This window comes from Pseudonocardia benzenivorans CB1190 (assembly GCF_000196675.2).
In the GTDB taxonomy this organism is placed as follows: Bacteria; Actinomycetota; Actinomycetes; order Mycobacteriales; family Pseudonocardiaceae; genus Pseudonocardia; species Pseudonocardia benzenivorans.
Genome location: NC_015312.1, coordinates 114,632 through 171,564, shown reverse-complemented (window position 1 = coordinate 171,564; position 56,933 = coordinate 114,632). Strand labels below are relative to the sequence as shown.

General features: G+C 73.7%; 55 protein-coding genes, 1 tRNA gene and 1 pseudogene (2 of these 57 running past the window's edge). 32 read left to right on the top strand and 25 right to left on the bottom strand.

What is annotated here, in order from left to right; all coding sequences use genetic code 11:
• The 9 genes from PSED_RS00810 to PSED_RS00770 all read right to left on the bottom strand — a co-directional run.
• Nucleotides 1–625: the 5' portion of a sodium/solute symporter gene (locus PSED_RS00810; protein WP_013672373.1), read on the bottom strand. Its footprint begins 1,118 nt before the window's first position; 625 of the gene's 1,743 nt are visible here — the first part of the coding sequence; it begins with the start codon at nucleotides 623–625; the stop codon falls past the left edge of the window.
• Nucleotides 622–2,361: a sodium/solute symporter gene (locus PSED_RS00805; protein WP_013672372.1), complete on the bottom strand. Its 1,740-nt coding sequence runs from the start codon at nucleotides 2,359–2,361 to the stop codon at nucleotides 622–624. The genes PSED_RS00810 and PSED_RS00805 overlap by 4 nt, the downstream gene beginning before the upstream one ends.
• A 6-nt stretch (nucleotides 2,362–2,367) precedes the next feature.
• Complete coding sequence (locus tag PSED_RS00800) at nucleotides 2,368–4,005, bottom strand: hypothetical protein (protein ID WP_202946336.1); 1,638 nt, start codon at nucleotides 4,003–4,005, stop codon at nucleotides 2,368–2,370.
• A 25-nt stretch (nucleotides 4,006–4,030) separates the two neighbouring features.
• Nucleotides 4,031–4,897: a LytR/AlgR family response regulator transcription factor gene (locus PSED_RS00795; protein ID WP_013672370.1), complete on the bottom strand. Its 867-nt coding sequence runs from the start codon at nucleotides 4,895–4,897 to the stop codon at nucleotides 4,031–4,033.
• Between the two features lie 168 nt (nucleotides 4,898–5,065).
• Nucleotides 5,066–5,938 (bottom strand): S49 family peptidase, encoded by an 873-nt coding sequence (locus PSED_RS00790; protein ID WP_041760252.1) that lies wholly within the window; start codon nucleotides 5,936–5,938, stop codon nucleotides 5,066–5,068.
• An 84-nt stretch (nucleotides 5,939–6,022) separates the two neighbouring features.
• Nucleotides 6,023–7,231, bottom strand: coding sequence for a sensor histidine kinase (locus PSED_RS00785; protein ID WP_013672368.1), 1,209 nt, complete (start codon nucleotides 7,229–7,231; stop codon nucleotides 6,023–6,025).
• Between the two features lie 10 nt (nucleotides 7,232–7,241).
• Nucleotides 7,242–8,117, bottom strand: coding sequence for an Fpg/Nei family DNA glycosylase (locus tag PSED_RS00780; protein WP_013672367.1), 876 nt, complete (start codon nucleotides 8,115–8,117; stop codon nucleotides 7,242–7,244).
• Nucleotides 8,117–8,563 carry a hypothetical protein gene (locus PSED_RS00775; protein ID WP_013672366.1) on the bottom strand — a complete coding sequence of 149 codons (447 nt, stop codon included), beginning with the start codon at nucleotides 8,561–8,563 and terminating at the stop codon, nucleotides 8,117–8,119. Before PSED_RS00775 ends, PSED_RS00780 begins: the two co-directional genes overlap by 1 nt.
• 88 nt (nucleotides 8,564–8,651) lie before the next feature.
• Nucleotides 8,652–9,197 (bottom strand): cupin domain-containing protein, encoded by a 546-nt coding sequence (locus PSED_RS00770; protein ID WP_049803269.1) that lies wholly within the window; start codon nucleotides 9,195–9,197, stop codon nucleotides 8,652–8,654.
• Nucleotides 9,198–9,447: 250 nt separating this feature from the next.
• Between PSED_RS00770 and PSED_RS00765 the strand changes: the two genes are divergently transcribed.
• From PSED_RS00765 to PSED_RS00755, 3 genes are read left to right on the top strand one after another with little or no spacing between them, the layout of a single operon-like run.
• A complete protein-coding gene (locus PSED_RS00765) occupies nucleotides 9,448–9,984 on the top strand; it encodes a MarR family winged helix-turn-helix transcriptional regulator (protein WP_013672364.1) in 537 nt (178 codons plus the stop codon).
• A complete protein-coding gene (locus PSED_RS00760) occupies nucleotides 9,984–12,872 on the top strand; it encodes an MFS transporter (protein WP_013672363.1) in 2,889 nt (962 codons plus the stop codon). Before PSED_RS00765 ends, PSED_RS00760 begins: the two co-directional genes overlap by 1 nt.
• Entirely contained in the window at nucleotides 12,869–13,672 is an 804-nt protein-coding gene (locus PSED_RS00755; RefSeq protein ID WP_013672362.1) for a YceI family protein, read from the top strand. The genes PSED_RS00760 and PSED_RS00755 overlap by 4 nt, the downstream gene beginning before the upstream one ends.
• A gap of 88 nt (nucleotides 13,673–13,760) precedes the next feature.
• On the opposite strand, the gene PSED_RS00750 is transcribed toward PSED_RS00755, so the two are convergent.
• From PSED_RS00750 to PSED_RS00740, 3 genes are all read right to left on the bottom strand, one after another.
• Nucleotides 13,761–14,312 (bottom strand): methylated-DNA--[protein]-cysteine S-methyltransferase, encoded by a 552-nt coding sequence (locus tag PSED_RS00750; RefSeq protein ID WP_013672361.1) that lies wholly within the window; start codon nucleotides 14,310–14,312, stop codon nucleotides 13,761–13,763.
• A 366-nt stretch (nucleotides 14,313–14,678) separates the two neighbouring features.
• On the bottom strand, nucleotides 14,679–15,980 hold the full coding sequence (locus tag PSED_RS00745; RefSeq protein ID WP_013672360.1) for a UDP-glucose dehydrogenase family protein: 1,302 nt from the start codon (nucleotides 15,978–15,980) through the stop codon (nucleotides 14,679–14,681).
• Between the two features lie 132 nt (nucleotides 15,981–16,112).
• A complete protein-coding gene (locus PSED_RS00740; protein WP_049803576.1) occupies nucleotides 16,113–17,816 on the bottom strand; it encodes a TM0106 family RecB-like putative nuclease in 1,704 nt (567 codons plus the stop codon).
• 156 nt (nucleotides 17,817–17,972) lie between these two features.
• Between PSED_RS00740 and PSED_RS00735 the strand changes: the two genes are divergently transcribed.
• From PSED_RS00735 to PSED_RS00715, 5 genes are all read left to right on the top strand, one after another.
• Nucleotides 17,973–18,680: a DUF6474 family protein gene (locus PSED_RS00735; RefSeq protein ID WP_013672358.1), complete on the top strand. Its 708-nt coding sequence runs from the start codon at nucleotides 17,973–17,975 to the stop codon at nucleotides 18,678–18,680.
• A gap of 182 nt (nucleotides 18,681–18,862) precedes the next feature.
• On the top strand, nucleotides 18,863–19,363 hold the full coding sequence (locus PSED_RS00730) for a hypothetical protein (protein ID WP_013672357.1): 501 nt from the start codon (nucleotides 18,863–18,865) through the stop codon (nucleotides 19,361–19,363).
• 67 nt (nucleotides 19,364–19,430) lie between these two features.
• Nucleotides 19,431–20,207, top strand: coding sequence for a YcnI family copper-binding membrane protein (locus PSED_RS00725; protein ID WP_013672356.1), 777 nt, complete (start codon nucleotides 19,431–19,433; stop codon nucleotides 20,205–20,207).
• Nucleotides 20,204–20,752 (top strand): copper resistance CopC family protein, encoded by a 549-nt coding sequence (locus PSED_RS00720; RefSeq protein ID WP_013672355.1) that lies wholly within the window; start codon nucleotides 20,204–20,206, stop codon nucleotides 20,750–20,752. Before PSED_RS00725 ends, PSED_RS00720 begins: the two co-directional genes overlap by 4 nt.
• A gap of 13 nt (nucleotides 20,753–20,765) precedes the next feature.
• On the top strand, nucleotides 20,766–21,746 hold the full coding sequence (locus tag PSED_RS00715) for a copper resistance D family protein (protein ID WP_013672354.1): 981 nt from the start codon (nucleotides 20,766–20,768) through the stop codon (nucleotides 21,744–21,746).
• A 20-nt stretch (nucleotides 21,747–21,766) separates the two neighbouring features.
• Here PSED_RS00715 and PSED_RS00710 read toward each other — a convergent pair whose 3' ends face one another.
• The 3 genes from PSED_RS00710 to PSED_RS00700 are packed head-to-tail and all read right to left on the bottom strand — an operon-like array spanning nucleotide 21,767 to nucleotide 24,320.
• Nucleotides 21,767–23,179 (bottom strand): dihydrolipoyl dehydrogenase family protein, encoded by a 1,413-nt coding sequence (locus PSED_RS00710; protein ID WP_013672353.1) that lies wholly within the window; start codon nucleotides 23,177–23,179, stop codon nucleotides 21,767–21,769.
• A complete protein-coding gene (locus PSED_RS00705; protein WP_013672352.1) occupies nucleotides 23,176–23,832 on the bottom strand; it encodes an NAD(P)H-binding protein in 657 nt (218 codons plus the stop codon). Before PSED_RS00705 ends, PSED_RS00710 begins: the two co-directional genes overlap by 4 nt.
• A gap of 11 nt (nucleotides 23,833–23,843) precedes the next feature.
• A complete protein-coding gene (locus tag PSED_RS00700; RefSeq protein ID WP_233899256.1) occupies nucleotides 23,844–24,320 on the bottom strand; it encodes a DUF4442 domain-containing protein in 477 nt (158 codons plus the stop codon).
• 72 nt (nucleotides 24,321–24,392) lie between these two features.
• Between PSED_RS00700 and PSED_RS00695 the strand changes: the two genes are divergently transcribed.
• The 6 genes from PSED_RS00695 to PSED_RS00670 all read left to right on the top strand — a co-directional run bounded on the left by PSED_RS00695 (nucleotide 24,393) and on the right by PSED_RS00670 (nucleotide 30,694).
• Nucleotides 24,393–26,207 (top strand): AMP-dependent synthetase/ligase, encoded by a 1,815-nt coding sequence (locus PSED_RS00695; RefSeq protein WP_013672350.1) that lies wholly within the window; start codon nucleotides 24,393–24,395, stop codon nucleotides 26,205–26,207.
• 115 nt (nucleotides 26,208–26,322) lie between these two features.
• Nucleotides 26,323–26,748, top strand: coding sequence for a nuclear transport factor 2 family protein (locus tag PSED_RS00690; RefSeq protein ID WP_013672349.1), 426 nt, complete (start codon nucleotides 26,323–26,325; stop codon nucleotides 26,746–26,748).
• 242 nt (nucleotides 26,749–26,990) lie between these two features.
• On the top strand, nucleotides 26,991–28,019 hold the full coding sequence (locus PSED_RS00685; RefSeq protein ID WP_013672348.1) for an NAD(P)-dependent alcohol dehydrogenase: 1,029 nt from the start codon (nucleotides 26,991–26,993) through the stop codon (nucleotides 28,017–28,019).
• A gap of 55 nt (nucleotides 28,020–28,074) precedes the next feature.
• Entirely contained in the window at nucleotides 28,075–29,139 is a 1,065-nt protein-coding gene (locus tag PSED_RS00680; protein ID WP_013672347.1) for an amidohydrolase family protein, read from the top strand.
• A 34-nt stretch (nucleotides 29,140–29,173) separates the two neighbouring features.
• On the top strand, nucleotides 29,174–29,887 hold the full coding sequence (locus PSED_RS00675; protein ID WP_013672346.1) for an iron-sulfur cluster assembly protein: 714 nt from the start codon (nucleotides 29,174–29,176) through the stop codon (nucleotides 29,885–29,887).
• Nucleotides 29,888–30,010: 123 nt separating this feature from the next.
• Nucleotides 30,011–30,694: a haloacid dehalogenase type II gene (locus tag PSED_RS00670; RefSeq protein ID WP_013672345.1), complete on the top strand. Its 684-nt coding sequence runs from the start codon at nucleotides 30,011–30,013 to the stop codon at nucleotides 30,692–30,694.
• Between the two features lie 22 nt (nucleotides 30,695–30,716).
• Here PSED_RS00670 and PSED_RS00665 read toward each other — a convergent pair whose 3' ends face one another.
• Complete coding sequence (locus PSED_RS00665; protein WP_049803268.1) at nucleotides 30,717–31,451, bottom strand: class I SAM-dependent methyltransferase; 735 nt, start codon at nucleotides 31,449–31,451, stop codon at nucleotides 30,717–30,719.
• A gap of 10 nt (nucleotides 31,452–31,461) precedes the next feature.
• Nucleotides 31,462–32,562 (bottom strand): 5-methyltetrahydropteroyltriglutamate--homocysteine S-methyltransferase, encoded by a 1,101-nt coding sequence (locus PSED_RS00660; protein ID WP_013672344.1) that lies wholly within the window; start codon nucleotides 32,560–32,562, stop codon nucleotides 31,462–31,464.
• 70 nt (nucleotides 32,563–32,632) lie between these two features.
• Here PSED_RS00660 and PSED_RS00655 point away from each other — a divergent pair, with 70 nt between their 5' ends.
• On the top strand, nucleotides 32,633–33,478 hold the full coding sequence (locus tag PSED_RS00655; protein WP_041760243.1) for an LLM class F420-dependent oxidoreductase: 846 nt from the start codon (nucleotides 32,633–32,635) through the stop codon (nucleotides 33,476–33,478).
• Nucleotides 33,479–33,504: 26 nt separating this feature from the next.
• On the opposite strand, the gene PSED_RS00650 is transcribed toward PSED_RS00655, so the two are convergent.
• Nucleotides 33,505–34,293: an IclR family transcriptional regulator gene (locus PSED_RS00650; RefSeq protein WP_013672342.1), complete on the bottom strand. Its 789-nt coding sequence runs from the start codon at nucleotides 34,291–34,293 to the stop codon at nucleotides 33,505–33,507.
• Nucleotides 34,294–34,344: 51 nt separating this feature from the next.
• Nucleotides 34,345–34,917 carry a carboxymuconolactone decarboxylase family protein gene (locus tag PSED_RS00645; protein WP_013672341.1) on the bottom strand — a complete coding sequence of 191 codons (573 nt, stop codon included), beginning with the start codon at nucleotides 34,915–34,917 and terminating at the stop codon, nucleotides 34,345–34,347.
• A gap of 99 nt (nucleotides 34,918–35,016) precedes the next feature.
• On the opposite strand from PSED_RS00645, the gene PSED_RS00640 reads away from it, so the two are divergent.
• Complete coding sequence (locus PSED_RS00640; RefSeq protein ID WP_041760242.1) at nucleotides 35,017–35,274, top strand: DUF2630 family protein; 258 nt, start codon at nucleotides 35,017–35,019, stop codon at nucleotides 35,272–35,274.
• A 75-nt stretch (nucleotides 35,275–35,349) separates the two neighbouring features.
• Nucleotides 35,350–35,973: a nucleoside/nucleotide kinase family protein gene (locus PSED_RS00635; RefSeq protein WP_013672339.1), complete on the top strand. Its 624-nt coding sequence runs from the start codon at nucleotides 35,350–35,352 to the stop codon at nucleotides 35,971–35,973.
• Between the two features lie 50 nt (nucleotides 35,974–36,023).
• Here the strand turns inward: PSED_RS00635 and PSED_RS00630 are convergent.
• A tRNA-Leu gene (locus tag PSED_RS00630) sits at nucleotides 36,024–36,106 on the bottom strand.
• Nucleotides 36,107–36,289: 183 nt separating this feature from the next.
• Between PSED_RS00630 and PSED_RS00625 the strand changes: the two genes are divergently transcribed.
• From PSED_RS00625 to PSED_RS35445, 10 genes and pseudogenes are all read left to right on the top strand, one after another.
• Nucleotides 36,290–37,507 carry an FhaA domain-containing protein gene (locus tag PSED_RS00625; RefSeq protein ID WP_041759142.1) on the top strand — a complete coding sequence of 406 codons (1,218 nt, stop codon included), beginning with the start codon at nucleotides 36,290–36,292 and terminating at the stop codon, nucleotides 37,505–37,507.
• Between the two features lie 55 nt (nucleotides 37,508–37,562).
• Nucleotides 37,563–38,021, top strand: coding sequence for an FHA domain-containing protein FhaB/FipA (locus PSED_RS00620; protein WP_013672337.1), 459 nt, complete (start codon nucleotides 37,563–37,565; stop codon nucleotides 38,019–38,021).
• A 115-nt stretch (nucleotides 38,022–38,136) separates the two neighbouring features.
• Nucleotides 38,137–39,534, top strand: a complete 1,398-nt coding sequence (locus PSED_RS00615) for a PP2C family protein-serine/threonine phosphatase (RefSeq protein ID WP_013672336.1) — start codon at nucleotides 38,137–38,139, stop codon at nucleotides 39,532–39,534.
• A complete protein-coding gene (locus PSED_RS00610) occupies nucleotides 39,534–40,997 on the top strand; it encodes an FtsW/RodA/SpoVE family cell cycle protein (protein ID WP_013672335.1) in 1,464 nt (487 codons plus the stop codon). Before PSED_RS00615 ends, PSED_RS00610 begins: the two co-directional genes overlap by 1 nt.
• The gene (locus PSED_RS00605) at nucleotides 40,994–42,463 is read left to right on the top strand and encodes a peptidoglycan D,D-transpeptidase FtsI family protein (protein ID WP_013672334.1); all 1,470 of its coding nucleotides are present in this window, start codon (nucleotides 40,994–40,996) and stop codon (nucleotides 42,461–42,463) included. The genes PSED_RS00610 and PSED_RS00605 overlap by 4 nt, the downstream gene beginning before the upstream one ends.
• Nucleotides 42,460–43,476 (top strand): annotated as a pseudogene (locus PSED_RS00600) (serine/threonine-protein kinase); the annotation flags it as partial. The gene PSED_RS00605 and the pseudogene PSED_RS00600, both read left to right, overlap by 4 nt.
• 1,734 nt (nucleotides 43,477–45,210) lie before the next feature.
• Complete coding sequence (gene pknB, locus PSED_RS00595) at nucleotides 45,211–47,142, top strand: Stk1 family PASTA domain-containing Ser/Thr kinase (RefSeq protein ID WP_013672332.1); 1,932 nt, start codon at nucleotides 45,211–45,213, stop codon at nucleotides 47,140–47,142.
• 1 nt (nucleotide 47,143) lies between these two features.
• Nucleotides 47,144–47,785: an aminodeoxychorismate/anthranilate synthase component II gene (locus tag PSED_RS00590; protein ID WP_013672331.1), complete on the top strand. Its 642-nt coding sequence runs from the start codon at nucleotides 47,144–47,146 to the stop codon at nucleotides 47,783–47,785.
• Nucleotides 47,786–47,905: 120 nt separating this feature from the next.
• Nucleotides 47,906–48,163 carry a cell division protein CrgA gene (gene crgA / locus PSED_RS00585; protein ID WP_013672330.1) on the top strand — a complete coding sequence of 86 codons (258 nt, stop codon included), beginning with the start codon at nucleotides 47,906–47,908 and terminating at the stop codon, nucleotides 48,161–48,163.
• Between the two features lie 76 nt (nucleotides 48,164–48,239).
• The gene (locus PSED_RS35445) at nucleotides 48,240–48,734 is read left to right on the top strand and encodes a PH domain-containing protein (protein WP_013672329.1); all 495 of its coding nucleotides are present in this window, start codon (nucleotides 48,240–48,242) and stop codon (nucleotides 48,732–48,734) included.
• A gap of 10 nt (nucleotides 48,735–48,744) precedes the next feature.
• Here PSED_RS35445 and PSED_RS00575 read toward each other — a convergent pair whose 3' ends face one another.
• On the bottom strand, nucleotides 48,745–49,599 hold the full coding sequence (locus tag PSED_RS00575) for a rhomboid family intramembrane serine protease (RefSeq protein ID WP_013672328.1): 855 nt from the start codon (nucleotides 49,597–49,599) through the stop codon (nucleotides 48,745–48,747).
• 13 nt (nucleotides 49,600–49,612) lie between these two features.
• Entirely contained in the window at nucleotides 49,613–50,155 is a 543-nt protein-coding gene (locus tag PSED_RS00570) for a peptidylprolyl isomerase (RefSeq protein ID WP_013672327.1), read from the bottom strand.
• Between the two features lie 48 nt (nucleotides 50,156–50,203).
• Between PSED_RS00570 and PSED_RS00565 the strand changes: the two genes are divergently transcribed.
• Entirely contained in the window at nucleotides 50,204–50,638 is a 435-nt protein-coding gene (locus tag PSED_RS00565) for a hypothetical protein (protein WP_013672326.1), read from the top strand.
• Nucleotides 50,639–50,917: 279 nt separating this feature from the next.
• Here PSED_RS00565 and PSED_RS00560 read toward each other — a convergent pair whose 3' ends face one another.
• Nucleotides 50,918–52,036, bottom strand: a complete 1,119-nt coding sequence (locus tag PSED_RS00560) for an alpha/beta hydrolase family protein (RefSeq protein ID WP_193788432.1) — start codon at nucleotides 52,034–52,036, stop codon at nucleotides 50,918–50,920.
• A gap of 222 nt (nucleotides 52,037–52,258) precedes the next feature.
• Between PSED_RS00560 and PSED_RS00555 the strand changes: the two genes are divergently transcribed.
• Entirely contained in the window at nucleotides 52,259–52,831 is a 573-nt protein-coding gene (locus PSED_RS00555) for a hypothetical protein (protein ID WP_013672324.1), read from the top strand.
• A gap of 396 nt (nucleotides 52,832–53,227) precedes the next feature.
• Here the strand turns inward: PSED_RS00555 and PSED_RS00550 are convergent, their stop codons facing one another.
• Nucleotides 53,228–54,553, bottom strand: a complete 1,326-nt coding sequence (locus PSED_RS00550) for an FAD-binding oxidoreductase (RefSeq protein ID WP_233899254.1) — start codon at nucleotides 54,551–54,553, stop codon at nucleotides 53,228–53,230.
• An 80-nt stretch (nucleotides 54,554–54,633) separates the two neighbouring features.
• On the opposite strand from PSED_RS00550, the gene PSED_RS00545 reads away from it, so the two are divergent.
• From PSED_RS00545 to PSED_RS00535, 3 genes are all read left to right on the top strand, one after another.
• Nucleotides 54,634–55,650 (top strand): helix-turn-helix transcriptional regulator, encoded by a 1,017-nt coding sequence (locus PSED_RS00545; RefSeq protein ID WP_013672322.1) that lies wholly within the window; start codon nucleotides 54,634–54,636, stop codon nucleotides 55,648–55,650.
• Nucleotides 55,647–56,303, top strand: coding sequence for an MT-A70 family methyltransferase (locus PSED_RS00540; RefSeq protein WP_013672321.1), 657 nt, complete (start codon nucleotides 55,647–55,649; stop codon nucleotides 56,301–56,303). Before PSED_RS00545 ends, PSED_RS00540 begins: the two co-directional genes overlap by 4 nt.
• Before the next feature lie 62 nt (nucleotides 56,304–56,365).
• Complete coding sequence (locus PSED_RS00535; RefSeq protein WP_013672320.1) at nucleotides 56,366–56,584, top strand: helix-turn-helix domain-containing protein; 219 nt, start codon at nucleotides 56,366–56,368, stop codon at nucleotides 56,582–56,584.
• Here the strand turns inward: PSED_RS00535 and PSED_RS00530 are convergent.
• Nucleotides 56,538–56,933, bottom strand: the 3' portion of a protein-coding gene (locus PSED_RS00530; protein WP_013672319.1) for an MmgE/PrpD family protein. It continues 1,041 nt past the right edge of the window; 396 of the gene's 1,437 nt are visible here — the last part of the coding sequence; the start codon falls outside the window, past its right edge; it ends in the stop codon at nucleotides 56,538–56,540. The genes PSED_RS00535 and PSED_RS00530 overlap by 47 nt on opposite strands.

The window sequence follows — 56,933 nt, the reverse complement described above, 5'->3', positions numbered from 1 at the left end:
ACGTGCGGTCGGCGCCGAGGAAGAACATCAGCGCGATCACCGCGGGCAGCGCGAGCGCGGTCAGCTTCAGCCAGTACTGGAACGCCTGCACGAGCGTGATCGAGCGCAGCCCGCCGAAAGCGACGGTCACCGCGATCACGACACCCGCCGCGACGACCCCGACCCACTGCGGCAGCCCGGTCACGGTCGCGATCGTCAACCCGGCGCCCTGCAGCTGCGGCAGCACGTACAACCAGCCCAGGACCAGCACGAAAACCGTGCAGACCCGGCGCAGGTACGCCGAACCCAGCCGCGCCTCCGCGAAGTCCGACGGCGTGTAGGCCCCCGACCGGCGCAGCGGCGCGGCGATGAACAGCAGCAGGGCGAGGTAGCCCGCGGTGAACCCGACGGGATACCAGAGCGCGTCGACGCCCTCCTTGAGCACGAGCCCCGCGATGCCGAGGAACGACGCCGCCGACAGGTACTCGCCCGAGATCGCGCCGGCGTGCGCGGCGGTGCCGCTGGTCCGCGACGCGACGAGGAAGTCCGACGTGGCGCGCCGTCGCACCCCGTACGCGCCCACGAGTGCCGACACGACCGCCACCAGCACGATCGCGCCCATCGCCGCCAGGGCCGCGGTGTTCACCGGCCCTCCACCGGGCCCCCGTCGCGGTGGGGGCCGAACCCGAGCCGCTCCGGGGCGTGCAGCCGCAGCAGGGTGCGGTCGGCGTCGGCGGGCCGCGACAGCCGGGAGCGCCTGCTGACCACGATCATCGTGAGGAACGCGATCGGGACGGTCACCGCCGCCGGCCGCTGGAGCAGCAGGCCGGGGAGGCCGGGCGGGGTGATGCGCAGCAGGGTCAGCGCCGTGGCGGCGGTCGCCGTCACACCGCCGGCCAGGACCCCCGCGATCGCGCCCACGGGGGTGAGGCCACGCCACCAGATGCCGAGCAGCAGCAGCGGGCAGAACGTCGACGCGGCGATCGCGAACACGAGCGGCACGGTGAGCGCGAGATCGAGGCGCGGGACGGTCAGCGCGAGCGCGACGGGGACCAACGCCGCGGCGAGCGCGGCGAAGCGGAAGTCGCGGAGGCGGCCGCGCAGCACGTCGGTGAACAGTACGCCGGCGAGGCTCACGAGCAGCCCCGACGACGTCGCCAGGAACGCCGCCGCCGCGCCGGCCGCGACCAGGCCACCGACGAGCCAGCCCAACCAGCCGTCGCCGAGCGCGGCCGGGGGCAGCAACAGCACGGCCGCATCCGTGTCGCCGGAGACGAGCAGCTGCGGCGTGTAGAACCGCGACATCGCGCCGAGCAGCGCCACGAGCATGTAGAACGCGCCGATCATGGCGAGCACGACGACCGTCGTGCGGCGGGCCGCCCGGCCGTCGGGGTTGGTGTAGAAGCGGACGAGGACGTGCGGCATGCCCATCGTCCCGAGGGCGCAGGCCAGCAGCACCGAGTAGATCTCCAGCAGCCGCCCGGGCCCCGCCCCCGACAGCGGGGCGAGCCAGTCGCGGTCGGCGCGAGGACTGCCCTCGGGCGTCGGGACGGGGGCGCCGGCGTCGAAGGTCAACCGGGCGCCGCCGAGCACCGTGTGCGCGCCCGGCTCCCACCGGACCGGGCCGTCGACCCGCGTGCCGTCGACGTCGCCGGACGCCGTGAGGGTCACCGGCTCGGTCACGTCGAGGACGACGTCGGCGTGCACGTCGACCGTCGTGGCGGCGGTGAAGCGCGGCGGGGTCGACCGGTCGAAGCCGCGCCCGTCGGAGGCGAAGATCGCGACGATGATCAGGGCCGGCACGGCCAGCGCCGTCAGCTTGAGCCAGTACTGGAACGCCTGGACGAAGGTGATGGAGCGCATCCCGCCGCCGACGACCGACAGCACGACGACGACCGCCGCCCCGACGATCCCGCTCCACGGCGGCAGCCCGGTGAGGATCGTCAGCGACAGCCCGGCGCCCTGCAGCTGCGGCAGCAGGTACAGCGCGCCGATGAGCAGCACGAACGCCGAGCAGACCCGGCGCACCGCCGCCGACCCCAGCCGCGCCTCGGCGAAGTCGGGCACCGTGTACGCGCCCGAGCGGCGCATCGGGGCCGCGACGAAGATCAGCAGCGCCAGGTAGCCCGCGGCGAAGCCGATCGGGTACCAGAGCGCGTCCACGCCCTCGCGCAGGATGAGCCCCGCGATCCCGAGGAACGACGCCGCCGACAGGTACTCCCCGGAGATCGCGCCGGCGTTGACGATCGGCCCGACGGTCCGCGACGCGACGAGGAAGTCCGACGTCGAGCGGGCCACCCGCACACCGAGGCTCCCGATGACGGCAGAGGCCACCGCGACGAGCGCGATGGCCGCCAGCGCGACGACCGACGACGTGCTCACCCGCGGTCAGTCCTGCACGTGGTCGGCGAACTCCTGCTCGACCTTCTCCGCGGATCTCGTGTGCCACCACCCGAGCAGCAGCAGGAACGGGTACACCAGCACGCCGAGCAGCAACCACGGCAGCCGCAGCCCGAGTACGTCGATCCGACCGATCTCGGGGAACAGCGCGAAGAGCGCGGGCAGCGACCCGAGCGTCAGCACCGCGACCGCGGCGACCCGCAGCGCCAGCCCGAGCTGGGTGCCGATGAGGTTGGAGCGCAACAGGTCGCCGACCGACGTCAGATCCTGGACGTCGACGACGGTCCGCACCGAGCGCGGGTTCTGCCTGCGCTCGGAGAGCACCACCCGGACCCGCCCGGACGCGGCGTCGACCTGGCCGGTGGTCGGGTAGGGCGCCGTGATCTCGACGGCCGAGGTGCCGTCGGGCAGCACCGGCGGGAGCGCGGCGGAGGACCCGGTCCCGGGCGTCTGCTCGTCGCGGTCGACGTCGTCGTCCGCGGGCGGCGCATCCGCCGACCACAGGACGCGCGAGCCCACGCCGTCGTCGAGGTCGTCCTCGTCGTCGTAGTCGTCGTAGTCCTGGTGCGGGTCGGCAGCGGAGTGCGGGTCGGCAGCGGAGTGCGGGTCGGCAGCGGAGTGCGGGTCGGCGGCGGGCCGGGGCTGGTGCGAGGTCGCCGCCCGGAGGTCGTCGCGCTCCTCGGTGACGACGTCGTCAGGTGCCGGTGGCGCGAGCGGTGCCTCGACAGCCGGGGCAGCGGGACCTGCCGCAGCAGCAGGACCAGCCGGCACAGCAGGACCCGCCGGAGCAGGGGGACCGGGCGGAACCGCGGGAGCGGACGGGCCGGCGGGCCCGGACCGGGCCGGGCCACCCGGGGCGACGGGGGGTGCGCCCACGCGGGGGTGTTCGGCCGTCTGCTCGTCGGGACGCACCCGCGCGGGCGCCCGGCGGACGAGCCCGCGGACCGGCTCGGCGCCGGGCGGGAGCAGCGACGACAGCTCGTCGCCCGCCGGTGGCACCGGGCGCGGCGGCGCCCCGGCGTGCCGTGACGCGGGAGCGGGCGGCGGCCAGGGCGTGGGCTCGGGGACGATCGGTGCGGGCGGCGGGCGCAACCCGCCCGCGGCGTAGGGGTCGGGCTGCCAGACCTGCGTCCGGTCGCGCGGCGCCGGGCGGGCCGGCGCACGCCTGCCGTCACGCCCGGGTTCGGTGACGTCGTGCGCTGGGAGCTCGTGGGCCGGGCCGTCGGGCGCGGGGGGTTCCTGCGCCGGATGTCCGTGGGGCGGACGTCCGTGCGCCGGGGGGCCGACCGCCTCGGCGCCCTGACCCGGGCCGACCGGGCGGGCGATGTGCCGGTCGGCGTCGGGCCGGTCGGCATCGGGCCGGAGGAGTCCGCGCGCCGGCGACTCGACGTCCTCGACGGCGTCGTCGGCGTCGACCCCACGCTCGCGGCGGGCGTGCCGCCCGCCCGACGACGCCGGACTGGCCCGCATCCGCCGCTGGATCTCGGCCTGGACCCAGGCCGGACCGGAGTCCTCGACGCCGGGGGGCTGCCGCGGCATCGCCACGGGACCGCCCTCCGCGTCGTCCCCGGGCTGCGCGGAGCCCGACGACGCCGACGGCGGAGCACCGTCGGCGTAGGTGGTCACCGCACGGCCCCGCTGGTGCTCGGGATCAACGCTGGCTCCACGCCTGCTTCGTGGCGCGGACCAGGCGGTCCTTCAGCTCGCGGGTGTGCCGGCGGCTGACGGGCAGCTCCGCGGTGTCCGGGCCCGACCCGACGCGCACGACGTAGCCCGATCCCGACAACCGCAGCTCCGTGACCAGCGGCAGCGCGACGAGGAACGAGCGGTGGATGCGGACGAACCCGGCGTCGCGCCAGCGGTCCTCGAGCACCGAGAGCGGGATGCGGACGAGGTGGCTGCCCTCGTTGGTGTGCAGCCGCGCGTAGTCGCCCTGGGCCTCGACGTAGCGCACCGCCGACCGCGGCACCAGCTTCGTGGTGCCGGCCAGCTCGACGGGGATGACCTCGTCCTCCCCGCTGTCCTGCTGGACCGGTTCGACGGGGCCCGCGGCGCGGCTGGCCAGGATGCGGTCGAGCGAGGCGGAGAGGCGCTCCGAGCGCAGCGGCTTGAGCAGGTAGTCGACGGCGCCGACCTCGTAGGCGTCGACCGCGCGGTCGTCGTGCGCCGTCACGAACACGACCGAGGGCGGGGTGGCCATCGACGAGAACACCCGGGCCAGCTCGAGGCCGTCGAGGCCGGGCATCCGGATGTCGAGGAAGACGACCTCGACGTCGGTGCGCTCGGCCACGCGGGTGCCGGTGGCCGGGTGTGTGACGCCCCGGCCCGGGACGGGGGCGACCTCGCGGGCGCCCTGCCGGTTGTTCAGGATGCGAAGAGCCTCTGTGGCGTCCGACGCCTTGAGCACCGTTCCGACGCGACTGTCCTCGTTGAGCAGGAATGCCAGTTCTTCGAGAGCGGGTTCCTCGTCGTCCACAGCGAGAACGACCAGACCTCCGGAACTGTCGTTGCTGTCCACGATCTCCTCATCCTGCGTGTCCGGCGCTCCCGGCAGGGTGACGCCCGCACGATCACGCGGCCACCCCCGCCGACTATGGTGACGGCGAATCGACCGGAGTGCCAGGGGGCCCTCCCGATCGGTATCCCTGTCTCTGGATACCGATCGGATCCGATCGACCACACCGAGTCATAAACCGTACCGCGCCCAGAGTGCGCGTACCTCCGCCGCCTCGGCGATCCCCAGCAAAGAGTTCACAGGTGAGAACGTCGCCGCGGCTGCCGGGGCGCCGATCCCGAGCCGCGCGAGCAGCGGCCTGCGGGACTCCACGGGCACGATCTCGGCATCCGGGAAGCGGTCCGCGAGGACCGAGCGGGGGGTGCCCAGCCCGTCGATCAGACCGGTCTCGACGGCACGTGCGCCCGTCCACACCTCGCCGGTGAACAGGTCACGCTCCGTGTTCAAACGGTCACCGCGGCGCTCCGTCACCCACATCGTGAACATCTCGTGCAGCTGGTCCTGGAGCCCGCGCAGCCACTCGACGTCCTCGGGCTTCTCGGGCAGGAACGGGTCGAGCCGCGACTTGGCCCGGCCGGCCGTGTAGAGCCGGCGCTCGACGCCGAACCGCTCGATCAGTCCCTGCAGACCGAAGCCCGCGCTGATCACCCCGATGGACCCCACGATCGACGTCGCGTGGGCGTAGATCTCGTCTCCGGCGCAGGCCAGCCAGTATCCGCCGGACGCGGCGACGTCCTCGCAGAACGCCAGCACCGGGACCTCCTTCTCCTCGGCGAGGCCGCGGATCCGGTCGGCGATGAGCGCCGACTGGGTCGGCGCACCGCCCGGGGAGTTGATCTGGAGCGCGACGGCGACGAGGCCGTCGGCGGAGAACGCGCGCTCCAGGACCTTCTCCACGGAGGCCGCGTTGAGCACCGCGCGCGGCACCGGCCCGGACGACGGGGTGATGACTCCGTGCAACCGAACGAGGGAGACGACGCCCTTATCCGACCGGTCCCCCAGGCGTCCCGGAAGCCGCGACGCAAGCTTGTCGGGGATGCGCAACGTGTCCATGCGGCCACGGTACGCGGATCGGGACGTCCACCAAGTGGGACGAGTCCGAGCCCGCCCGAACGGGCCCGGGAGCCGCTACGCGCGGATACCCACCCGGAACTTCGGCACCCTCAGAGTGATCTTCATGCCCGCCCCGATGTTGGTGTCGACCACGAGACCGAAGTCGTCGCCGAAGGCCGACCGCATCCGGTCGTCGACGTTGCCGAGCCCGACGTGCGCGCCGGACAGGTGGGCGTCGTCGAGATCCTCGGTGAGCCGCGACGGGTCCATGCCCACGCCGTCGTCCTCGACGATGATGACGCACTCCGCGCCGGCGTTCTCGGCGGTGATGGTGATCGTGCCGCCCTGCGGCTTGCCCGAGAGCCCGTGCCGGACGGCGTTCTCCACCAACGGCTGCAGCGCCAGGAACGGCAGGACGACGTTGAGCACCTCGGGCGCGATCTGCAGCTTGATGTTGAGCCGGTTGCCGAAGCGCGCCTTCTCCAGCGCGATGTAGCGCTCGATGTTGGTCAGCTCGTCGGAGAGAGTCGTGTACTCGCCCGCCGTCCGGAACGAGTAGCGGGTGAAGTCGGCGAACTCGATCAGCAGCTCGCGGGCGCGGACGGGGTCGGTCCGGATGAACGAGGCGATCGTCGTGAGCGCGTTGTAGACGAAGTGCGGCGAGATCTGGGCGCGCAGGGCGCGGACCTCGGCACGGGCCAGGCGTTGGCGCGACTCGTCGAGCTCGGCGAGCTCGAGCTGGCTCGACACGTAGCGCGCGACCTCGGCGGTGGCCCGCAGCAGGACCGGGCCGGCCGTCGACGTCGTCAGCGCCGCGAGGGTGCCGACGATCGCGCCGTCGGTCTCCAGCGGGACGACGACGATCCCCCGCACCTCGCAGCTCGGGTGGTCGCAGGAGATGGAGGTGTGCGAGGCGACCTGCTGCCGTCCGGTGGAGATGACCTGGTCGGCCAGCTCGACGACGTCGGGCTCGTGCTGGTCGGCGTCGCCGTCCCAGGCCAGCGTGTCGCCCTTGGCGTCGGTCATCGTGAGCGCACAGGTGTCGAGCAGGGTGCGCAGGTAGGGCAGCGCGAAGTTCGCGGAGTTCGCCGAGAGCCCCTCGCGCAGGGCGGGCGCCGCCAGCGCGACCGTGTGCAGCGTCGCGAACGTCGCGCGCTCCAGCGGGGTGGCGAAGGTGTTGCGGCGGGCCCGGCGCAGCTGCAGGAACAGCACCACCAGCACCACGAGCACGACGGCACCGACGAGGACGAGCAGCGCTGTCGGCGAGCTCAGCAGCTCTCCCACGACGGCCCCCTCACCTCACCAGCCTGGACAGGCGCCGGTCGGCGAGTGGTTTGCCACCGGTCTGGCAGCCGGGACAGTACTGGAACGATCTCTCGGCGAAGGACACCTCCCTGACGGTGTCCCCGCACACCGGGCACGGCAGCCCGGTGCGGGCGTGCACCCGCAGCCCGGACCGCTTCTCCCCCTTGAGCTCCGCCGCGCCCTGGCCGACGGACCGCTCGACGGCGTCGGTGAGCACGGTCCGCATCGCCTCGTACAGCGCGTCGAGCTGCTCGGGCCTGAGCCGTCCCGACACGGCGTAGGGCGAGAGCCGGGCGGTGTGCAGAATCTCGTCGCTGTAGGCGTTGCCGATGCCCGCGATCGTCTTCTGGTCGACGATCAGCGTCTTGATCCGCTCGGTGTGTCCCGCGAGCAGCTCGGCCAGCTCGTCGCGGCTCAGCGCCAGCGCGTCGGGCCCCAGCTTGGCGATGCCCGGGACCTCCTGCGGGTCGTGCACGAGGTAGACGGCCAGCCGCTTCTGCGTCCCGGCCTCGGTGAGGTCGAACCCCGGTCCGCCGACGGTGTCGAGGTGGACCCGCAGCGCGAGCGGGCCGCGGCCGGGCTTCGGCGGGGTGGCCGACGCCGTCGCGTGCCAGCGCAGCCAGCCCGCCCGGGACAGGTGGGTGATCAGCGCGAGCTCGTCGCCGGGCCGGTCGTGGAACTCGACGGAGAGGAACTTCCCGTACCGGCTCGCCCCCGTCACGACGCGCCCGACCAGCGCCGACGCGGGCGGCTCGAACGTCTTGAGGACGCTCATGCTGGCGACGTCCACCCGCGCGACCGGGCGGTAGACCGCGTGGTCGCGCAGGTGCTGGGCGAGGGCCTCGACCTCGGGGAGCTCGGGCACTAGTTCACCGGCTGCAACGGGCTGTCGGCGTGACCGGGCGTCGCCCGGGTACGCAGGCTGCGGGCGACGACGCGCATCTCCTCCTTCGCCCGCGACCGTCCGCGGACCATCCCGGACCAGTGCTCGGCGGGCAGTCCGGCCTCGTAGCTGCCCTCGGTCTCGGCGACGATCGTCCACGGCCGGCGCAGGTACCAGCGGAACGGGAAGAACAGGATGGCCAGCGCCGCGACGAACCAGAGGTAGAAGGGCACGACGACCAGCGAGGGCTTCCAGACGACGAGGATGACCCAGAACAGGACCAGCGCCGAGAGGATCATGATGGCGGCGCCACGGCCGCCGTCGACGTCGTGCTCGAACTCGTCGCCGACCGCGGGCGTCGACCACTCGATGTTGCACCGCACCGACCAGCTGCGCCCGTCGGCTCCGGCGACCGTCTTCGCTGCCATCGTCCCCGCCGCTCCCGAAGTCGTACCCGGCGTCCACTATCCCACGCGACGGCACTCCGGGGTGATCATCGGCACCGGCCGTGACGGCTCAGCGGGCCGCGCCCGCGCAGGGCGACGCGACCGACGAGCGGTCGGGCGCGCCGGGCGCCAGGATCTGCGTGACGACCAGCCGCGCCGGCCCGGTTCCGTCGTTGCGCAGCAGGTGCGGCTCGGCGTCCGGGACGAACAGGGCCTGGCCCTGGCGGTAGCGCGTCGCGGTGCAGTCGTCGGCGGTCTGGACGGTGACCTCGCCGGTGTCGACGATCGTCGTCTCGGTGCCGGGGTGGCGGTGCCAGCCGGTGGTCTCGCCCGGCGCGAGCTCGACGGTGCGCACGGACACCTCGGCCGGCCCGAGCGTCGAGAGCTGGATGCGTGTCGGGAGGGTGCCGCGGCCGACGTCGCCGGTCGCGGCCGCGGCGGCCGGGGGTGGCGCGGTCTGTGTCGCGACGACGGGCGCGGCCGCGGGCGGCGGGTCGGCCGGGGCGTCGTGCCCGAGCTGTCCCGGCTGGGCACAGCCCGCCGCGGTCAGGACGACTCCGGCCAGGACGACGAGGGTGGCGACCGTTCTCGCCGTGCGGCCGAAGCTCGTCAACACGTACCTCCCGGGCCGGTCACGCGCGCGGATCACCGTGCGACGCAGAGTAGTGCCCGGCCGCACCCGGACCGGGAACAGGGGCCCGCACACCGGTCGACCAGGGCAGTTCCCGGACGTGGTGGATCTCTCACCGCAGGGGCCACCGTCCCGGGTGAAACCGACTTGCCGACCGGCAGGTAAGAGGCGCATGGTTGAGCCCAGCAACTTCTTGCGTGATACAAGCAAAGTAATGGTAAAGACGGGAGCGGCCATGACGAGCGCAGCGATCTCATCCGCGGAGCCGTCGTCGAACGCACCCGCAGGGCCGGACGCCGACGACCTCGCCGTGGCCGACGCGCTCGCCCACGAGGTGAGCAGGCTGCTCCGGCTCGTCCAGCGGACGTCGCGCTACAGCGGCCCCGCCGACCTCGACCGCGCCACGTTCCACGTGCTCGTCCAGCTCGCCACGGGCGTCGGACCGCAGCGCTCCGGCGACATCGCCGAGGCCCTGTGCACCGATCCGTCGACCGTCAGCCGTCGGGTCGCGGCGCTGGTCAAGCAGGGTCTCATCGAGCGGCGCGCCGACCCGGACGACGGTCGCGCAAGCCTGCTGGCCGTCACCGACGCCGGCCACGCCGCACTGGAACAGAGCCGGCTGCACAAGGCCCGGCTCGTCGCCGGCGCGCTCGCGGGCTGGCCCATCGAGAAGCGGCGCGCGCTCGTCGCGCTCCTCGCCGACTTCTCCACCGACTACCAGCAGCACGAACTGTCGACGGGCCCCGTCCGCCGGCACGGAGGGGGAAACTGATGTCCACCGAGGCCGTCGCACCGCAGCAGAGCGCTGCCGGCGCGCCCGCCCCGTCGGAGCGAAGCTCCGGCGAGCTCAGCCACAGACAGATCCTCACGATCTTGGTCGGTCTGGCGCTGGGCATGTTCCTCGCCGCGCTCGACCAGACCGTCGTGTCCACGGCAATCCGCACGATCGCCGACGACCTCGGCGGTCTCAGCCAGCAGGCGTGGGCGACCACGGCGTTCCTGATCACCGGCACCATCACCACGCCGCTCTACGGCAAGCTCTCCGACCAGTTCGGTCGCAAGCCGCTGTTCCTGACGGCGATCTCGATCTTCCTCGTCGGCTCGGTGCTGTGCACCTTCTCGACGTCGATGTACGAGCTCGCGGCCTTCCGCGCCGTCCAGGGGCTCGGCGCAGGTGGTCTGTTCACCCTCGCGCTGACGATCCTCGGCGACATCGTGCCGCCCCGCGAGCGTGCCCGCTACCAGGGCTACATCCTCGCGGTGTTCGGGACCTCGAGCGTCATCGGCCCGGTCATCGGCGGCGTTCTGTCGGGCCAGGCGACCATCGCCGGCATCGACGGCTGGCGCTGGATCTTCCTGGTCAACGTGCCGATCGGCGCCGTGGCGCTGGTCGTCGTCGCCAAGGTGCTCAACCTGCCGCACACCAAGCGCAGCAGGCGCATCGACTGGCCCGGCGCGGTCACGCTCGCGATCTTCCTCGTGCCGCTGCTGATCATCGCCGAGCAGGGCCGCGAGTGGGGCTGGGGCTCCACCAGCGCGATCGTCTGCTACATCGTCGGCGCGGTCGGCTTCGTGCTCTTCATGCTCGCCGAGCGCTTCTACGGCGACGACGCGCTGCTGCCGCTGCGGCTGTTCCGCAACGGCGTCTTCTCCCTGACGGGCGTCGCCGGCTTCGTGATCGGCATGGGGATGTTCGGCGGCATCGTCCTGCTGCCGCAGTTCCTGCAGATCGTGCACGGCGCCAGCCCGACCGAGTCCGGCTTCCTCATGTTGCCGCTCGTCGGCGGGATCATGGTCGGGTCGATCCTGTCCGGCCAGATCACCTCCCGGACCGGGCACTACAAGATCTTCCCGATCATCGGCACCGCGCTCATGGTCGGCGCGATGCTGCTGCTGCACTTCCGGGTCACCGTCGACATCCCGCTGTGGGAGCTCGACCTCTACATGGCGATGCTGGGTCTCGGGCTCGGCGGCTGCATGCAGACCCTCGTGCTCGCGGTGCAGAACGCCGTCCCGGCCCGGGACATGGGCGTCGCCACCGCGTCGTCGACGTTCTTCCGCCAGCTCGGTGGCACGCTCGGCGTCGCGGTGTTCCTGTCGATCCTGTTCTCGACGGTGACCGACAAGATCAGCGACGCCTTCCGGACCGCGCAGACCGACCCGACGTTCGTCGCCGCGGTCGGCGACCCGGCCGTCCGGGCCGACCCCGTCAACGCGCCGTTCTTCGCCGCGCTCAACGGGGGCGCCGACACGTCCGGCGTGCTGAACGACTCCTCGTTCCTGCAGAAGATCGACCCGCGGCTGGCCCGGCCGTTCCTCGAGGGCTTCTCCAACTCGATGACGCTGACCTTCCTCGTCGTCGCGTGCGTCCTCGTGATCGCGTTCGTGCTGGTCCTGTTCATCAAGGAGCTCCCGCTGCGGACCATGTCCGGCGCCCAGGCGCGGGCCATGGAGGAGGCCGCAGGCGAGGGCGCGTCGGTCGGCGCCGTCACCCCGACTGCGCTGGAGGCCGATGCCGAGGCCGCTCCCGTCCCCAGCGCGAACGGGAACGGGAACGGGCACGGCAACGGGAACGGGGTCGCCGCGGGCACGGTGGCGGCCGCCGTCGCCGCAGCCGCGGCGAAGGGCAGCAACGGCCAGGGCAGCAGGCACGCCCTGCGGGCCGCCGACGGCCAGGTGACGGTCCCGGCGGACGGGCAGCGCGCCGACACCGCGCCGATCCCGGTCGTCGCGGACCAGGCGCCGACCCCGCCGTCCGACGGCCCCGCCATCGAGGGCGTCGTCCGGCGTGCCGACGGTGCGGGACTGCCCGGCGCCGTCGTCACGGTGACCGAGCCGACCGGCAGGCAGGCCGCGCGCACCACGTCCGACCAGCAGGGCGAGTACCGCATCGGGGTCCCGACCGGAGGCACCTACCTGGTCGTCGCCGCGTCCGGCGCGTTCCAGCCGCACGCCGCGATGGTCGCGGTCGCCGACCGGGCGGTCCGCCACGACGTCACCCTCGCGGGTGCCGGCGGGCTGCGCGGCACGGTCCGGGTGACCGACGCGCAGGGCCAGGTCCGTCCGGCCTCTGGCGTCGCGGTGACCCTGATCGACGTGCAGGGCAACGTCTCCGCCGCCACCGTGTCCGACGAGCTCGGCCGGTACGTGCTCGCCGGCGTCCCCGACGGCCAGTACACGCTGACCGCCGCCGGGGCGGGCTACCAGCCCGTGGCGACGAGCGTCGTGCTGCCGGGGGGCTCGGAGGTCGTGCAGGACGTCGAGCTGCCGCGGCGGGCGCGCCTGCTCGGCACGGTCGTCGCCGGTTCGACCGGCCGCGGCGTCCCCGAGGCGCTCGCCACGCTGATCGACCCGAGCGGCAACGTCGTCGGGTCCACCGTGACCGACGCCGACGGCGCGTTCGCGTTCGACGACCTCGCCGAGGGCACCTACACGATCACCGCGAGCGGCTACGCGCCCACCGCGGCGGTCGTGCAGGTGACGGCGGGCGGTGCGAGCACCACCGAGATCGCGTTCCCGCCGCCGGTCGTCGCGGGCTCCGCCCCGGCGACGCCCCCGGCACCGCAGGTCCAGCGCTCCGCCTCGAACGGCACCACGCCGGCCGACCTGCCGTCGGTGCCGGAGGAGCCGGGCTCGCCGACGGCCGGGCAGCTGCGGTGACGACCGCGATCACCGGGACCCTCACCACTCCTGACGGCTGGCCCGTCGGCGGCGGGATGCTCACCGTCGTCGACGGGGCCGGGATCCAGCGCGGCCGGGCCGCGGCCCGCGAGGACGGCGGCTTCGTCCTCGACGGGCTCGACCTGGGCACCTACACGGTGATCATCGCGGCGCCGGGCCACGAGCCCGCGGCGCGGACGGTCACCGTGAGCGGTGCCGCGCCGACCGCGCTGGGCATCGTCGAGCTGCCGCGGGTCGGGGGGCGGGTCCTGCCCGCCCCCGGCACCTGGCAGATCGATCCCGTGCACTCCAGCATCCGAGCGACGGCCATGCACCTGGGCATGACCAACGTGCACGGCAGGCTGCGCCGCTTCGAGGGGCGCATCCAGGTCGCCGATCCGCTGGAGAACAGCTCCGTCGAGGTCGTCATCGACGCGAACGGGGTGGACTCCGACGACGACACGCGGGACACGCACCTGCGCAGCCCCGACTTCCTCGACGTCGAGAACCACCCGGAGATCCACTTCAAGAGCGACGGGCTGACCCGCCACGACGCCACCCACTGGCGGGTCGACGGGGTGCTGACGCTCAAGGGCGTCAGCGCCGCCGTGCCGCTCGAGGTGACCTACCACGGCAGCGGCCCCGACCTCTGGGGCGGGACGCGCGCGGGCTTCTCGGCGACGACCGAAATCTCCCGCGACGACTTCGCGATCAGCTGGAACCAGTCGGTGCTCGCCGGGGTGCTCGCCATCGGCCGCACCCTGCGCATCGACATCGACATCCAGGCGTTCCGGACCTGACGCTCCGCCCGACACGAACGACCCCGACGAGCGGCGGGGTCGCGCAGCCGAGTTGCGCGACCCCGCCGCTCGTTCGTGTGTGGAGCCCTCAGCCCAGGTCGAACGCCGGGGTGAGGACGCCTTCCAGCGCGAGCAGCCACTCCTTGGCGGGCAGGCCCCCGCCGAACCCGCCGAGCGACAGCTTCCTGCCCCCGGCCGAGGCCAGCACGCGGTGGCACGGCACGACGAGCGGCACCGGGTTGGAGCCCATGATCGAACCGACGCCCCGGGCGGCGGTCCAGCTCGCGTCGAACGCCCCGGACATCTCGGCCAGCTCCCCGTAGCCGACGACGTGCCCGTAGGGCACCCGCTCGTGCAGGGTGCGCAGCACGATCAGCCGGGAGCCGTGCATGCTCCGCCAGTCGACCTGCAGGTCGAAGACGCGTCGCCGGCCGTCGAGGTACTCGGCGAGCTGGGTGGCCGCGTCCCGGGTGCGCCCCTCGTCGACGACGACGTCCTCGCCCAGCGTCCGGGCCAGCGCGACCAGCAGGTCCGGGTGCGGACCCCAGCCGACGTGGGCCAGCGCGCCGTCGTCGGCGACCGCGCAGGTCAGCGCCCGGATCGGCCGGGGAGCCGGGATGGTCGTCCACGCGAGCGACACGGCAGCCGTTCACCCCCTCGGGGGAAGAGTGTGACGAACGCGGTGACCCGTTCGGCGCAGCGTCGTTGATCCATATGTCGTTCCCCAGCGACGGCGGCCCGGGCGGCGGCTCCGCCCGGGCCCCGAGGGCCACGAGCCGGGTGTCACGAGGCTACCCGCGGCGACCGACAGTCCGGCCCGGTCACTCCCCTCCCGCTCGCCGCGACGCCCGCGCCCGGCCGGCACGGCACGCCGGTGCCGACCGTGCCGCAGTCGCCGTTGGGCACCTCGGCCAGATACCGCTGCTGGTACTCCTCGGCCGGGTAGAGCGCCGGGAGCGGTGCGGCCTCGGCGCCCTGTCCGGCGCCCTGCCCCGGGGTGTGCGGTTCAGCGCCGACCCACGCCGATCCAGGAGAAACCCGCGCGGCGCACCACGTCCGGGTCGAGCAGGTTGCGCGTGTCGACGACGATCCGCCGGCCGACGACCCCACCCAGCGCCGTCCAGTCGAGCTGCCGGAACTCGGGCCACTCGGTCAGGACGACGAGCGCGTCGGCGTCCTTGGCCGCCCGCATCGGGTCGTCGACGACGTGGACGTCGTCGGTGCTGCCCGGAACGGCGGCGGGGCAGCCGGGGTCGTAGCCGGTGAGCTCGGCGCCGGCGTCGGACAGCAGCCGCGCCACCGCGAGTGCCGGTGAGTCGCGCAGGTCGTCGGTGCCCGCCTTGAACGTCAACCCGAGCAACCCGATCCGGGCACCGTCGAGCGTGCCGACCGCCTCGCCGATCTTGGCGACCATCAGGTCGCGCTGCCGTTCGTTGGCCGCGATCCCCGCGCTGACCAGCGGCACGTCCACCCCCACCGCGGCGGCGACCTGGACCAGCGCGCGGGTGTCCTTCGGCAGGCACGACCCGCCCCAACCGGGCCCCGGCGAGAGGAACGCGGAACCGATGCGCCGGTCGTGACCCATCCCCTCGGTCACGTCGGCGACGTCGGCGCCGAGCACGTCGCACAGCTCGGCGAGCGCGTTGACGTAGGAGAGCTTGATCGCGAGGAAGGCGTTGGCGGCGTACTTGACCATCTCGGCGCTCGCGGCGTCGGTGAGCACGGTCGGGGCCCCGAGCCGGGCGTACAGCGCGGCGACCCGTTCGGCCGCGTCCTGCTGGTCGGACCCGACGACGATCCGGTCCGGGTTGAGGAAGTCGTGCACCGCGCTGCCCTCGCGCAGGAACTCGGGATTGCTCACGACGGCGACATCCCTGCGCCGCAACAGCTTCCGCGTCGCCTCGGCGGTCCCGACGGGCACGGTCGACTTCGTGACGACGACGCAGCCCGCCGGCAGCAGGTGCCGCACCTCGGCGGCCACGGCCTCGACCGCGGCGAGGTCGGCACCCCCGCCGGCACCCATCGGCGTCGGCACGCAGAGGAACAGCACCTCGACGGGCGGGAGATCGGGCCGCGCGACGGCCGCACCGGCGCCGACGCAGAACTGCAGCCGGCCCGCGGCCGTCCCCTCGGCGACGAGGTCGTGCAGGCCGGGCTCGAGGATGCCGACCTCGCCCGCACGCAGCCGGTCGACCTTGGCGGCGTCGATGTCGGCGCAGACGACGTGGTGTCCCAGGGAGGCCAGGCACGCGGCGGTGGTGAGGCCGACGTACCCGGCTCCGACGACGGCGATGCGGCGAGCGAACACGGGGAGCTCCTCGCGACGACGGACCGGACGAGCCGATCGTCGCCGCCGTCGGAGGCAGCCGGGTGAACGCCGGGCGGGCGCCCGCGCGGCGCGTGCGTGAACCCCCGGCGGCCACCGCCGCCGACGGCGTTGCTAGAGGTCGGCCGCCAGCGGGACGTCGTCGATCGCCGGGGACGTCATCCACTCCCGCAGCGCACGGGTGGCGGCGACGTCGTCCTCGTTGTACTCGAGCAGCCGGGCGCGCTGTGCCGGGTCGGGCGGGTTGCCGTCGAGCCCGACGGCGTCGCGGTACCAGCGCATCGAGTTCTCGCCGCCCGCCTCCGCGTCGCGCCACGCGAACCCCGCGGCCGGGGCGATCCGTTTGAGCCCCTTGCCGTGCGCGCAGAGGAACCAGTCGTTGACGACGGCGAACAGGTCGACCCACGAGTCCGCGTCGATGAACTCCTGCACCTGCTCGACGGCCGGGATGCCCGGCATGCCCGCGAACCGCTCGGCCGAGCCGAGCAGCCACCGGTTCTCGGCCTGCTCGTTGTAGCAGTACGCCGCGAACGTGCGACCACTCGCGAGGGCCGCGTCGCGGACCCCGGTGATCCAGGACCAGAACTCCGCGAAGGAGCGCGCCTCGTCGATCGTCGGGACCGGGTCCCACGTGGCGAAGGCGCGATAGCCGTCGGGCTCGTCGCCCTCACGCAGGCCGCCGGGGTGGGTGAGCAGCACGCCCCACATGTAGGCGCCCGCCTCGCCGAAGCTCTCCATGTCGACGTCGACCTCGACGTCGGCCCGCGGGACCGGCACGGCCGGGACGCGCCGGACCACGGACATGCCACGCAGCCACGCCCTGGCGAGCGCGATCGTGTCGGGGAAGGCGAGGCCCGGCAACGGGACCGGCGGCTCCTGCGCCGGATCGAGCGCGGCCAGCTGGGCCACGGTGAACACGCCGACCGTGCGCAGCGCGACCGCCGACTCGCCGCGCACGACGAGGCTCACGTCCTGCCCGTCGGCCAGGGCGGCCTCGCACGTCGGCCACCAGGGACAACGCCGGCACTCGGTGACCCGGGACGGCAGCGCGAGCGCCGGCCCGCCGGTGACCGCAGCGGTGGCGACGCTGATCCGGTCGGCGAACCGCGCGTCGTACTCCACCATGGTGCTGCGCCCGCCGGGCCAGTGCTCGGCCGCGAGGTCGTGCCAGACCACGACGTCGCCGTCGAGCCCGACGACGCCACCGAGCGCCGCGGCCGCATTCTCGGCGGACGGCGCCCATCCGGCGGCACGCAGCATCCGCGTGAGGTGGGCCAGCCGCAGCAGGTCGCGCGGCTGGGAGCGGACCTTGCGGGTGGCGTCGGCGCGCGCCGCACCGGGGAACGGCGCGAGGACGGGCGTGGTGAGCGCACCCTGGCCCGGGTCGGTGACGCGGTGCCGCACGACGAGGACCGGCACGTAGCCGCCGCCCGGCACCCTGACCAGCAGCTCGGCCCCGCCGCGTCGCCCGCCCGCGACGTCGCGCGGGAGCTGGGCGTTCCAGATCAGCCCGGCGTCGGCGGCGACCGCGACGGCGGTGGCCTCGGCCCGTTCCCTGGCGGCGCCGTCGGCGGGCACGACGGCCCACAGCGACGGGTGCTCGGCCGCGAGCAGCGCCCCGATCCGGTCCCGGTGCGCCTGCGCGTCGGCCCGGCGCTGCTCCAGCGAGGGATCGGGCAGGGCGCGGGGCGCGTCGGCCACCGTCGGGTCGTGGTCGAGGTGCACCCGACGGCGGCACCGGGTGGTGACCGCGGCGTCGAGAGAGACGCCCGTGACGGCCGCGCCGCCGGTTCCGATGGCGGGCGTGCGCTCCCGCATCGAGGCAGGCGAGGTCTCGTTCACCGTCACACACCCGAGGGTAGAGACCACCACCGACAGCCTCTGCGCCTGCCACCGGCGCGTCCGGCCTCTAAGGTGACCTCGATCCGGGCCGCGACCCGGGCCGGCGGGGGCACCCGGGCACGAGGAGGACGAATGGCACTGCGCCGCAGGGCCGGCAGCACCCGCGCGGAGGCGAAGGCCCTCCGGAAGGCCGCGAAGGCCGAGGCGAAGGCGGCCGAGCAGGCCGCCGAGCAGGCCGCGATGCTCGAGAAGGCCCGGGTGAAGGCGTTGAAGAAGACCACCGACGCCGAGGTGAAGACGGCCAAGGCGCTCGCCGCCGCCGAGAAGAAGACCGAGAAGGCGGCGAAGAAGACCGGGCGCCGCGTCGGGTCGGCACAGGACACCGCGGTCAACGCCATCGCCACCGCCACCTCGACGGCCCCGGCGAAGGTCGGGCGCGCGATCGCGGTCGGCAAGGTGGTGGCACCGCTGCTCGCGCCGTACGCGCTCGCCGCGGCGGGTGCGGCCCGTGCGCAGTGGGACGAGTACCGCGCCCGCAAGCTCGGCGTGCCGGCCGACCGGCTGGGTGCCTACACGGGCCGCGGCGGCGCCCTGCACGCCCGGATCTCGCGGATCGCCGAGGCGTTGCCGGAGCTGAAGTCCGACGGCGACGCGCAGACCACCGGGCCCGGCCGGCGGTTCGCCGCCGACACCGAGCCGCGGCTCGCGGACCTGTCGGTCGCCGTGCGCGCCGCGGAGCAGATGCCGACGGCACGGCGCAGGACGGCGTTCCGGGCAGTCGCCTGCGAGCTGGACCGCATCGAGGACGAGCTGCTCACGCAACTCGGCGTGCGCGTCTGACGGCGGCCGTCGCCTCACCCCCGACGCCCCCCGGGCCGTGGGTGCCGCCCCGTCGAGGCCGGCGGCTACCGTGTGGACCCGTGAGGCGCGGCCACGGGACCCGTGCCGCGGTCCCGCGTACGCCGCGGTCGCACCGCGGTTCCCGCGGCGTGCGCCGTGACCACGCGGGACACGGCCCCGGGATGCGGAGCGCGCGCGGTGTCGCCGTCGCCTCCGCGAGTGCGCTGATCACCGGTCTCGGGCACGTCGCGGGCGGCGGCACGGTTCCCGACCTGGGCCTGCTCGTCGCGCTGTTCCCCCTGATCGCGGCCCTGATCATCGCGCTGGCCGACGCCTGCCGCGGCATCGTCGGGATGCTCGCGGTGCTCGCCGCGGGCCAGTTGGCGATGCACCAGACCATGGACGTCCTCGGGCACCACCAGGCCGCCACCGGCGGCCGGCCCTCGATGCTCGGGATGCACGTCGTCGCCACGATCGCGACCGGCCTGCTCATCCGCGACGCCGACCAGGTGCTCGCGGTCCTGCTCGGCTGGCTCGGGCGCGTCCTGCCCCGGCGCCTGACTCCCCCCGCGGCCGACCGGCCGCTGCCGACCCTCGCGGTCCCGTCGCCCGCCGTCCTCGGCGACGCGGCCCGGGCGCTGCTGGGCCCGCTGGCCCGTCGTGGTCCACCGATCCGGGTGTGAGCCGACCTTCACCACACCTCACCACCGCCTCCTGTCGCGGTGGCTTCCTCATCGGAGACCCCTACCCATGTTCAGTTCACTGCGCCGTACCGCCCTTCGCGGCGGCGTCGTCGCCGCGGTCGCCGCCGGAGTGGCGCTCGCCGCGGCCTCCCCGGCACTCGCGCACGTCACCGCCCAGCCGAGCACGGCCCAGCAGGGCGGCTACACCGTGATCAACTTCCGGGTGCCCACCGAGTCCGACACCGCGGGCACCGTCAAGCTCGAGGTGAGCTTCCCGACCGACCACCCGCTCACCTCGGCGCGCACGACGCCACAGCCCGGCTGGACCGCCACCGTCACCAAGGGCACCCTGCCGCAGCCGATCCAGCGCGACGGCGCCACGATCACCCAGGCCGTGACGACGGTGACCTGGACCGCACAGCCCGGCACCCGCATCGGGCCCGGTCAGTACATGGACTTCCCGCTCTCGGTCGGCCCGCTGCCCGACGACACGACCGGCCTCGTGTTCCCGGCGACGCAGACCTACGACGACGGCTCCGTCGTCAACTGGAACGAGATCCAGCGGCCCGGGGCGGCGGAGCCCGACCACCCGGCGCCCAGCATCACGCTGACCCCCGCGACGGGCGGCGGGCACGGCGGCCACGACGCGGCGGCCGCCGGTGGCACCGACGGCTCCTCCGCGGGGACGACCGACACGACGGCCCGCTGGCTCGGCGGCATCGGCCTGCTGCTCGGAGCCCTGGGGCTCGGACTCGGCGGCGGCGCGGTCCTGCGCAGCCGCCGTCCGAAGTCGCGCACCGGCGGCTCGGCCGCGGCGAAGGAGGAGAAGGTGACGACTCAGTGAGCCGCGCGGCACGGCTGGCGAGCCGCGCGGTCGCCGTGCTGGTCGCGGCCGGGCTGGCGCTGTTCCTCGGGGCCGGCCCGGCGTCGGCGCACGCCCAGCTCGAGGGCAGCGACCCGCCCGACGGGGCGAGCCTCGCCACCGGGCCGAGCAGCGTCACGATCCACTTCAGCGACAGCATGCAGGCCGGCTTCAACACCGTGACCGTCATCGGCCCCGACCACCTCGCCTACCAGCAGGGGCAGGTCACCGCGGCCAACGACTCGGTGACGACCGGCGTCATGCCGCTCGGGCCGGCCGGCCGGTACGAGATCGGCTACCGCGTGGTGTCCGACGACGGGCACCCCGTCCAGGGCAGCGTGTCGTTCACGCTCACCCGGCCCGGTCCGGGCAAGGGTGTGCCGATCGCGAACGCGCCGCAGGCCGCCGACGCCGCGCCGGGCGGCGACAGCGGGTCAGGTGGGGCGCCGGTGTGGCCGTGGATCGTCGGCGCCGTCGTGCTGGTCGCCGGCGGCGTCGCGCTCGCGCTGCGGCTGGGCCGCAGCTGAGGAGCGGCAGCCGATGAACAGGGCGGCCGCGAGGTCCGGCTCCACGTCCCGGTTGCTGCCGGTGTTGTGGGCCGGCCTCGCGGTCGCCGTCGCCGTGGTCGCGGGCGTGCTGGCCGACGCCCTGAGCAGCTCGACGTTCCCACTGCGGGTCGCCACGGAGGTGACCCGGTCCGCCATGGACGTGGCCGGGATCGCCTGCGTCGGGATGGGCCTGCTCTCGGCGCTGCTGCGCACCACGGGGGTCGCGGAGCGCGACCACGAGACCCTCGACCGACGGCTCGACCGTTCGATCGTCGTCGTCGGCGGCGTGTGGGTGGTGGTCGTGTTGTGCGACATCGCCTTCCGGGCCGCCGACGCCTACGACGTGCCGGTCGGCGCTCTCGGTGGCGGCGAGCTCGTGCACTGGGCGACGTCGCTGGCGTCGGGCCGCGGGCTCGTCCTGACGGCGGCATGCGTGCTGGTCGTCGTCGGCTGCGCGACCGCCCGGCTGCTGCGCGCCGACGCCGTCCCGCCGCGCGCGGCGCTCGTCGCGGCACTGCTCGGCCTGCTCACCCCGGCGGTGACGGGCCACGCGGGCACCGCGTCCGACCACGAGCTGGCGGTCATCATGTCGGCGCTGCACGTCGCGGCCGCGTCGGCGTGGGTCGGCGGGCTCGGCGCCGTGCTGGTGTTCCTCGGCGGGCGGCGCGCGCTGCTCGATCCGGTGCTGCCGCGGTTCTCCCGGCTCGCGACGTTCTGCATCGTCGGCGTCGGCGTCACCGGGGTGCTGAACGCGCTGCTGCGCCTGCCCGGGCTCGGCGCCCTGTTCACGACGGGCTACGGCTGGCTGGTCGTCGCCAAGGTCGTGCTGCTCGCGGTGCTCGCGGTGCTCGGCAACGCCGCCCGGGTCCGGCTCGCCACCGGACGGCTCCCGGTGCTGAGGTGGGCCGCGGTGGAGGTGACGGTGATGGCCATGGCCATCGGCGTCGCCGCGGCACTGACCCAGACGGCGTGAACACCTGCGGTGAGTGGCGATCAGCCCGCCGCGTTCGAGCGGTAGGTCTCCAGCAGCCGCAGCCAGACCTCGCTGATCGTCGGGAACGATGGGACCGCGTGCCACAGCCGCGCCAGCGGCACCTCCCCGACCACGGCGACCGTGGCGGCGTGCACCAGCTCCGCGACGTCCTGCCCGACGAACGTGGCGCCGACGAGCACCTCCCGCTCGGTGTCGACGACCATCGTCGCGCTGCCGGAGTAGCCGTCGGCATGCAGCGACGACCCGGCGACGGCGATGTCGATCTCGACGACGCGCACCGGGAGGCCCGCGTCGCGGGCGCGCGCGGCGGTCAGCCCGACCGACGCGACCTCCGGGTCGGTGAACACGACCTGCGGGACGGCGGCGTGGTCGGCCGTCGCGGAGTGCTCGCCCCACGGCCCGGTGTCGAGCGGCGCGCCCTGCGCGCGGGCGGCGATCGCGGCGCCGACGATCCGCGCCGCGTACTTCCCCATGTGCGTCAAGGGAGCCCGGCCGGTGACGTCGCCCGCGGCGTAGAGCCAGCCGCCCTCGACCCCGTCGACCAGCCCGGAGTCGTCCACGGCCAGCGGCTTGCCGGGTTCGAGGCCGACCGTGTCGACGCCGAGGTCGCCGGTGTTGGGCCGCCTGCCGGTGGCGACGAGCAGCGCGTCGACCTCGACGCGCTCGCCCCCGAGGTGCAGGACGACGGCGCCGCCGGGGCCGGGCGAGACGGCGTCGAGACCCTGGCCGAGCCGGACGTCGATGCCCTCCTCCCGCATCGCGGCCGCGACCCGCTCGCCGGCGGCGGGCTCGGCGGCGGGCAACAACCGCGACCCGACGTCGACGAGCGTGACCCGCGACCCGAGCCGGCAGAACGCCTGCGCCAGCTCGCAGCCGACGACCCCGCCGCCCAGCACCCCGAACCGTGCGGGCACCTCCGACGCGTTCGTGGCCTCCCGGGAACCCCAGGTGCGCACGGAGTCCAGCCCCTCGACGGGCGGCCGGACCGGGACGCTGCCCGTCGCGACGACGACGGCGTGCCGGGCCCGCAGCACCCGGTCACCGACCCGGACGGCCCGCTCGCCGTCGAGCCGTCCGGTGCCGCGGACGACGGTGATGCCCGCGCCCTCGGCCCACTCGACCTGGCTCGCGTCGTCGAGGTCGTGGACGAACTCGTCGCGGCGGGCGAGCACCGCGGCCGGGTCCAGGTCGGCCCGCACCCCGGGCAGCCGCCGGGCCGCGGCGACGGCCTGTCCGGTACGCAGCAGCGCCTTGGACGGGATGCACGCCCAGTACGAGCACTCGCCGCCGACGCGCTCGGCCTCGACCAGGGCGGCAGTCAGCCCGTTACGGACGGCGTAGTCGGCGGCGTTCTCGCCCGTCGGACCGGCCCCGATGACGACGACGTCGAACTCGTCGGCCCCGGCGGTCATCGGACGGCCGCCGCGACGGCGTCGGCGATCGGGACGTCGCCGCCGACGACCTCCAGCACCGACCCGGCGCTCGCGGCGGTGTCGAGCAGTGCGGCCAGCACCGCGGCGGTGTCGTCGCGTGTCACCTCGCCGTACCCCACGCTCGGTCCGAGCGTGACCTTGCCGGTGCCGGCGTCGTCGGTCAGCCGGCCGGGCCGCAGGATCGTCCACTCCAGGTCGGTGGCCCGCAGGGCGTCCTCGGCGGCCTTCTTGGCACGCAGGTACGCGACCCACACCTCACCGCGCCCTGGATCGGGCTCGGCGTCGAGGCCCATCGCCGAGACGAGCAGGTAGCGCCGCACCCCGGCGCGGGAGGCGGCGTCGGCCAGCAGCGTGGCCGCGGCCCGGTCGACGGTGTCCTTGCGCGCGGCGCCGCTGCCCGGGCCGGCGCCCGCGGCGAAGACGACCGCGTCGGCGCCGGTCAGGTGCCCGGCGAGCTCGTCGGCGTCCGCCCGTTCGAGATCGAGCACGACGGCCGAGGCACCGGCGGCCGCCACGTCGTCGACGTGGGCGGGGTTGCGCACCACGCCCACGACCTCGTCACCACGCGCGGCCAGCAACGTCGCCAGCCGCAACGCGATCTGTCCATGCCCTCCGGCGATCACGATGCGCACGGCGCGCGACGCTAGTCCCCCTGCGGCGCGGACGCGCGGTCGCGCACCGGCTTGAGCGTCCACACCACCGTGACGGTCGCGCAGTCCTTCCCCTGGCCGTCACGGACCGTGACGTCGACGGTGAACTCCGGGCGCGTGCCCGCGTCCAGCTCGGCCAGCACCTCGGCGGCCGGGCGCGCGAGTACCGCCTCGGCCGTCAGCGGGCCCCTCGCCAGCGCGCGGTAGTGGATCGTCGAGGTGACGACGAGCGGCACCGCCCGCTCGGCCGTCGCGCCGAAGGCGGCGAGCCCGACCGCGCCCGACGCCGTCTCGGCCAGCCCGAAGATCATCGCCGCGTGCGGGCCGCCGACGTGGTTGTGCAGTTCGGGCCGGTCGGGCAGCCGGCAGACCGCGCGCGTCGCCTCGACCTCGTCGACCACGACGCCGCTGCTGTGCACCCACGGGACGCCGCTGTCCAGCGCGTCGGCCACCCAGTCGAAGTCGCTCACACGGCGGCATATTACTGGCTGGTAAGGCTGGTAGGTTCCCTCCACCGAAACGGACATAAGGGGAGCCGGGAGATGACCGCTACGGCGTCCGCCGCTCCGAGCGTCGCCCGGATGTTCCACGACCGGGTCCACGCCTCGGCCGACCGCGAGGCCTTCCGCGTCCCCGAGTCCGACGGCACCTGGCGCGCGATCACCTGGGGCGAGACGGGCGAACGCGTCGGCCGGCTCGCGGCGGGGCTCATCGCGCTCGGTGTCGAGGCGGGCGACCGCGTCGCGATCATGGCCGGCACCCGCTACGAGTGGATCGTCGCCGACCTCGCCATCATGTGCGCGGGCGCGGCGACCACGACCGTCTACCCGACGACGGGCGCGCCCGACGTCGCGTTCATCCTGGCCGACTCCGGCAGCCGCGTCGTGTTCGCCGAGGACGAGACCCAGGTCGCGAAGCTGCGTGCGCACCGCGACGAGCTGCCCGACGTCGGCGTCGTCGTGCTCCTCGACGGCACCCCCGAGGACGACGACGACTGGGTGATCACGGTCACCGACCTCGCCGCCCGCGGCCGGGCGCTCACCGAGACCTCGCCCGACGCCGTGGCCGACCGCATCGACGGCATCTCCCCCGACGACCTGGCCACGCTGATCTACACCTCCGGCACAACCGGCCGCCCGAAGGGAGTGCGGCTGCCGCAGAAGGCCTGGACCTATCAGGGCGACGCGCTCACCAAGCTCGACCTGTGCCGTCCCGACGACCTGCAGTACCTGTGGCTCCCGCTCGCCCACTCGTTCGGCAAGGTCCTGCTCGCGGCACAGCTCGCGATCGGCTTCACCACGGCGGTCGACGGGCGCGTCGACCGGATCGTCGAGAACATGGCGGTCGTGCGGCCGACGATGATGGCCGCCGCACCCCGCATCTTCGAGAAGGCGCACGCCCGCATCGTCACCACGATCGCCGCCGAGGGCGGGCCGAAGGCCACGCTGTTCACCTGGGCGATGTCGGTGGGCCGCAAGGTGAGCGACCTGAAGCTGGCCGGCAGGCGCGTGCCGCCGCTGCTCGCCGCGCAGCACCGGCTGGCCGACGCGCTGGTCCTGTCGAAGATCCGCGCCCGCTTCGGCGGCCGGGTCCGCTTCTTCATCTCCGGTTCCGCGGCACTGGCCCCGGACCTCGCGCACTGGTTCCACGCAGCCGGCGTCCTCATCCTCGAGGGCTACGGGATGACCGAGAACGCGGCGGGCGGGGCGGTCAACGAGCTGAGCCGGTACCGGATCGGCACGGTCGGACACCCGTTGCCCGGCACGGAGATCACGATCGCCGACGACGGCGAGGTCCTGCTGCGCAGCCCCAGCGTCATGACCGGCTACCACAACCTGCCCGACCAGACCGCCGAGGCGCTCGACGCCGACGGCTTCCTGCACACCGGCGACATCGGCGAGCTCGACGCCGACGGCTACCTGAAGATCACCGACCGCAAGAAGGACCTGTTCAAGACCTCCGGCGGCAAATACGTCGCGCCACAGCCGATCGAGGGCCGGCTGCTGGCGGTGTGCCCGTACGTCAGCCAGGCCGTCGTGCACGGCGACGGACGCAACTACTGCACGGCCCTGCTCACCCTCGACGCCGACGCGCTGCGCGGCTGGGCCGCGAACAACGGGCTGGCCGGCCGCGAGCACGCGGAGCTGGTAGCGTCGCCCGAGGTGCACGCACTCGTGCAGGGCTACGTCGACGAGCTCAACGCGAAGCTCAACCGCTGGGAGACGATCAAGAAGTTCACGATCCTCGACCGCGAGCTCACCGTCGACGACGGCGAGCTGACGCCGAGCATGAAAATCCGGCGCAAGGACGTCGAGCGGCTCCACCGCGACGCGCTGGACGCCCTCTACGAGAGCTGACGCCCGGCCGACCTGCGTGTCCTCGATCTGCGCCGGTTGATCGCGTCCTCAATAGGAGCATAAGCTCGTATTTCTTTCGAGCAGCCCGGCTGATCGCGACGAGGAGAGTGCACGAATGAGCGACGAGAAGGTCGTGGCCGCCCTGCGGGCGGCGTTCACCGGATACGAGAAGAACGACTTCGGCCCGATGATCGGCCTGCTCGCCGACGACTTCCGGTTCGAGATGTCGGACTCGCTGCCCTACGGCGGGGTGTTCACCGGGCGCGCGGAGTTCGAGGGCTGGTGGGCCCACGTCAACGCGAAGTGGCAGTACTTCCGCTACGAGGCGCACGAGATCGCCGAGGCGGGCGACACCATCGCCGTCCCGGTGCGGACCGACGCGCTCTCGCCCGACGGCATCCGCATGCAGAACGAGCACATGTTCCTGTTCACGGTGCACGACGGGCAGATCGTCTTCTGCCGGCTCTACGCCGACACCGCACGCGGCCGCGACGTGATGGCGGGCAGGGAGCCGCAACGGTTCGCACGTTCCACCTCCTGATCACCCGCCCCCTGGATCTTCAGGGGTGCACCCGGGCCCGGCCGACCTCGTCGCGCCGGGCCCTTTGCGTCTCCACACCCCCGGTGAACTGGGCCAACACCATTTTGCGGCCCCGTGACGGCGGGCAGGTGTCTCATGCCCGATCAGTCCGTTTTCTCGCTCCGTGGAATCCGACCCCTTGTGACGTGCTGCACGCCGCAATGGAATCGGGGCCAGTCCCCGAGACCAAGGGAGGTACGGGCGTGAAGGCCGTCCGGGTGCACGAGTACCACTCCGACCCGAAGATCGACGACATCCCCGAGCCCACGCTGCAGGGACCCCTCGACGTCATCGTCAAGATCGGTGGCGCAGGGGTCTGCCGGACCGACCTGCACATCATCAACGGCGACTGGGCCGAGGCCATGGGCCCCGAGCTGCCGTACGTGATCGGCCACGAGAACGCCGGCTGGGTAGAGGCCGTCGGCGAGGGTGTCACCAACGTCGCCGTGGGCGACACCGTCATCCTGCATCCGCAGCCGTCGTGCGGGCTGTGCCTGCCCTGCCGGCGCGGTCGCGACATGCAGTGCGAGAACGCGTTCTTCCCCGGCCTGTCGAACAACGACGGCGGCATGGCGGAGTACCTGCGCACCACCGCGCGGGCCTGCATCAAGCTCGACCCGAGCACCAACCCGGCCGACGTCGCCGCACTGGCCGACGCCGGCATCACCGCCTACCACGCGGTCCGCAAGGCGGTGCCGGACCTCTACCCCGGCACCACAGCCGTCGTGCAGGGTGCGGGCGGCCTCGGCCACATCGCCATCCAGGCGCTCGCGGCCATCACCGGCACCCGGATCGTCGTCGTCGACAGGAACCCCGACGCGCTCGCCCTCGCGAAGCAGATCGGTGCCGACGAGACCGTCCTCGCCGACGGCAACCAGGTCGATGCCGTCAAGGACATCACCAACGGGCGCGGCGGCGACGTGGTGTTCGACTTCGTCGCCGAGCAGGGCGCCGAGCTCGACGCCTGGCAGATGACCGCGCCCGCCGGTTCGCAGTACATCCTGGGCTACGGCGGCACGTTCACCGCGCCGACGCTCGACTTCGTCGGCGGCGAGAAGAACGTCATCGGCAACATCGTCGGGACCTACGCCGACCTGACCGAGCTGATGGTCCTGGCCCAGGCGGGCAAGGTCACGCTGCACACCAAGAAGTACCCGCTCGATGCGGCGCTCGACGCGCTGCACGACCTCGACGCCGGTCGTGTCCGCGGCCGGGCGATCCTCGTTCCGTGAACTCCTGACCAGCGGCAAACCCAGCGCTGACGCTGAGAGGAAAGGACCACCACACATGTACGAGAAGGATGGCGAGAAGTACTTCGTCGTCGACTCACACAGTCACTTCTGGGACGCGTCCAAGGAGAACTGGGTCGAGGGCAAGGAGCAGTACGCCAAGGGTTGGATCGACTGCTTCTACGGCTACCACCAGCTCGGCCCGCCCGAGACCCACTGGGACTGGGAGAAGTACCTCAAGGTCACGCCCGAGGACTTCGAGCGCGACATGTTCATCGAGGGCCACGTCGACTACGCGATCTTCCAGTCGACGTACCTCAAGGAGTGGTACAAGGACGGCTTCAACACCGCCGACCAGAACGCCGCGCTCCTCGAGCGCTGGGGCGACAAGCTGATCGTCAACGGTCGCTTCGACCCGCGTGAGGGCGACGCCGGGCTCCGGCAGCTCGAGGCGGACGTCGCGAAGTACAAGCACAAGGGCGTCAAGCTCTACACCGCGGAGTGGAACGGCGACTCCCGCGGCTACAAGCTGACCGACCCGGAGGCCTACCGCTTCCTGCAGGCCGCGCAGGACCTGGGCGTCAAGAACGTCCACGTCCACAAGGGCCCGACGATCTGGCCGCTCGACAAGGACGCGTTCGACGTCGCCGACGTCGACCACGCCGCGACCGACTTCCAGGGCCTCAACTTCATCGTCGAGCACGTCGGCCTCCCGCGCATCGAGGACTTCTGCTTCATGGCGGTGCAGGAGCCCAACGTCTACGCCGGCCTGTCGGTCGTCGTCGGCGGCCTGATGCACGCCCGTCCCAAGTTCTTCGCCAAGGTCATGGGCGAGCTGCTGTTCTGGGTCGGCGAGGACAAGATGCTCTTCGGTGGCGACTACAACATCTGGACGCCGAAGTGGCAGGTCGAGGGCCTGGTCGACTGGCAGATGCCCGACGACGACCAGTTCGCCGACTACCCGCGCCTCACCACCGCGTCGAAGAAGAAGATCCTCGGCCTCAACGCCGCCAAGCTGTACGACATCCCCGTCCCGGCCGAGCTCCAGCTGCCGACCGAGGCCGGCGAGAGCATGCAGCCGGGCGAGGAGCTCGTCGAGGGCACGGCGGGTGCGCAGGCATGATCCGCGCTGACGTGCTCGTCCCCGCGGAGGCGCAATGATTACTGCCCCTGAGGGGGTCTCGCCCGAGATCTGGGCCGCGTTGGACACGGTGCTCGACCCGGAACTCGACGAGCCCATCACCGGACTCGACTTCGTCGAGTCGTGCACCGTGTCCCACGGGCCCGACGGGGACGTCGTCTCCGTGGGGCTTCGGTTGCCCACGTTCTTCTGTGCGCCGAACTTCTCGTTCCTGATGGTCGCCGACGCGTACGACGCGGTGTCGGCGGTCCCGGGAGTGGCGCGCGCAGAGGTGACGCTGGCCGACCACCACGCGTCCGAGGAGATCAACGGCGGGGTCGCGGCACACGCGGGCTTCGTCGGGACCTTCACCGGGGAGGCGACGGCGGAGCTCGACGAGCTGCGCCGCACGTTCCTCACGAAGGCCTCGGTCGCGGGTCAGGACCGGCTCGCGCGACCGTTGGTCGACGCGGGGGCGGGACCCGACGAGCTGGCGTCGGCGACGCTGGGTGAACTTCCCGAGTCCGACGAGCTGACCCGGCTGCGCCGGCGACGCGCGGCGATCGGGCTGCCCTACGACGACGACGCACCGCTGCTCGTGCATCCCGACGGCAGCAGGGTGACCTCGGAACAGGTGCCGCTGCACCTGCGCCGGGCCCGGCTGCAGCGCGTCGGGATCGAGACGAACGGCGAGTACTGCAAGAGCCTCCTGGCTCTCCGGTACGCACCCGGGGCGGCCACCGCGCCCTGAGGGTGACGAGGAACGGCCCCGGTCAAGCCTGACCGGGGCCGTTTCCGTATTGCCCGGTCACCCGGCTCCTCCTGTGCGCGCGGCGCCCGCGGGCCGCCGCACCCGGCGGCTAGGGTCGGAGGCGTGGACGTCCGCGCGCTGGTGTTCGACGTGTTCGGGACGGTCGTCGACTGGCGCTCCGGCGTCGCGCGGGAGGTGGCGCGGCTACTGCCCGACGTCGACGACCCGCACGAACTGGCCGACGACTGGCGCGGCCGCTACCAGCCCTCGATGGAGGAGGTCCGCAGCGGGCGCCGCCCCTGGACGATCCTCGACGTCCTGCATCGCGAGTCCCTCGACGCGCTGCTCGCCGAGCGCGGACTCGACCCGCCCGACACCGTCCGCGCGGAGCTGGTGCTGGCCTGGCACCGCCTCGACCCCTGGCCCGACGCCGTCGAGGGACTGACCCGGCTCAAGGCCCGCTTCACGATCGGCCCGATGTCCAACGGCAACGTCGCGCTGTTGGTCGACATGGCCAAGCGGGCCGGGCTGCCGTGGGACGTCGTCCTCGGCGCCGAGGTGGCCCGGCACTACAAGCCCGATCCCGGCGCCTACGACTCCGCGCCCGCGCTGCTGGCCCTGCGTCCGGAGCAGGTGGGCATGGTCGCGGCGCACGTCGACGACCTGGTCGCCGCCCGCGCCCGCGGCCTCACGACGTTCTACGTCCACCGGCCCGACGAGTTCGGCGGCCGCGTCGTCCCGCCCGCGACCGACCCGGACGCCGCCCTCACGGTGTCGTCGTTCACGGAGCTGGCCGACCTCTTGTGAGCGCCGATCGTCGCCCGGGCGACTATCGCCGCTCACGACGCGCCGTCAGGACGCGGAACAGGTTCTCCAGGCGGTAGCCACCGTCGTCCTGCCGGAACCGCGCCATGCCCTCCAGGACCGCGGTGCGCACGCCGCCGGGGCCCGCGCGGCGCGCGGCCGTGCGGCCCATCGCGGAGTCGATCACGGGGCCGGCCAGCTCGTCGTCGTCGGCGTAGTCGAACGGGCACACGACCTCCTCGACCGCGTCCACCCGCAGACCCGCCATGTCGACGAGCTTGGCCAGCCGGTCGGGCTCGGTCAGCGGCGGCGGTCCGCCCGGCCGGGGCGGGCGCGGCGGCAGCAGCCCGGCGAGCGCGTCGCCGAACGCACGCACGTCGCACTCCTCTTCCCGGCCCCACACCGTCACGACGACCGTCCCGGACGGCCGCACGACCCGCGCCGCCTCCCGCAGGGCCGCCAGCGGGTTGGCGACGTGGGTCAGCACCTGCACGAGCACGACCGCGTCGACCGACGAGGCCGGGACCGCGAGATCGTGTGCGTCGCCGACGGCGAAGGAGCCCTCCGGCACCCGCCGGGCGGCCGCCGCGACCGCGCCGGTATCGACGTCGAGCCCCGTGACGGCGTGCCCGCGGTCGACCGCCGCGCGGGCGAACTCCCCTGCGCCGCAACCGACGTCGAGCACCGTCGCACCCGCGGGCAGGGCGTCGAGCACCCGCGCGTACAACGGCGTTCCCCAGCCCTGCGGCCCGTCCGACATACCGCCGAACCTAGCCCCAGACGTCGCGCGCCACGTCGACGATCAGCCGCAGCTTCGCAACCTGCTCGTCGTAGGTGAGGACGTTGCCCTCGACCGTCGAGGAGAACCCGCACTGCGGCGAGAGGCACAGCTGGTCCAGCGGGACGTACTTGGCCGCCTCGTCGATGCGCCGCTTGAGGTCGTCGGGGTTCTCCAGCGCGCCGCGCTTGCTCGTGACGAGCCCCAGCACCACCCGCTTGCCCGGCGGGACGAAGCGCAGCGGCTCGAACCCGCCCGAACGCTCGTCGTCGAACTCGCAGAAGAAGCCGTCGACGTCCAGCTCGCCGAACAACGCCTCGGCGACGTAGTCGTACCCGCCCTCGGCCGCCCAGCTGGAGCGGTAGTTGCCGCGGCACATGTGGGTGGTGATCCGCATGCCCTCGGGCCGGCCGGCGACGGCGGCGTTGATCTGACGGATGTAGCGCAGGTGGTCGGCGTCCCCGTGGGCGGCGCGTTCGGCGGGGTCGTTGAGGTAGGCGAGGCTCGTGTCGTCGAGCTGCAGGTAGCGGCAGCCCAGCTCCCCGACCGCCGCGATCTCGGCGGCGTACGCCGCGGAGAGGTCGGCCCAGAACTCCTCGATGTCGGGGTACACCGAGCGGTCGATCGCGGCCGTCCCGCCGCGGTAGTGGACCATGCTCGGCGACGGGATCGTCAGCTTCGCGGTGGTGGTCGTCGTGAGGCCGGCGAGGAAGCGGAAGTCGTCGGCGAAGATGGGCTCGTCGAGGCGGACCTTCCCGTCGATCGCCAGCCCGGCCGAGGTGAACGCGCCCTCGCCCTCGGCGTTGACCATGCGGACCCGGATCCGCTCGTCGGTCTTGGAGATGCCGCCGAGCCGGTAGATGAAGTCCATGTGCCAGGACGTGCGGCGGAACTCGCCGTCGGTCGCCGTCTGCAGCCCGACGTCCTCCTGCATCGCGACGACGTCGCGGATCGCGGCGTCCTCCACCGCGCGCAGGCCCGCGTCGTCGAGCCGGCCGGCGGCGTGGTCGTCACGGGCCTCGAGCAGGGCGCGTGGGCGAAGCAGGCTGCCGACGTGATCGGCCCGGAAGGGAGGCTCGGCCAACGGTGTCATGACCGGCACGCTAGCGCCGGTGCGTGAGGTCGCGCTGCAGCCGTTTTCGTTGGATGGAAGGCTCGTCCGCGTGCAGATCGGCATCGTGACCTTCCTGACCGACTACGGCGTCGAGCCGGTGGACCTCGCCCGCGCGGTCGAGGAGCGTGGCTTCGAGTCCCTCTTCCTCACCGAGCACACCCACATCCCCACCTCGCGAGAGTCGCCGTGGCCCGGCGGGGGTGACCTGCCGGAGCGCTACTCCCACACCTACGACCCGTTCGTCGCCATCGGTGCGATGGCCACGGTGACGGAACGGATCGTGCTCGGCACGGCCGTCTCGCTCATCAACCAGCACCACCCCCTCAACCTCGCCAAGCAGGTCGCGAGCGTCGACCGGATCGCGAAGGGCCGCTTCGAGTTCGGCGTCGGGCCGGGCTGGAACCGCGAGGAGATGGCCAACCACGGCGTCGACCCGCGCAGCCGCACCGCGCGGATGCTGGAGATGCTCGAGGCGCTGAAGGCCGTCTGGACCATGGACGAGGCCGAGTACCACGGCAAGTTCGTCGACTTCGACCCGATCTGGTCCTGGCCCAAGCCGACGCGGGTGCCCCCGATCCTGATCGGCGGCGGCGGCCCCTCGGTGCTCGACCGCGTCCTCGACCACGGCGACGGCTGGATCCCGCTGCGGGTACCGGTCGACGGCCTCGTCGAGTTCGGCGAACGGGTCAAGGAGCTGCAGCGCCGCGCGGCCGACGCGGGCCGCGGCCACATCCCGGTGACGATGTACGGCGGCGCGAAGCGGGCCGACGCGCTGCGCGGCTACGCCGACAACGGCGTCGACCGCGTGCTCTTCGAGCTCGCCGACCACAGCGGCCCCGGCGCGCGCGACGCGGCGCTGGCCGAGCTGGACGAGCTCGCCGCACTGGGCGGCTGACTCGGGCAGGGGTGTGGGCGGCCGGCTCAGGGGGCGTGCGCGGCGCCCGACCCCACCACCAGCGCGCGTGACGCCCGCACCGCCGCGACCCGGACCGCGTCCTCGAGGTCCCAGCGGCGGGCGCCGAAGTCCGAGCGCGCCACCACGACGCCGATCGCGGCCGACGTGTCGCCGCCCGGCCCGCGCACCGGCACCGCGACCCCGGCGACGCCGCGCTCGTACTCCTCGACCTCGACGGCCGCCCCCGCCGAGCGGATGCGCATCAGCTCGCGGTCGAGCGCACGCCGGTCGGGCAGTGTGCGGCGGGTGCTGCGGGCCAGGCCCCCGTGCGCGACGACGGCGGCCAGCCGCGGGCCGTCCAGGCCGGCGAGGAGCACCTTCCCGCCCGCCGTGGCGTGCGCGGGGACGGGTTCGCCCGCGCGCAGCCCCGGCCCGGGATGGGCACCGCACTGCTCGACGTGCGCGATCACGACGTCGACGTCGCGGAACGTCGCGAGGTACGACGCGGCGCGGGCGTCGGCGTGCAGCTCCTGCAGGATCGCGACGACCGCCGGGTGGGGCACGACCTGCGCCGTCAGTACGGCGTGCAGCTCCGCGACGCGGTAGCCGAGCCCGTAGCCGCGCACGTCCTGCATCCGGACGAGGTAGCCCTCCTCGACCAGCGTGGCGAGCACCCGGTAGATCGTCGGGAGCGGGCTGCCGAGCCTGCGCGCGATCGCCTTGGCGGTGACCCCGTCGCCCGCCGCGGCCACGGCGTCGACCACGCGCAACGCGCGCAGCACGGAGCTGCCGGCGCTCGCCTCCTCACGTGCCACGACTGACAGTCTCGGATACCCGGACGGCCCGCGCATTGCGCCGATCGGGGGTCACGTGACCCGGAACACCCGCATCTGCAGGGCGAGCGTCGCGTAGTAGCCGACGAGTGTCGTCAGCTCGAACAGATCGGCCTCACCCAACGTCGAGACCGCCGCCGTGTACTGCTCGTCGTCGAGGTCCCCGGTGCTGACGAGCGCCCGGGCCGTGGCCAGCACGCAGGCCTCGCGGGGGTCGTCGAGCACGGGACCGTCGAACGCCGGGCCCTTGGCGCGCAGCGCGGCGAGCTCGGCGTCGGCGAGCCCGGCGGTACGGCCGGCCGCCTCGTGCGCGTGCTGCTCGAACGCCGACTCCCAGTGCGCGGCGACGACCAGGATCGCCATCTCGCGCTCCCTGCCGCTGAGGGACCCGCGATAGCGGATGCCGGCGCCGAGGCGCTGCAGCGCGTCGCCGATCCCGGGCGCCCGCAGCATGGCTTCGAACGGGCCGCGCAGCGCGCCGGACTCGTCCGTGATCGGCGCGGCCGCCGTGGAGCCCGGTCCCCGGCGTGAGCTGACGATCTCCTCGTACAGCCGTTTCTGCTCGTCGTCCATGTCGGCGGGGCGCAGGCCGGTGAGTCGCGACAAGGTGTCTCCTTCGCTCGCGGGGTGTGGCGCCCAGCATCGCTCACGACGGCACGCTGCGACGCCCCCTTCCGAGAGCCCGGACGGCCTATCGTGGGCGCCGTGACCGCGAACCAGGATCCGGACGCCACGCTGCGCCACCGCATCAACGAGCTCGTCGAGGAGGAGCACCGGCTCGAGCGCGCGCACATCGGCAAGGCGCTCGACGGCGACGAGAAGGCGCGGCTCGACGCGCTGGCCGTCGAGCTCGACCGGCTGTGGGACCTGTTGCGTCAGCGCGACGCGCGGCGCCGTGCGGGTCTCGACGTCGACGCGGCGGAGGAGCGGTCGGCGTCCGTCGTCGAGGGATACCGTCAGTAGCCCGTCCCGGCACCGAGCCGGCCACACACCGAGCCGGTCACACACCGAGCCGCACACACCGAGCCGACCTGCACCGTGACCGCCGCGATCACCCCGACGACGCGCGAGGCGCTCGCCCGGCGCATCGCCGACCTCGCCCTGGCCGTGCCCGGACGGGTCCGCGTCGCGGTCGACGGCCCGCCCCCCACCGCGCCGGTCGAGCTCGCCGAGGCGGTCGCCGAGCTCCTGCGCGCCGCGGGCCGACCGCCGCTCGTCGCCGACGCGCGCGACTGGCTGCGGCCGGCGTCGGTCCGGCTCGAGTACGGGCGCACCGACGTCGACATGTTCCTCGACGGCTGGCTCGACGAGGGCGCGCTGCGCCGCGAGCTGCTCGGCCCCGCGGGCGCGGACGGCTCGGGCCGGGTGCTGCGCCGCTTCCACGACGCGGGGCGCGACCGCGCCTTCCGCGACGACTACACGACGCTCGCGGCGGACGCGGTCGTCGTGCTCGCGGGTGAGCTGCTGCTGGGCCGGGGCCTGCCGTTCGACCTGCGGGTGCACCTGCGGATGTCGACCGCGGCGCTGGGCCGCAGGCTGCCCGCCGACCTCGGGTGGACCCTGCCGGCACACGAGCGTTACGAGACGGAGAGGTCCCCCGGGAAGGAGGCGGACCTACTGGTGCTCTCGGATCATCCGGAGCGGCCCGCCATCCGGTCCTGACGGACCACGACCGTGGCCGGAAGACATCGGATGGGGGCGAAGGTGCGTTGTGGGCGAGGAGGGAGTTGAACCCTCACGTCCTTTCGGACACACGGACCTGAACCGTGCGCGTCTGCCATTCCGCCACTCGCCCGAGCGACTCGCAGAAGTTAGCACGACCCCCCGAAGGCCCTCCCGCCGGGCCCCCCGGACGTCGATCACCGGGCACACTCGCGGTCGGTCACGATGGGGTCACGAGGCCGCGCCGCGGCGTCGGGTTAGCACAGTTACGATCGGGCACACAGAGAACACGCCGATGCGATCGGAGGAAGATCGGTTGGGCCGCGTCGAGCGATTCGAGCGCCGTCTGCAAGGGATGGTGGGCGACGCGTTCGCGCGGGTCTTCGGAGGCAGTGTCGTTCCCCAAGAGGTCGCACAAGCACTGCTGAGGGAAGCCGAGGACAACATCGAGCAGCTCGCGGGAGGGCGTCGCCTCGCGCCCAACCGGTACGTCGTGCAGCTCGGACCGTCCGATATCGAACGCATGGCCGGCGACGAAGGCCACATCGAGGAATCGCTGTCCGGCTACGTCACCGCACAACTCGCCGACCAGGGATGGGACACCTACGGCGACGTCGTAGTCTTGCTGGAGCGCTCCGAGGCGCTGCACACGGGACAGTTCCGCACCCGCTCGTCAGTGGACCCCGACGCTTCCCGTCGGCCCACGCGGGCACGCAACGCAGGAGAAGCACCCATGAGCCAGCAACCGGGCCACCCCGAGGAGAACGGGCAGTACGGCTACGACCGTGGTGCCCCCGGCTACGGTCAGCAGACCTACGCCCCGCCGCAGGGTTACGACCAGCAAGGCGGTGGTCGTGAGAACTACGGCCAGTACGACCAGCAGGGCGGCGGCTACCCCCAGGGTGGTGGCGGCGGCTACGACCAGGGCTACGGCCAGCAGCAGGGCGGCTACCAGCAGGGTGGCTACGACCAGGGCTACGGCCAGCCCCAGGGCGGCGGGTACCAGCAGGGCGGGTACGACCCGGGCTACGGCCAGCAGCAGGGTGGCTACGACCAGGGCTACGGTCAGCCCCAGGGCGGCGGCTACCAGCAGGGTGGCTACGACCAGGGCTACCAGCAGGGCGGCTACCAGCAGGGCGGGTACGACCAGGGCTACCAGCAGCAGGGCGGGTACGACCAGGGCTACCAGCAGCAGGGTGGCTACGACCAGGGCTACGGCCAGCAGGGCTACGGCGGCTACCAGCAGCTGCAGGCCTCGCTCAGCCTCGAGGACGGCTCGGGTCGCAACTACCAGCTGACCGAGGGCACCCACGTCGTCGGCCGGGGCCAGGAGTCGCACTTCCGGCTGCCCGACACCGGTGTCTCGCGCCGGCACCTGGAGATCAGCTGGGACGGCCACAACGCCACCCTGTCCGACCTCGGGTCGACCAACGGCACCACGGTCAACGGCAGCCCGGTGCAGAGCTGCCAGCTGACCGACGGCGACGTGATCCGCGTCGGCCACTCGAGCCTCGTCTTCCGGGCGCACGGCTGACGTCTCGTCGCCCGTCGCGGCGGGAACGAGGAGAACAGAGCGGAGAGCACGGCACGTGCCCGAGTTGGTGCTGCAGCTGACCAGGGCGGGTTTTCTGGCCCTGCTCTGGCTGTTCGTGCTGTTCGCGCTGCGTGTCGTGCGATCGGACCTGTATGCGGCGTCGGGGCTGCGGGCGATCCTGCCCGGCGGCAGCCGCGCCGCGAAACGGTCCGGTCGGGGTCGCACGGCACGCCAGCTGCTGGTCACGCAAGGGCCGCTCGCCGGCAGCAGGATCACGCTCGACTCGCGGCCGATCCTCATCGGACGCGCCGACGACTCGACGCTCAAGCTCGACGACGACTACGCCTCGACGCGGCACGCCCGCATCGCCCCGCAGGGCGAGGACTGGTACGTGGAGGACCTCGGGTCGACGAACGGCACCTACCTGGACCGGGCTAAGGTCACCGGACCCACCCGGGTTCCCCTGGGGGTGCCGGTCCGCATCGGCAAGACCGTGATCGAGCTGCGCTCATGAGACCGCACGAGATCAGCGAGCTGAGCGGCCCGGGCCGTTCCCGCGAGACCTGCGTGCAGGACCGAGAACGTCCGCGCACGTGGGGTCGAGCCGATGGTGCCGACGGAGTCGCAATATGACCCTGGTCCTGCGCTACTCGGCCCGCAGCGACCGCGGGCTGGTCAGGCAGAACAACCAGGACGCGGTGTACGCGGGCCCGCGCCTGCTCGCGCTCGCCGACGGGATGGGCGGCCACGCCGCGGGCGAGGTCGCCTCCTCGCTGGTGATCTCCGCGCTCGCCCCGCTCGACGAGGACGACCCCGGCGACGACCTCCTCGGTCATCTGCGCGACGCCACGTTCCAGGGCAACGCCGCCATCACCCGGCACGTCGCCGAGGCGCCCGACCTCGAGGGCATGGGCACGACGCTGACCGCGATCCTGTTCGCCGGCTCCCGGCTCGGGCTCGTGCACGTCGGCGACTCGCGGTGCTACCAGCTCCGCAACGGCGAGTTCACGCAGATCACAAAGGACGACACCTTCGTCCAGTCGCTGATCGACGAGGGCCGCATCACCGAGGAGGAGGCGCACACGCACCCGCAGCGTTCGCTGCTGCTGCGCGCCATCACCGGCCAGGAGGTCGAGCCCTCGCTGACGATGCGCGAGGCCCGCGCGGGCGACCGGTACCTGCTGTGTTCCGACGGGCTGTCCGGCCCGGTGAGCGACGAGACCCTCGCGCACACGCTGGCCGAGTACTCCGACCCGCGCGAGTGCGCCGACCGGCTCATCGAGCTGGCCCTGCGCGGCGGCGGCCCCGACAACATCACCTGCATCGTGGCCGACGTCGTCGACGTCGACTACGGCGACGTGGCCCCGATCGTCGGCGGCGCGGCCGGCGACGGCAGCGACGACCACCGCCCCGGCCCCGACACCGCGGCCGGCCGGGCGTCGGCGACGACGCTCCCCCGGGTCGCCCCGCGCCGCACGGCCGAGCAGCCCGCCGCCGAGGAGCGCCGCCGCAGGCCCACCCGGCGCATCGTGATCACCGCCGTCGTGGCGGTCGTCGTCGTCGTGGCGGCCGTCCTGCTGGCCCGCACCTGGGTGATGCAGCAGTACTACGTCGGCGCGTCGGCCGACCACGTCGCGATCTACCAGGGCGTGCGCGGCAGCGTGCTCGGCATCCCGCTGCAGCGGGTCTCCGAGACCTCCGACATCGCGCTGTCGGACCTCCCCGAGGACTACCGCAGCCGGGTGCAGGACGGGATCGTCGCGTCCGACGGGATGCCCAGCGCCCAGAGCACCCTGCAGGTGCTGCGCGACAAGCGGCTGCCCGTGTGTCCGGCGCCCACGACGCCCGTCGTTCCCCCGGCCGATCCCAACGGGACCGCGGCACAGCCGCCGGCAGCCCCGACGACGACCCCGCCCGCGGCACCGCCGTCGGGAGCGGCCGTCGTTCCCGAGCAGCCGGTGGCCCCCGACACCCCGTTGCAGTCCGAGACGCCCGTGCCGGGGCAGACCTGCCGGCCGGCGAGCTGATGGCGGCGCCTCCACAGGCACCGGGCAGGGCCCCCGCACCGCCGCTCCCGACGGGGCGCGGGATCGAGCTGTTGCTCCTGGCGTTCGCCGCGGTGATCGTCACCGGCGCGCTCGTGATCGTCGAGGCCAACCAGGAGCAGGAGGTCACGACGACCCTGCTCTGGCTCGGGCTGGCCTACCTCGGGCTGTTCGCCGTGGCGCACCTGGCCGTCCGCCGCTGGGCCCCCTACGCCGACCCGCTGATCCTGCCCTCGGTGGCGCTGCTCAACGGCCTGGGCCTGGTCATGATCCACCGGCTCGACCTGGCGAACGCCGATCGCGCGAGCCTCCTGGGCAACGCCCCGCCGTCGAGCCTGGTGCTTCGTCAGGTCGCCTGGACGGCGATCGGCCTCGCCCTGTTCATGCTGGTGCTGTGGCGCGTCCGCGACCACCGGACACTGGCCCGCTTCGGCTACACCGCCGGTTTCGCCGGCATCATCCTGCTGGCGCTCCCCGGCCTGTTGCCCGCGTCGATCTCGCAGGTCAACGGCGCGAAGCTGTGGATCCGCATCGGTGGCATCGGCATCCAGCCCGGTGAGTTCGCCAAGCTGCTGCTGATCGTGTTCTTCGCGACGTTCCTCGTCCAGAAACGCGAGCTGTTCACCACGGCGGGCCGCCGCTTCCTGGGCATGGAGTTCCCGCGCGCCCGCGACCTCGCGCCGCTGATCGTCGCCTGGGGACTGTCGGTCGGCGTCCTGGTGTTCGAGAGCGACCTGGGGACCTCGCTGCTGTTCTTCGGGATCCTGCTCGTGCTGCTCTACGTGGCGACCGAGCGCATCTCGTGGATGGTCATCGGGCTGGTGTTCTTCGTCGGCGGCGCCGTGCTCGCCTACAACCTGTTCGGCCACGTCCGCGTGCGGGTGCAGGTCTGGCTCGACCCCTTCAGCGACTTCAACGGCAACGGCTACCAGATCGGCCAGGCGCTGTTCGGGCTCGGCACGGGCGGGGTCGGCGGCACCGGTCTGGGCGCGGGCCGCCCCGATCTCGTCCCGTTCGCCGAGAGCGACTTCATGTGGTCCTCGCTCGGCGAGGAGCTCGGCCTGATCGGGCTGGCCTCGATCCTTGTGATCTACCTGGTGCTGATCACCCGCGGCCTGCGCAGCGCGCTGGCGGTCCGCGACAGCTTCGGCAAGCTGCTCGCGACGGGTCTGTCCTACGCCGTCGCGCTGCAGATCTTCGTCGTCATCGGCGGCGTCACCAAGCTCATCCCGCTGACCGGTCTCACGCTCCCGTTCCTGTCCTACGGCGGGTCGTCGCTCGTCGCGAACTACGCGCTGGTCGCACTGCTGCTGCGGATCTCCAACGCGGCCCGCGCCCCGCTGCCGCAGCGGCCGTCGGTACCCCAGGCGCCGCTCGCGCAGGCCGCGACCGAGCTGGTCCAGCGGCCCGCCGCGGCCGACGAGGCGCGGGGGGCCCAGGCGTGAACACCCCCGTGCGCAGGGTCGCCATCTCCGTGATGGTGATGATCCTGCTGCTGCTCGCGAACCTGACCTACGTCCAGGTCGTCAAGGCCGGCGACTACCGCAACGACCCGCGCAACCAGCGCGTCCTGCTCGCCGAGTACTCGCGCCAGCGCGGCCAGATCACCGCCGACGGCAAGGTGCTCGCACAGAGCGTCGCGACCGACGACCGGCTGCGCTTCCAGCGCCAGTACCCCAACGGGCCCGCGTTCGCGCCGCTGACCGGCTACTACTCCGTGCTCTACAGCTCGACCGGCATCGAGCGGGCCTCGGACTCCGTCCTCAACGGCACCGACGACCGGCTGTTCGGCCGCAGGCTCTCCGATCTGATCACGGGGCGCGACCCGAGCGGCGGCAACGTCGCACTGACGATCCAGCCGACCGTGCAGCAGGTCGCCTACGACCAGATGACGGCGAAGCACTTCGCCGGCGCCGTCGTCGCGCTGCGGCCGCAGACCGGCGAGATCCTCGCGATGGCCTCGACGCCCTCGTTCGACCCGAACCCGCTGGCGAGCCACAACACGAAGACCCAGCAGGACGCGTGGAAGGCCGACAACGCGGCCGACCCGCCCGTCCTGCCCAACCGGGCGATCTCCGAGACCTATCCGCCGGGCTCGACGTTCAAGCTGATCGACACGGCCGCGGCGCTGCAGAACGGGTACACCCCCGACAGTCCGCTGACCGCCGCGCCGCGGATCACGCTGACCGGCACGAACACCACGCTGGAGAACTTCGACGGCACGCCGTGCGGCACCGGCGCGACCGCGACCCTGCGCGACGCGCTGGCCCGCTCCTGCAACACGGCGTTCGCCACGCTGGCCGGTGCGCTCGGCCCGGACGTCCTGCGCAAGCAGGCCGAGGCGTTCGGCATCGGCACGTCCGGGATGACGATCCCGATGCCCGTCGTCCCGTCGTCGATCGGCGACCTCCCCGACACCGCGGCGCTCGAGCAGTCCGGCATCGGCCAGCGCGACGTGCGGCTCACCCCGCTGCAGAACGCGATGGTCGTCGCCGCGATCGCCAACGGCGGCACGCTGATGGCGCCGCACCTGGTCAAGGAGATCCAGGGCCCCGAGCTCGAGACGATCGACACGACGAAGGCCGACAGGATCGGCCAGGCCGTACCCGCGGGCGTGGCTGCGACGTTGACCGATCTGATGATCGGCTCGGAGAACCGGACCCAGGGCGGCGGCAAGATCGCGGGCGTCCAGATCGCCTCGAAGACGGGCACGGCCGAACACGGCAACGACCCGAAGAACACCCCACCGCACGGGTGGTACGTCGCGTTCGCGCCCGCGCAGAACCCCGTCGTGGCCGTCGCGGTGATCGTCGAGGACGGTGGCGACCGCGCGCTGGAGGCCACGGGCGGATCGATCGCCGCCCCCATCGGACGCGCCGTCATCGCCGAGGCACTGCGGGCGGGCCAGTGACCACGCTCGCCGCCGGCCTGCACATCGCCGATCGCTACCGCCTCGACCGGCGGATCGCCGTCGGCGGCATGGGCGAGGTGTGGGAGGCCTCGGACACCCGGCTCGACCGGGCCGTCGCCGTGAAGGTGCTGCGCCCCGAGCTGTCGGGCGACGAGGAGTTCCTGCACCGCTTCCGGATCGAGGCGCGCACCGTCGCCTCGCTCGACCACTCCGGGATCGCGCTGGTCCACGACTACGGGGAGGACGACGCCGCGCTCGGCGAGCGCCGGACCGCGTACCTGGTCATGGAGCTCGTCCGGGGCGAGCCGCTGTCCAACCGGATCAGCCGCGGCCGCATGGACAGCGACGAGACGCTGCGCATCCTCGAGCACGCCGCCTGGGCCCTCGACGCGGCCCACCAGCGGGGCTTCGTGCACCGCGACGTCAAGCCCGGCAACATCCTGCTGCGCGACGACGGCGTCGTGAAGCTCACCGACTTCGGCATCGCCAAGGCCGCCAACGCCGTGCCGGTCACGCGGTCCGGGATGGTCATGGGCACGGCCCACTACATCGCGCCCGAGCAGGCCAGCGGCGGCGAGGCGGGGCCGGCGGGCGACGTCTACTCGCTGGGGATCGTCGGCTACGAGTGCCTGGCCGGGAAGCGACCGTTCCGCGCCGAGAACCCCGTCGTCGTCGCGATGATGCAGGTGCGCGACGAGCCTCCGCCGCTCCCCGACGACGTGCCCGACGAGGTCCGCCGGCTCATCGAGACCGTGCTGGTCAAGGACCCGGCGCAGCGCTACCGCGACGGTGCCGAGCTGGCGCGCGCGGTCGCCGCCGTGCGCCGCGGGGAGCCGGTGCCACGTCCGTCCGGGGTGGCCGACGACCTCGACCCCGACGGCTCGCCCGCGGCCGGGCCTCGGCAGGCCGGTCGGCGTCCGAGCACCGTCGCGGGCACCGCGGGGTCCGGCGGGCCGGGTTCCGGCGCGGCATCGGCCGGGCCGGGTTCCGGCGCGGCATCGGCCGGGCCCGGACCGGAAGTGGGCGGGCCGGAGTCCGAGGGCGCCGCCGAGCCGCAGCGCCGCCGGTCCCGGCGGGCGCGCCGCATGGCCGAGGAGCGCGGGAGCGACGAGGACAGGCGCGCGGCACTCACCGCCGCCGAGGGACGCGTCGCCGCCGCGGCGGGTCGCTGGGCGCGGGCGCGGACCAGGTCCGCGCACCGCGCCGACGGATCGTCCGACGACGCACCCGCCGCCCCGGGCCCCTACCTCGCGGACGCCCGAACCGACACCGGCGACGGAACCGACGCGAGCCGGGCAGCCACCGGCCGCGACAGTGCAGCCGGCCAGGGAGACGACGTCCGACACCGAGCCGCTGACGGGGCGGGCGAGGCGCCGGGCCGGCACACGGCCCCCGCGCACGCCGCGGCCGCACAGGCCCCGCCGGAGACGTCCGTCCGGCCGCCGGTGTCCGATCCCCTCGCCGGCACTCCGTACCCGGAGCCGCGGTCCGGCCCCTTGGCCGCCCCGGTGTCGGGGTCGGTGTCGGGGTCGTTGTCGGACTCGTTGCCCCGGTCGTTCGTCGGGCCGCCGCCCGAGTCGCCGATGTCGGGGTCGCCCTACGTCGAGCCGTCGCCCTACCTCGACCCGTCCCCGTACGCGGAGTCGGCCTCCAACTCGTCGTCGTACGTCGAGTCGCCGCCGTACCCCGGGACGTCGGCCTCGGTCGAGGCGTCCTCGTACGTCGAGTCGCCGCCGCCCGGTTCGCACACGACGCGTCCCGGCACGGGCGCCGCGCCCGGCTCACCGGGGCACGGTGCTCCCGGGCACGACACGCCCGGGCGCGGCTCGCAGCCGCAGGACGTGCCGCGCTCGCCCGCCCGTGGCTCCGGCCCGGCGCACGCGGCGGCAGCACCGTCCGCAGCACCGGCCGGGGCGGCGCACGCGACGCAGACCGGGGCCGGGACGACGCACCCCCGCACGCCCACGCCCGGGGCCCCGCACGCGACCGGCTCGCACCCCGTGCCGCCGACGACCGGTTCCCTGCCGCGCCACGCCGGAACCCCGCCGCCGGGGACCCCGCCCGGCGCGGCGAACCCGGGCACCCTGCCGCCGACGACCCCGCCCCCCGGCTCGGCGCCCGGCTCCTCCGCGCCCGGCTCCTCCGCGCCCACCTCCTCTGCGCCCACCTCCTCCGCGCCCACCTCCTCCGGGGCCGGATCGTCCCCGCCGCGCCGTGGCACGACCGCCCAGCGGACCGACGGACCCGATCGGGTGGCCGACGTCGAGACGACCGTCGAGACGACGGTCCGCCGCGAGCTCCGGGAGCAGCCCGCCGCGGACCGGGACCTCTCGTCCGGGGGCGCCCACCGGGCCCGCCACGAGCCCGACGAGGACCCGGCCCGCGAGCCGGTCGCGCTCGCGCCGTCGGCGCGGTCGCGCGGCACGCTGCTGGTGGTCCTGTTCGTGGTGCTCGCCGTGGTCGCGCTCGTCGTCACGCTGCTGCTGCTGGTCCCGAAACTGACGGGTACGTCGCGCGCGATGTCCGCACCGTCCGGGTTCGACCCGGGTAGCGTGTCCCGCCAGGAGGACGGTGCGGCGGGCTGGACGGTGCATCGGGCCGGAAGGACCGGGGAGCAAGGCACGGAGGATGTCCGGTGAGCCCCGGCAGCAGGCTGTCCGCCGACCGCACGGCACGCGACTCCTCCGACGGGCGGTGTGGCCAGGCATGATGATCCGACTCTCGACACGACTCAGGAACCGGCGCCGATGACCACCCCCAGACTGCTGTCCGAGCGCTACGAGCTGGGCGACACGCTCGGCTATGGCGGCATGTCCGAGGTTCACCGCGGGCTGGACACCCGGCTCGGGCGTGACGTCGCCGTCAAGGTCCTGCGTGCCGACCTCGCTCGCGACCCGCAGTTCCAGTTGCGCTTCCGGCGCGAGGCGCAGAACGCCGCCGCGCTGAACCACCCGGCCATCGTCGCGGTGTACGACACGGGCGAGACCACCAGCGAGTTCGGGCCGCTGCCCTACATCGTCATGGAGTTCGTCGACGGCCACACCCTGCGCGAGATCGTCAAGACGCAGGGACCGCTCGACCAGGGCCGCGTCCTCGACGTGATGGCCGACGTCTGTGCCGCCCTCGACTTCAGCCACCGGCACAACATCATCCACCGCGACGTGAAGCCGGCCAACATCATGATCAACACCGCGGGCGCGGTGAAGGTCATGGACTTCGGCATCGCACGCGCGCTGGGCGAGGGCCAGAACGTCACCCAGACGGCCGCGGTCATCGGCACCGCGCAGTACCTCTCGCCGGAGCAGGCGCGCGGCGAGGCCGTCGACGCCCGCAGCGACGTCTACGCGGCCGGGTGCGTGCTCTTCGAGCTGCTCACCGGCGATCCTCCGTTCACCGGCGACACCCCGGTCGCGGTCGCCTACCAGCACGTCCGCGAGGACCCGCGGCACCCGTCGGCGCTCAACCCCGCGGTGCCCCCGGAGCTCGACGCGATCGTCCTCAAGGCGCTGAGCAAGAACCCCGCGAACCGCTACCAGTCCGCGGCCGAGATGCGCGCCGACCTGATCCGGGTGCGCAACGGCCAGCGGCCGCAGGCGCCGCTCGTGATGAGCGACGACGAGCGCACGGCGCTGCTCGCCGCCAACGCCACGAGTCCCACCCGGCGGATCGGCGGCGCCGGCCGGCACACCCTGCCGCCCGACGCCGTTCCCGCCTGGCGCGACGAGGAGCCCCCGCCGCGCACCGGGCGCAAGATCGCCATCGTCGTGGGCATCGTCGCGGTGCTCGCACTGATCGCGTTCGTCGCTTACCAGTTCTTCGGGGGCCCGCCGTCGCCGAAGCAGGTGACCGTGCCCGACGTCGTGGGCCAGCAGCAGGAGGCCGCCCGCACGGCGGTCATCAACGCCGGGCTGCGCGCCGACATCGAGCAGACCGCCTCGACCCCCGACCAGGTCAACAAGGTCGTCAAGACCGACCCGGCCGGCAACACGCAGATCGCCGAGAACTCGACGGTCAAGATCTTCATCGGCAGCGGCCCGGCCCAGTCGGCGGTGCCGCCGATCGTCGGGCTGTCGGTGTCCGACGCGCAGGCCCAGTTGCAGGAGCGCGGTCTGACGCTGGGCCAGCAGACCGAGCAGGAGACGTCCGACCCGTCGATGGTCGGCAAGATCATCTCGTCGAACCCGGCGCCCGGCACGAACGCGGACGCCGGCACCCCGGTCGCGGTCGTCGTGGGCAAGCAGCCGTCGAACGTCTCCGTCCCGGACGTGACCGGGCAGGACGCCGACTCCGCCCGCAGCGCCCTCACCAAGGCCGGCTTCCAGGTCCAGGTCCAGGGCGACACCAGCGGCGACGCCGTCGTCACGGGAATGAACCCGTCGGCCGGGACGAAGGTCGCCAAGGGCACGACCGTCACCATCACGATGGGCTCGAGCAACTCGGGCAACCAGGTGCAGATGCCCAACCTCGTCGGGATGGACGTCGCGAGCGCGCAGGCCGCAGTGCAGCAGGCCGGGCTGACGAACGTCCGCAGGCAGAACGTGCCGGTGAACGACCGCAGCCAGGACGGCAAGATCCAGCAGCAGACGGTGCCCGCGGGGCAGCAGATCGACAAGGACCAGCAGGTGACAGTGCTCGTCGGGCAGTACAGCGTCATCCCCAGCGGGGGCGGGGGTAACTGACATGCGCGTGCTCGTCGTCGACAACTACGACAGCTTCGTCTACAACCTGGTCCAGTACCTGGCCCAGCTCGGGGCGCAGAACACGGTCCGGCGCAACGACGAGGTCGAGCTCGACGAGCTCGACGACGTCGACGGCGTGCTGATCAGCCCCGGCCCCGGCGTTCCCGAGGAGGCCGGCCGGAGCATCGAGATCATCACCGCGTCCGCGGCGCGCAACATCCCGCTACTCGGGGTGTGTCTGGGCCACCAGGCCATCGGCGCGGCGTGGGGTGGCGTCGTCGAGCGGGCGCCCGAGCTGCTGCACGGCAAGACGTCGATGGTGCACCACGACGGCGTCGGTGTGCTGCGCGACCTGCCCGACCCCTTCGTCGCGACGCGGTACCACTCGCTGGCGATCCGGCCCGAGACGCTGCCCCCGGAGCTCGAGGTCACCGGCCGCACCGAGGGCAGCGTGATCATGGCGCTGCGGCACCGGGACGCGCCCATCGAGGGCGTGCAGTTCCACCCGGAGTCGGTGCTCACCGAGGGCGGGCACCGGCTGCTGGCCAACTGGATGGCGTCGGCGGGCCACCCCGTGGCCGAGCCCCTGGTGGCCGGCCTCACCGCCGAGGTGGCCGCCCTCGGGGCGCAACCGGCCTCCTGAACCGGTCCCTCTCGGACCCGTCCGAGAGGGCGTTCGCCCACGCCAGGGGTCTGTCACGTTACGGTGGAGGCACGCCCGGGCGGCCGCCCCGGGCGCGCACAACCGTCTCGCGAGGTCCTGATGCCGAAGTCCAAGGTGCGCAAGAAGACCGCGTACACCCCGCCTGCCCAGCGTTCGGCCGCGCGCGCCGCCGGGCCGACGAGCCCGGTGTACGTCGCCGTCATGCTCGGCCTGATGCTCGTCGGTTTGGCCTGGCTGATCGTCAACTACCTCGCCGGCGACAACCTGGCACTGTTCAGCGCTCTCGGCTCCTGGAACTTCCTCATCGGATTCTCACTCATCGTGATCGGCCTGCTCATGACGATGAGATGGCGCTGAGCAGCGGAAATACACCGCTGTAAGCAGTCCACACTGTGGATGGGCGCTGTGGACAAACTCACGAAAACTACTCTCGGTGATCTTCGACGACGCTGAATCGCCAGGTCCCGACGGCGAGTCGCCTGCCCGGTCCTGGAGCCCGCAAGCGGGGTTGGTCGTCCTCGCGTGGATCGGCGCCGCCGGCGCCGGCGCCTGGCTCGCCGTGCTCGTCGTCACCCACGGGGACCCCGCCGGTCGACTCTTCGCGGCCGTCCTGGGACTCGTGTTGCTCGTGGGGGCAGTGTGGGGCACCCGGGCGAGGCCTCGGCTGGCCGTGGGCCCGGAGGGCCTGACTGTCAGGGGCGGCTTCTCCCGGAGCCGTACACACCCCTGGGGACAGGTCACCGACGTGCGGGTGCTGCAGACACGACGCTTCGGTCGGACCGTCGCCACCCTGGCCGTGGACGTGCGCGACGAGTCCGGTCCCGGGGCCGACCCCGACGCCGCCGAACGGCTGCTGGTCTTCGGCAGGCTCGACCTCGGAGCGGACCCGGTCGACGTCGCGGCGACGGTGCTGGCCGCCCGCCGCTGAGCAGGCGGCCTCAGACCGCGAGGAGCATCACGGCGATCGACAGCACGGTCAGGGCTCCGATCGCTCCCGCCTGGAAGGCCGTCCGGTTGCGGGCGGGCGCGTAGACGAGCGCCGCCGTCGCGACGGCGCCGACGATCAGCCCGCCGAGGTGCCCGATCAGTGAGACGCCGGGCAACGTCACGCTCAGCACGATGTTGATCGCGATCACGACGACGACCTGCGTCATCGGAACCCGCATCCGGCGCAACGCGACCGCGAGGCCGCCCATCAGCCCGAACACCGCGCCCGACGCGCCGGCGACCTCGGAGTTGGCTCCGTAGAACAGCAGCGCCGCGGCCGATCCGCCCAGCAGCGCGACGAGGTACACCGCGAGCAGCCGGGTGCGGCCGAGCAGCATCTCCATGTCCCGGCCGATGACCCACAGCGCCAGCATGTTGAACAGCAGGTGCAGCGGGCCGTAGTGCAGGAATCCCGCGGTGACGACGCGCCACCACTCGCCCTGGGCCACGTACCCGGGGACCAGCGACCACGCCGCGAAGAGGTCCGAGCGGTCGTTGCCGTTCAAACTGCGGGCCTGCACGACCGTCACGACGAACACGAGGACGTTGAGCGCGATCAACGACGTCGTGACGACCGGCGTTCGCGGACCCCGCGCGACCGGCCGGATCGTGCGTCGGGCCGCGGGCCGACCTTCGGCCACGCAGTCGACGCACTGGTAACCGACCGCCGCCTCCCGCAGGCACTCCGGGCAGGCCGGCCGGTCGCAGCGGGTGCACCGCAGGCCGGTCGGCCGGTCGGGATGGCGCACGCACACGGCGGGCGCCTGCGGCGGTCCGGAGGGGGGCGGGCCGGCGGGGTCGGTCACCTGGGTGTCGCTCCTACTGCTGGACCTCGACGCGCTGGATGACGACCGGCGTGAGCGGGCGGTCCGAGCGGTCGGTCTGGGTGGTCGCGATGGCGTCGACGACGGCGCGCGACTCCGCGTCGGCCACCTCGCCGAAGATCGTGTGGCGACGGTTCAGGTGCGGCGTCGGGCCGACGGTGATGAAGAACTGCGAGCCGTTGGTGCCGGGCCCGGCGTTGGCCATGGCCAGCAGGTAGGGACGGTCGAACTGCAGCTCCGGGTGGAACTCGTCGGCGAACTGGTAGCCGGGGCCGCCGCGCCCGGTGCCCGTGGGGTCGCCGCCCTGGATCATGAAGCCGCTGATGACGCGGTGGAACACCGAGCCGTCGTAGAAGGGGCCGCTGTCGCCACCCGCGGCGTTGGGCTGGGTGTACTGCTTGGTCCCGGCCGCGAGTCCGACGAAGTTCTCCACGGTCTTCGGGGCGTGGTCCGGGAACAGGTTGATCCGGATGTCGCCCTCGGAGGTCCGCAGCGTCGCGGTCTGCTTGGACTTGCCTGGGTCAGTCACATGCACCATCGTGCCAGCACCGGAAACGGACGCCCACGCGGGAAGCAGGTCCACCTCATGAGGACGACCAGGAACGCCCCCGACCACCTCGCGACGATCGGCGAGTCCCTCGGCGAACTCGCGTCCGACGCCGCGGCCGACGTGCGCCACGGCGTCGAGCTCGGCAGCGGCCTCGTGGCCGACGTCGCGGCCCGGCTCGGCGACGTCGCCGCGGAGACCCTCACCGATGTCCGCCGCGACCTCGCCGCCCGGATCGAGCCGGAACGCCCGTCGCGACGTGGCTGGTGGCTGCTCGCCGGCGGGATCGCGGCGGCGGTGGCCGTCGCACTGTGGGCGATCCTGTCGCGCCGCCCGCAGCAGGTCGAGGACGAGCCCGTGCGCGCGGTGCCGCACGCCGTCCCGTCGGACGGAGGTTCGGCGAGCGGCGGCGGGGACGCCTCGGACGGCGCGGTCCCGTCCGCCGCGACCCGCAACGGCCACTCCTCCGACTGAGCCGCCGAGACACGCCCACACCGCGACGCTGGTGTGGGGGTTCCCCCGCCGCACGCTCCGGCGCAACCTCACGGTCCAGCCGGCCGACCGTGAGGACGGTGAGGTTGCGCCCGGGTCGTCGGCCGCAACCCCACGCTCGTGCCCGACGCCCCCGACGACACTCAGGTTGCGCCCGGTCTTCTGCGGTCCGCTGCGGCGCGGCCTCGCCGGCGAGAGTGGCCGATCTGCCGGCCTGCTGCGAGCCGACGGGCGCCCACCCACGAGGCGGACGGCCGGGCGTCATCCCCCGAGCCGGGCGCGGAGGAACCGGGCGACCGTCTGCTCGTAGCGGGCGGGGTCAGCGTTCCAGGAGGCCGTGTGCTCGACGCCGTCGACCTCCAGCATCTCGACCTCCCACCCCAGCGCGGGCGCGGTCCGGGCGAGCTCCCGGCTCGGCGCGACCGGGACGGCGGTGTCGGCGACGCTGTGCACGATCAGCGTGGGCGGCCGCACGGCGGGCGGGCGTTCCTGCAGAGCGAAGTGGTCGAAGTCGATCCCGATCCGACGGCTCGTCCAGCCCGCGGCGACGGGCGTCAGCGCCGGCGGCAGCCGTCGGTTCTGCGCCTGCTGGCGCAGGGTCGCCCGCCAGTCGACGAGCGGCGCGTCCCACACGAGTGCCCCGACCCGGCCGGCCTCCGACGACCGGTTCAGGAAGGCGCCCGAGATCGCGGCGCCCATCGACCAGCAGAACAACGCGATCCGCTCCGCCCCGGCGGCGACGACGTGCCGGACCGCGGCCTCCAGGTCCTCCCACTCGGTGTCGCCGAGGTGGTAGTGACCGTCGGGGCTGGGCGGCGCGACGTCGTCGTTGCGGTAGCTGATGACCAGCTGCGACCAGCCTTCCCGGTGCAGCGCGGGCAGCACCCGCAGGGCCTCGCGGCGGGCACCGCCCCGGCCGTGCACGTGGATGATCCAGGTGTCGGGCGAGGCCCCGGGCACCGACCACGCGGGGGCCGGCCCGAGCGGCGTCGACACGGCGACCTCGGTGAACTCCAGCCCGCGGGCGCCGGGGTCGGGGTCGTAGGGCCCGGTGTCGACGGCGGCCCGCGTGCCCGGCGCCGGCACCGGGCCTTCGAGCAGCTCCCGGACGACCCGGTCCTTCTCGACGCGCGCGATCGGCCCCATGACGGCCAGTCCCTCGGCCCAGCGCAGGCCCCACACACCAGGCTGCTCGACGAGCCGTGACCGCCGCAGCGTCACCGTGTGTCCGTCGGACGCCAGGACCTGCTCGGGCCACACGAGACGCTGCCGGGTGTCGAGCAGCAGGCTCGAGTAGAACCAGCCCGCACCCAGCACCCCCGCACCCAGCCCGGCGCCCAGTCCGGCGACGCCCGCGCCCACCCATCCGCTTCCCCGCACCCCCCGATCATCGCGCAGTCGGACCCGAACGGTCCCGTCGAAGGACGCGCGTCAAGTCGCACACGGTCATCCGGAGCGGTGAAACGCCCCCTACCTGCGCGTTCTCAACCACCGGAACGGGTGAAAACCGCTTCCCGACACAACCTCCCCGGGGGGAGGTCGTTGGTCGGTCAGATCACCGTCGCATCGTCCGAGACCCCCGATCGGAAGGATCCCCCTGCGATGAGCAGCCTTGCTCGGCGCACCCTGCGCACCACCGTGACCGCCGCGGGCATCGCGGCGCTCGGTGCCGGGCTCGCCGCTCCGGCCTTCGCGGCGCCGGAGCTCCCCGCCCTCCCGTCGGTGCCCGGTGCCGACGCGCTCCCCGCGGTGCCCGGCACCGACGCGCTGCCCGCCCTGCCCAGCACCGACGCGATCCCGGGTGCCGACGCGCTCCCGCCCGCGTTCAACTTCGAGCCGCCGACGGTCAACGGCGGCGACGACTCGGACGACTCGTCCGACGGTGTCGCGACGAACGCCGCGCTGCCCTCGGTGCCGTCGCTCCCCGCGCTGCCGGGCACCGACGCCCTGCCCCCGCTCCCCACGCCGGCCGACGCCCTGCCGCCCGTGCCGACCGACGCGCTCGCGCCGGCCGTCAACACCGAGGGTTCGGTCACCCCCGACCCCACGGCCATCAACCCGGTCGACGCGCTCGCGTCGAGCGGCACCATCCCCGCGCCGCCGTCGGTCGACCCGGCCCAGGTCGCCGCGCTTGCGCAGAACCCCACCCAGGTCCAGGGCTTCCAGGTCAGCTGATCGTGGCCTGACCGCCCGGTCGTTCGGAGCGGCGCGTCCCGCCGGGCCCTCAGCGTCGAGGGTCCGGCAGGGCGCGCCGCTCCGTGCGTCCGACGGCTCCGCCCGCCCTGCGGTCCGGCGACCCCTCCTGCCCGCACGGTTCGGCGCCCCCCGCGCGGCCCGCGGTTCGACTCCCGCGGCCCGTGATTCGACTCCCGCGGCCCGCGATTCGACTCCCGCGGCCCGCGCGGTCCGGTGACCCCCGCGGCCCGCGGTCCGGCGACCCCGCGGCCGACCCCACTGACGCGACGCTCCGCGGCGACGCCCTCACAGCGGCCCGGGCGGCCGGGCGCGACGTCTTCGCTCGACCGGGTGCACCTCGAGCTCAGCGGCCCCGCCGGTCCAGCGGGTCCGCGGTCACGCGGGACGCGGCATCGGCTGGTTCGCGCGCAGCAGGCCCGCCGGGTCGAGGGCCGCGGCGACCGCGGCGATGCGGTCGGCGACGCCCGGGTCGAAGGCCTCCCGCACCTCGGCGGGGGTGAGCGCGCCGTAGCTGAAGTTGAGCGAGCGGCCGAGCGCGGCGGGCAGGAACGGTGCGATCAGCCGTCGATGCAGGTCGACGACGGCGTCGAGGTCGTCCTCGATCGGCGAGAGGACCATCAGCGAGTACGCCGCGTCGCGGTGCCCGACGACGTTCGGCGTGGCGGGGGGTCGGGCCAGCGCCCCACCCAGGTGCCGGATGCCGACGACGCACATCGTCCCGGCCGACGGGCCGGCCGCCCGGGTGATCCCGGCGAGCGCGGCGGGGTCGAGCTCGCGCAGGAGACGGTTCTCCGAGCGGTAGGCGTGCGGCCGGTCGGGCTCGTCGAACACCGAGGCGGACTCCGTGTACGGGATCTCCCGCACGGTGTCGCGCAGGACGGGCCCGAGCCGGCGCAGCGGCGCGAGCACCCGACGGCCCTCCGCCGGGTCGCCGGACCACGCCAGCTGGACCTGTGCGACGTGCCGCCCGCGCAGGTCCGCAGGGACCACCGGGAGGTCGGGGACGACGAGCATCGCGACTGCCGAGGTCATCTCCTCGGGCACGGTCGTCGTCCAGCGCCGCCAGCCCTCGAGGACGTCCGGAGCAGCGCGGAGGTCGAGGTGGAGCCCACCGCCGAGGATAGTCGTCACCTCGACGAGATCGATCTCCATCGCGACGACGACGCCCAGCCCCGCGCCACCGCCGCGCAGGACGGTGAACAGCTCGGGATCCGACGATGCCGTGACCTCGCGCAGAGCGCCGTCCGCGGTGACCAGGTCGATCCGGCGCACGTGGTCGGCCGCGAACCCGTGCCGACGGGCGAGCAGCCCGACACCGCCGCCGAGGGTGTAGGACACCGCGCCGACGCCGGGTGCGCTGCCCGAGAGCGGCGCGAGCCCGTGCTCGGCGGCCGCGTCGATGACGTGCTGCCACGAGGCGCCCGCCGCCAGCCGGGCCGTGCGCGTGGCGGGATCGACCCGGACGCCGGTGAGCTCGCGGGTGGAGATGAGGACGCCGCCGTCGAGGAGCCGGCCCTGGCCGTGTCCGCCGGACTGGACGGCGACGGGCAGCCGGTGCGCGGCGGCGTGGACGACGGCGGCGCGCACGTCGTCGGCCGACCTCGCGACGACGACCCGGTCGGGGCGGTGCCGGCCGGCACGCTGGAAGCCGGTGAGGACGTCGTCGAACCCGGGGTCGGCAGGGAGCATCGCGGTCGTCATGGCGCCGACGCTAGGAGGCCTTGCGGACATTGAACGTCCTTGTTCCGTGCGATTCTCGATCCGTGGCGGAACGTCGGGACATGCCTGCGCGGCTGCTTCGGCTGCTCGCGCTCCTGCAGCTGCGCCGAGAGTGGGCGGGTCCCGAGCTGGCCGAGCGGCTCGGCGTCACGACCCGGACGATCCGGCGCGACGTCGACCGGCTGCGTGCGCTGGACTACCCGGTCGCCGCGACGACCGGCTCCGCGGGCGGCTACCGGCTGACGTCGGGCCGCAACCTGCCGCCGCTCGTCCTCGACGACGAGGAGGCCGTCGCCGTCGCGATCGGCCTCGCGACGGCGGCGGGCGGCAGCGTCGCGGGGATCGCGGACAGCTCGATGCGGGCGCTGGGCAAGCTCGAACGGGTGCTGCCCGCGCGGCTGCGGCCACGGCTCACGGCGCTGACGTCGGCGACCGAGGCCGTTCCCGGCGGCGACGTGCCCCCCGCCGATCCGACCGTGCTGGCCGTCCTCGCGTCGTGTGCCGACGACCGCCGGCTCGTGACGTTCGCCTACCGCAGCCGGTCGGACGCACCGACGCTGCGGCGCGTCGAGCCGCATGCGCTGGTGACCGTCAAGGGGCGCTGGTACCTGCTCGCCTTCGACCCCGAGCGCGACGACTGGCGCACCTTCCGCGTCGACCGCATCACCGACCCGGCGACGACGCACCGCGCGTTCGCGCCCCGCGAGCTCCCCGGGGGCGACGCGGTCGCCGCGCTCGCCGGCTCGTTCGCCGCCGCGACCTACCGCTGGACGGCCGTCGTCACGGTCGCCGTCCCGGCCACCGACCTGCGGGACCGCCTGCCGGCGGCGCTCGTCGGCGCGGTCGAGCAGGCGGACGGCGGCAGCGTCGTGCGGATCAGCGCGGAGTCGGCCGACCTCGTGGTGCACGACGTCGCGACGGTCGCCGTCGTCGCCCCGCTCACCTCGATCGACGCCCCGGCAGAGATCCGGGAGCGGCTGCGGACGCTGGCGGCCCGGCTCGCCGGAACAGATCTCCCGCCGCCCGGCGGTGCGCCCGTGGACAATGCACCCGTGGACCCCGCAGGTACGCAACCGTGACGGCCGTCGGAGACGACGCCCGCGCGGCACCCCTGCGCGCCGATGTCGACCCGACACCGCAGTGCCCCCTCCCGCGCGTCGACGGCGGCTGGGCGACGGTCTACGCCGATCCGCCGTGGCGGTTCGCGAACCGGACGGGCAAGGTCGCGCCGGAGCACCGTCGGCTCGACCGCTACGACACGATGACCACCGCGGACATCGAGGCCCTGCCCGTCGCGGACGTCGTCGCCGACAACTCCCACCTGTACCTGTGGGTGCCCAACGCGCTGCTGCCCGAGGGGCTCGCGGTCATGGGCGCGTGGGGCTACCGGTACGTCTCCAACCTGGTGTGGGCGAAGCGTCGCAAGGACGGTGGGCCGGACGGACGCGGCGTCGGCTTCTACTTCCGCAACGTCACCGAGCTGATCCTGTTCGGCGTGCGCGGCTCGCTGCGGACGCTGGAACCGGGGCGCCGGCAGGTCAACATGATCGAGACACGCAAGCGGGAACACTCGCGCAAGCCCGACGAGGCCTACGAGCTCATCGAGGCCTGCTCCCCCGGCCCCTATCTCGAGCTGTTCGCCCGTTACCCCCGGCCCGGCTGGGCCGTCTGGGGCAACGAGTCCGCCGCCGATGTGACGCCTCGCGGACGCCTCTTCCCGACATACCGCTGACCTCGGGAAACCGGCTCCGGAACACTGGACCCGACCGCTGGTCGGGAGGAAGATCCGTCGCCATGGCGAAGACTCCGGACCTGAAGCGAGGCCAGCGCCTGTCGGACGCTCAGCGTGCCAAGGTCGGCGCGGAGCTGCTGAAGAGGTACGAGGCCGGCAAGAGCGTCCGCCAGCTGTGCGCCGAGACCGGCTACAGCATCGGCCGCGTCCGGCGCCTGCTGGAGGACGCCGGCGTCACCTACCGGGCCCGGGGCGGGGCGGGCCGCCGCCGCGCGAGCTGAGCCCGCCACCTCCCTTGACGGTCGCCGCTCGCAGGACGGCGAGCGGTCCGAGGTCGGGTGCGTCGGACATCCCGAGTACGAACGCGGCGAGCCGCGCGACCTCGTCGGACGGCAGGGCGACCGCGGCGTTCGAGGTGAACTTGGCGGCCACGTCGGCGTCGGTGAGCGGGTTCTCGGCGCCGCCGCGCTGGTGGCGCAGCTCGTTCTCGAACACCCTCCCGTCGGTGGTGACGACGCGGACACCGCCGCCGAACGAGCCGCCGGTGTCGGAGTAGCGGCGCAGCTCGTAGCGCACCTTCGCCGCGACGGCCAGCACGTCGGGGTCCCCGATCGCCTGGTCGGTGAACGT

Coding starts and splice junctions, on each gene's coding strand:
- PSED_RS00775 (WP_013672366.1), bottom strand. CDS start 8,563: ATGGCAGCGAAGACGGTCGCCGGAGCCGACGGGCGCAGCTGGTCGGTG.
- PSED_RS00765 (WP_013672364.1), top strand. CDS start 9,448: ATGACGAGCGCAGCGATCTCATCCGCGGAGCCGTCGTCGAACGCACCC.
- PSED_RS00760 (WP_013672363.1), top strand. CDS start 9,984: ATGTCCACCGAGGCCGTCGCACCGCAGCAGAGCGCTGCCGGCGCGCCC.
- PSED_RS00740 (WP_049803576.1), bottom strand. CDS start 17,816: ATGCGGGAGCGCACGCCCGCCATCGGAACCGGCGGCGCGGCCGTCACG.
- PSED_RS00735 (WP_013672358.1), top strand. CDS start 17,973: ATGGCACTGCGCCGCAGGGCCGGCAGCACCCGCGCGGAGGCGAAGGCC.
- PSED_RS00730 (WP_013672357.1), top strand. CDS start 18,863: ATGCGGAGCGCGCGCGGTGTCGCCGTCGCCTCCGCGAGTGCGCTGATC.
- PSED_RS00725 (WP_013672356.1), top strand. CDS start 19,431: ATGTTCAGTTCACTGCGCCGTACCGCCCTTCGCGGCGGCGTCGTCGCC.
- PSED_RS00715 (WP_013672354.1), top strand. CDS start 20,766: ATGAACAGGGCGGCCGCGAGGTCCGGCTCCACGTCCCGGTTGCTGCCG.
- PSED_RS00710 (WP_013672353.1), bottom strand. CDS start 23,179: ATGACCGCCGGGGCCGACGAGTTCGACGTCGTCGTCATCGGGGCCGGT.
- PSED_RS00695 (WP_013672350.1), top strand. CDS start 24,393: ATGACCGCTACGGCGTCCGCCGCTCCGAGCGTCGCCCGGATGTTCCAC.
- PSED_RS00690 (WP_013672349.1), top strand. CDS start 26,323: ATGAGCGACGAGAAGGTCGTGGCCGCCCTGCGGGCGGCGTTCACCGGA.
- PSED_RS00680 (WP_013672347.1), top strand. CDS start 28,075: ATGTACGAGAAGGATGGCGAGAAGTACTTCGTCGTCGACTCACACAGT.
- PSED_RS00675 (WP_013672346.1), top strand. CDS start 29,174: ATGATTACTGCCCCTGAGGGGGTCTCGCCCGAGATCTGGGCCGCGTTG.
- PSED_RS00665 (WP_049803268.1), bottom strand. CDS start 31,451: ATGTCGGACGGGCCGCAGGGCTGGGGAACGCCGTTGTACGCGCGGGTG.
- PSED_RS00660 (WP_013672344.1), bottom strand. CDS start 32,562: ATGACACCGTTGGCCGAGCCTCCCTTCCGGGCCGATCACGTCGGCAGC.
- PSED_RS00615 (WP_013672336.1), top strand. CDS start 38,137: ATGACCCTGGTCCTGCGCTACTCGGCCCGCAGCGACCGCGGGCTGGTC.
- PSED_RS00610 (WP_013672335.1), top strand. CDS start 39,534: ATGGCGGCGCCTCCACAGGCACCGGGCAGGGCCCCCGCACCGCCGCTC.
- pknB (WP_013672332.1), top strand. CDS start 45,211: ATGACCACCCCCAGACTGCTGTCCGAGCGCTACGAGCTGGGCGACACG.
- PSED_RS00590 (WP_013672331.1), top strand. CDS start 47,144: ATGCGCGTGCTCGTCGTCGACAACTACGACAGCTTCGTCTACAACCTG.
- crgA (WP_013672330.1), top strand. CDS start 47,906: ATGCCGAAGTCCAAGGTGCGCAAGAAGACCGCGTACACCCCGCCTGCC.
- PSED_RS00570 (WP_013672327.1), bottom strand. CDS start 50,155: ATGGTGCATGTGACTGACCCAGGCAAGTCCAAGCAGACCGCGACGCTG.
- PSED_RS00565 (WP_013672326.1), top strand. CDS start 50,204: ATGAGGACGACCAGGAACGCCCCCGACCACCTCGCGACGATCGGCGAG.
- PSED_RS00555 (WP_013672324.1), top strand. CDS start 52,259: ATGAGCAGCCTTGCTCGGCGCACCCTGCGCACCACCGTGACCGCCGCG.
- PSED_RS00550 (WP_233899254.1), bottom strand. CDS start 54,553: ATGACGACCGCGATGCTCCCTGCCGACCCCGGGTTCGACGACGTCCTC.
- PSED_RS00545 (WP_013672322.1), top strand. CDS start 54,634: ATGCCTGCGCGGCTGCTTCGGCTGCTCGCGCTCCTGCAGCTGCGCCGA.
- PSED_RS00535 (WP_013672320.1), top strand. CDS start 56,366: ATGGCGAAGACTCCGGACCTGAAGCGAGGCCAGCGCCTGTCGGACGCT.